Here is a 51102-nt window from a genome sequence, read left to right as displayed (position 1 = left end):
GTATTTGGCCTGCCTTACGCCCGGGTACCGCATCCGCGTTACGGCAAAGCAAAAATTCCGGCCTACGATATGATCAAAACATCAGTCAATATTATGCGCGGATGCTTCGGGGGCTGCTCTTTCTGCTCCATCACCGAACACGAAGGCCGGATTATCCAGAATCGTTCCAAAGAGTCGATTTTGGAAGAGTTACAAGAGATTCGCGATAAAGTCCCCGGTTTTACCGGCACTATCTCTGATCTCGGAGGCCCGACGGCCAACATGTATCGTTTAGGTTGCTCAGACCCGAAAGCGGAAGCCAATTGTCGGCGACCTTCCTGTGTATTCCCGGGAATCTGTCACAAACTCAATACTGATCATAAACATACTATCGATCTGTACCGTTCAGCCCGTGAAGTGGAAGGGATTAAAAAAGTATTGATTGCGTCTGGTGTGCGCTACGATTTAGCCATTGAGTCCCCTGAGTATGTCAAAGAGCTGGTGACGCATCACGTCGGCGGCTACCTGAAAATTGCTCCGGAACATACCGAAAAAGGGCCATTAGATCTGATGATGAAACCCGGTATGGGCGCTTACGAGCAATTCAAAGCGATGTTCGAACAATACAGTGCTGAAGCCGGAAAAAAACAGTATTTGATCCCCTACTTCATCTCCGCGCACCCCGGCACCGAAGATGAGGATATGTTGAATCTGGCACTATGGCTGAAGAAAAATAATTTCGAATGCGATCAGGTGCAAAATTTTTACCCGTCCCCGATGTGTAATGCGACCGCTATGTATCACGCCGAAACGAACCCGCTCAAACGCGTTAAATATAAAAAGCGCGATGTTGTGCCGGTAGCGAAAGGAGAACGTCAGCGCCGCCTGCATAAAGCGTTGCTGCGCTATCATGATCCGAATAACTGGCCGTTAATCCGTCAGGCTCTGGTTGATATGGGCAAAAAGCATCTGATTGGTGACGGGCCACACTGCCTGATCCCGGCAGACGATCAACAAAAACAAACACCGGCCCAACGTCGAAAATCCGGCAGACATGGGGCAAACCGTTTTGCGACCAAACATACCAAATCTCAGCCGGGGTTTACGCCGTTGCGCAAAGGCCGCAATCAACCTCAGGCAACGGCCGCTCAGCCAACGAAGTCACAGCAACGTGGTAAAAACGCTGCCAAATCGAAACAGGTAAGCTAACAACTCTTCCATCACTCATAAAAAAACGCAGCATTTGCTGCGTTTTTCAATCAATAGGATATGAATTGGGATTATGCGTTTTCTGTTTCAAACTCTTCTGTTTCAAACTCTTGCATAAATGCAACCAATGCCTGAACACCTTCCAATGTCATTGCATTATAAATTGACGCCCGCATCCCCCCGACGACACGATGACCTTTTAACGCAACTAAACCTCTCTCTTTTGCCTGTTCAAGAAACTTGCCGTCGAGTTCAGGTTTGGCCAACTGAAACGGAACATTCATTCGTGAACGGTTATTCGGATGAATCGTGTTACGATAGAATGGCGATTGATCAATGTAGTCATAAAGCACGTCGGCCTTCTCGCGATTAACCTGCTCGATTGCTTTAACCCCACCCTGATTTTTCAGCCATTTAAAGACCAGACCGGACAAGTACCAAGCATACGTTGGTGGCGTATTGAACATGGAATCTTTTTCCGCCAGTTCTTTATAGTTGAGAACCGTCGGTAACACCTTATGAGCCAGTTCCAGCAGATCATCCCGAACAATGACAATCGTAATCCCGGCCGGTCCGATATTTTTCTGCGCACCGGCATAAATCACACCGTACTGACTGACATCAATCTCCCGTGACAGAATATTAGAAGACATATCTGCCACAATCGGTTTATCCGTAACCGGCAAATCATTAATCTCAATCCCATCAATGGTTTCATTCGGACAGAAGTGAACATACGCTGAGTCTGGTGCAATCTGCCATTCACTGGCTGGTTTTACGGCCATTTTCCCGTCAATTTCGGTTTTGGCATCAAACAAATCGATATCACAGTATTTACTTGCTTCATCAACTGCACTCTCTGCCCAATATCCGGCATCAATATAAGTTGCTTTGGTTGACTGACCCAACAAGTTCAGCGGCACAGCAGCAAATTGTGCTCTGGCACCTCCCTGACAAAACAGAACTTTATAGTTGTCAGGAATATTCAACAGCTCCCGAAGATCCTGCTCCGCCTCTTGGGCGATCTGAATAAACTCTTTACTGCGATGGCTGATTTCCATCACCGATGTGCCCAGTTGATTCCAGTTGATAAACTCGGCTTGCGCCTGTTCCATCACGGCTTTTGGTAAAGCTGCAGGGCCTGCACTGAAGTTATACACGGTGTCAGACTTTAACTTCATGGGTTTGTTGCTCCTACGGTCAATCATGCATTTATAATAGAGGCTTTGATTAATATCACTTTTTCTGTGACAAAAAAAGCAGAAAAGAGGCGAATTGCCTCTTTTCGGATTGCGAGCCTGAAATAACCCGCCATAAATCAATTCAATGCTAAAAAGTGGTTACATTTGCATCATTGCTGACATCAGGAGCACCATCAGCGGCACTTTCTTCCCACTGGCAAAAACAAGCTCACCGTCTTGCACGGTTGCATCCATCCGATAAGCATCTCCCTGTTCCTGCATCATCTGCATGGTGACGAGCTCATCAACACTTTGGCGCAATACCGGGAAAGCATCAGCAACCGCTTTCGGCACTTGGCTTTCCACATGTCCTGTCAGTTTTTTGACAACCTCCAGTGGGTCTTGCACTGTCTCTTGTGTATCTTGCGGCAACTTCAGATCAACTTTAGACTCGATTTGTCCTTGGGCTAAACCGATATCCAGCTGTTCTAATGCCACTGAAAATCCTTTGGCAACCAACCGATCAAATGCTTGTTGTAAATTTTGTGCATCCGCCGGGGTGATATCGGCATAATGCTCTAGTATTTCAGCAATCTGCGCCAGACTATCGACATCAAGCTGCCCCATCGAGAAAATCACATTCAAGTGTTCGACCACACCATCCTGAGCCGCGATTTTAGCAATGTTAAACTGCTGACGTGTATCGTACCGGATCCGATCCGCATCCATAGAAGATGTGTTCTGATACCCGACATTCTCTAAAGTGAAATCACCCAGCCCGGAATCATCAGACATAACCATTTTATCCACTTGGAGTGTCTGAGAGCCAATCCAGAACCCCTTCTCTTTTTTACCCTGACCGTTGCCATAGAGATTATTCAACTGGATCTGAAGCTCGTTATTGCTAAACTGCATCGACGGAATATCCAACCGATAATCAATTTCCCCCAATGTGGTGACATCACCGGACAATGATATCGGTGTGAATGTCATTGACCATGTATTCCCCTGATAATGGGTTACTTGGCTATCCACTTCAAAATGGGTATTGCCGTTGAGCTGGGTTTGAGTGACGATTTTGATCGACTTCTCCGGCTGATTGTCTAACTGAGTGATGGCATCAATGGAAAAAAGCCCGTGTTTCACGTCACTGTTCAATACCCATGACGTGGGTAAATCATCATTTTGCATCTGTGCTTTTAAGCCCGGATCAGTCACCTGAATCTCGGTTTGAACATGTGACGAAAGATAGCCACGGTCATAAGTCAGAACCTTTGCGCTCACCAACTGATTATCAATATTGGCAATATTGTCTTTAAATACTCTCTCGGCTATCTGTCCGACGACTAATGGCCAAGAAGCCATCAAGCAGACCGCACCGCCAACCGCTGCTACTTTTTTAAGTTGATTCATAACACAGGATCTCTTTGGTTTATTGTCTATCATAGATACTCAAATAACCTTCAAACTAATACACATCGATTCAAAGCGGAAGCGCGTTGAAACAGAGAAAAAGCAAAGTTATTTGAATATTTATCCTTATATTTTTAATGCTATTCATCGATGATATTTTAAATCAGTCCATTCAATTCAGACCGTTTCACGTCTTTCCACCGACAAACAACTCATTATAGAACTTAGCTCTCATCCCTATCAGTAAAACCTTGGTAAAGTTTCAGAAAAGCATTCTTATCCGTGAGAGCATTGTGAACAACTACGCGATTATCTGCTTAGATAACAATCCGATTAGTGTGGAACAGTATCAGCATGAACTGACCCCGTTTACCGGCCTGTTTGATCTCTACTGTGTAGATTCTATCAGCGACGCGCAGTATACACTGGATTTTATTCATGAACGTTCACAAATTGTTGCTTTAGTGATCGCCTGCCACCATGATGCGCTCGATGGTGCCGATTTCTTAATTCAGCTTGACAAGCAACCCCACACCCAAAACGCCAGAAAAGTGCTGATTAGCGCAGGAAAAGATATTCAGGTTATTTTATCTGCCGTCAACGAAGGACGGCTGGATTACGCACTCACCAAACCACTACCTGACCAAATCTTGTACCAGACGGCCTACAAAGAGCTGACTCATTTTATTCTCGATGCCGAATCTGACAATTTATTAGACTACAGTCAAGTGCTCGACCAAAAACGACTCTTACGGGCTCATGTCGATAACTCGATGCGACATTTTCGACAGGGGTTTATTGATGACTATCATCAGATGAGTGATACCGAACTGGCCGAAAAGGTGATCATTCTCTTGTATGCTTTCTTTAAGCAAAAAGATGAAACCCACGCCTGCCGAACATACTCCCCCAATCACCTGCTCACCCGGGAAGGCGAAGAAAATCAGTTTCTCTGGTTTATCACTCAAGGAGAAGTGGCGCTGTTTAAGCAAGATGAACTCGGCCATAAACGTGAAGTTGTCCGGCATCAAAAAGGGAATCTGGTCGGTGGAATGTCGTTTGTGACGGGCGAGCCTTCCTTTTCAACCGCAGTGACACTCACTAAAACCCATGTGATTAAACTGGATCGGGAAGTTTTTACCCAAGTAATGCATTCAGACAGTCAACTGCTGCCGCTGTTCACCAACTTGCTTTTACGTCATTTTAACCGACGCTTACAACGTAGTATTACCACCAAACTGGAATTACAGAAGACGCTCGAATCACTGGAGGCCACTCAACAACAGTTAGTGGAACGGGAAAGACTTGCCGTGCTCGGTCAACTCGTGGCAGGCGTCGCTCACGAATTGAATAATCCTGTCGCAGCGATTCTGCGCGGGGCCGAAACACTGACGGAGCAAATTGAGTGGGTATTCAAGGCACACACCCCGGCATTGAGCGAGCAGGCAACCACATTACTGCACCGCGCCATGACCGTCTCTCCCCTTTCAACATCAGAAGAACGGCAACGGGTAAAAATGCTGGAACATCAGCTGCCGGATCGCAGCCTCACCAAAAAACTGGTCAAATTACAACTCGATCATGACCATGATTTGATCGAACAACTCAAACTAGAAAAAACAGCGGCTAGAACCTACGTTGATCAACTCGAGCACTATATGAAAACCGGGAATGCGCTGCGCTCAGTACTGGTCTGCGCCAACCGGATTACCGACATGGTCAAAGGTCTGAAAAGTTATGCGCGTGCAGACGATGAACACTACCTTCCGGTCAATATTCATGAGGGACTGGAAGATACACTGGTTATTTTTGAAAACCGGCTCAAAAGACACCAAGTGATTAAAGAATATGCTGCAACCGCAATGGTTGACGGCCAACCGACTGCATTACAGCAAGTCTGGGTCAACCTACTGTCCAATGCGCTCGATGCCCTGCCCGAGCAAAATGGCAAAATTGAAATCCACACCCGTCAGGTCGAATATCAGCAGCGCGCTTACCTGTGTGTCACTGTGAGCGATAACGGAACAGGGATTCCGGCAGAACTTCAAGACAGAATTTTTGAACTAAACTTTACGACCAAAAAAGAAGGAAACTTCGGTCTCGGAATTGGCCTGTCCGTCTGTCAGCAAATTATTCAACAGCACCAAGGCTGGATTCAACTCAACTCACAAGTCGGCGAAGGAACAACGATTGATGTCTATCTGCCCCTCGCCCAGTCAGGCATTGATAAACACATGCAATCATGAACAATGATGAAGGAGCACACGATGAAGCAACGTTATTTGATTCTCTGTGTTGATGACGAACGGGAAATTTTAGACAGCGTGGTACAAGATCTGGACTGCTTTGAGGAGGATTTCGTCGTTGAAGCCGCCCAATCGGTAGCCGAGGCAAAAGAAGTGCTGTCTGACTGTCAACAACAAGACATTCCTCTGGCACTGATTCTATGTGATCACATCATGCCTGAACAGACGGGTATTCAATTCCTGATAGAACTCAATGACGATCCGCAAACAGCAACGGCACGCAAAGTTCTCCTGACCGGTCAGGCTGGTCTTGATGATACGGTCAAAGCAATTAATCATGCCGGTTTGGATTTTTATATCAGTAAGCCTTGGCAGGGAGATGAGCTGCGTCAGACGATTAAACACCAACTGACTCAGTACATGATTCAGAATGAAGCAGATCTGTCACCTTGGATGAAAATACTGGACACAGCGGAAATACTTGCGGCACTATCACAGCGCCGTCGTGAGTTTGGCGAGTAATTCGAGCCACGGATAAAACGGGTTGTGCACTTACGACCGTCATTCGCCACCAAAAAACTATCCCAGCCAGCCCGTGATACATGTGTTTTGGCTCGCATTTATGGCATTGTATTTGCAAACGATTTACTCACACGACAAAAGCATGACACTCTTAAGGTAGCATTATGCCTCTCATCCGGTTTATGATGTGTTAAAGGGTTGATTGAAGGCAGAATTACTGCCATTTTACAGGGATTCTAAACAAGATAGGTTCAGTTATGCGTAAAATTATTGGTGCAACAGTGTTGTTACTAGCCTCTGGTTATACATTTGCAGCGGTAGACCCAAACAGTCCATCGGTGATGAGCAATTTCAGTTATGACTATTATGAAGCACGGATAGGTATTAGTCCCAATACTTATGGCGCGGGTTTCAGTATGTCAGTACATCCCAATGCGCACGTAATAGGACGCGTTGATTCAGAACTTGAAGGTGATTACGATCTGACCGGTGGCTTAGGTTTCCACGCCCCGATTAACAACTGGGCCGATTTTACCGGTGAAATGTTAGTCCGCATGGTTGATCACGATGACTCCCGCGGTAGTGACACCGGTATGGAATTGAATCTGGGGGTTCGCCAGTGGTTGGGGCCACAACTTGAAGTCGGTGGTAAAGTGGGTTATCTGAGCATTTATGATGATGACGATTGGTTGGGTGCAGCCTACGCGCGCTTTCACTCTACAGAATTGTTCTCTGTTGCTGCCGAAGCTCGCTTTAATGACACATATGATGACCAAGTTATCTTAAGTGCCCGTTTCAAATACTAATTTGAACGCTTAGTCTGATCACTCATAACTAGCACAGCCAAGTTAAGCGACTTGGCTGTTCCATATTATCCCTCCTCTATTTCTATCAATTTACAGCATTCATTGAGCAACTGTTGTCTACGCTTTTCCGGAATCAGCTTCCAGTGAATTTCTTCAACCGCACCGACAAATTTCCATAACAGCTTGATATCCGTCGATGTTCCATACAACTTCCTGACTTTGATAAAAGCTTTCAAGGCTCCAAGTTGAAAGAATGTGGCTACATCCGGAATCCCGGATTTTTTCAACATTCGCTCGATGGTTAAATGCAGATTGGGTAAATCTCTCAAGCGTCTGTTTGATAATGCATATTTTTGCTTTTTTTGAAAAATAGCCAAAGCTTTTGAGCGACTAATCAACTCACCTAAATATGGATAATTCGCTTGAAATAATTCAGTAATATCATAATAGTTCACTTTAGAAATACTTTGTTTTTTAACAAAAACATATTTTGCACAATTTAAAGCATTTAATTTTTCATCTAATACACCACCTCCTCGAATATAAATATGATTGGTGCTGATTAAAGCAAACATAGCGTCTTGCCAAAACAGCCCGATATCTCCAAATATTGACTTGGTGTCAAAGTTTTCTCTTTCCATTAAGTAATCAAAAAATTTTGTTGCTATCATTTACCTAGCCTCGGTAGTCGTTATATGTCTATTTCAGGCTGACTTCATAGAAGCGATAACTCGGAGATTCATTGCGGGAACACCCGAGCTATCGCTTTATTGTCGGTTTAAAAGATATAACGAATTGATTTCTAAAATCTCGGCTCGGGGTGTGAAATGAGTCCCATCAAAACTAGTGCAATTACACAGGAATAATAAATATGCGTGTGTATTCTCAATTTGTACGAAAGGCCAATATTTTCTATAACGCTCCGATAATTCATTGCGGTGCTGTCAGTGCAACGCTAAAATAACGTAAACAGCAACGAATCTGATGAATATGAATCACGTCTCTTTTTTTTGGCTTCCGAGTGATCAACAAGCCTTATTTCAGGCAATTGAAACCGAATTCGCCCAAATGGTTGAATTGTCTATACGAAGCGGAAAGATAGAACTCCCTCCGATCCCTCAAGTCGTATTGGAAATCCAGAAACTCTGTCTGGATGAAGCCACGACGGTCACTGATGTCGCAGAGTGTTTGATCGATGATCCGGGCTTGACAGCGGTTGTCCTGCGTATTGCGAATTCCGTCATTTTTAATTCAAGAAATATTGCCTATAGCGACATCAATACTGCTGTATCCAGATTGGGGATTTTTCGGGTCAGAGACATTGTCACGGCTCAAGCCGTCAAACAGCTGAAATACTCAGTGAACCTTCGGGATGACTGCAATCAAATCCTGCGCGAGAGTGCAACCAATTCGAGAAAGCTATGTGCGACGATGGTTCTGGTGACCAACGCATTTAAACATCTGGATCCACAGGAATATGCCTATCTGGAATCAGATAAAGCCTTGCTTGTCGGCCTGTTGGCAGATATCGGTCTCTTCTGCTTACTCAATGAATATCATCTCTATCTTGAACAAGGTAACTACCTTGATCATGATTTGGCCATGCGTATTTTTGAATCTCGCTGTAACCGAACCAGCTATCATGTTCTCAAGACATGGGGATTTGATCAGGACTTCCTTTCTGTGGCATCGAATAAAGAGAGACCACATAAGCCAAGAGAAGTCTCTTATCTTGATGTGGCGAAGATTGCTTACCACTTACTGCTGTTTCGCGAGCAAGACGAAAGCATTGATGATCATGAGATAGAAATCAACGCAACCGGTGCTGAAGTTTTATATGAGTTAAGTAACTTATCGGATAACGACTTTAAATCTCAGATACGTTCGATCATCCATTCATCTGGATTCTGACCCCCTGATTTTGAGACGCCTCAAAACAGCCATATTTGAGACGATGGCTGTTAGCAGCCCGTCAATTAATACGGGACATTCGCGACATTTTCGTTTAGATTGTCCCGCCAGAATAGGCCACGACACGATTTGATAGCTTTATGGTTTTAAAAAGCAAAACAGCGAAAGCCAATTTTGACAGCCTGCTTCGAATATTTACCGTACCGGAAGGTCCGGGGTCCACGCTGACCCAAATCGAAGACAAGATTTCTCAAAATCTCAATCAGTTCTTAAGAGAACATATCGTCTCCGAAGAAAAGCCGCTGAAAGCAATTGAGCAAGATTTTCTCTCCTCTCAAATACCGGAGCAGCCGGTGTTTGTTTCTGAGCATACCCAGCATTTACTGGATAAGGTTGTTGCTCAATCCGTTCATACATCGGCTCCCAGCTTTATCGGTCATATGACATCTGCATTGCCTTACTTTCTGATGCCGCTGTCAAAAATCATGATCGCGCTGAACCAAAATCTCGTCAAAATTGAAACATCGAAAGCCTTTACACCACTCGAACGTCAGGTCATCGGGATGTTACACCGACTGATCTATACAGGTAGCGAAGACTTTTATACCCAGTGGATGCATAGTGCCAACCATTCACTGGGGGCATTTTGCTCAGGCGGTACTATCGCCAACATCACAGCGTTATGGGTTGCCCGCAATAATGCGCTCAAGGCTCAGGGCTCATTTCAGGGGGTTGAGAAAGAGGGTCTGTTTCGGGCGATGAAACATTACGGCTATGAAGGACTCGCAATTCTTGTCTCAGAACGTGGCCATTATTCGTTAAAGAAAGCAGCGGATTTACTGGGAATCGGCCAACAAGGGTTAGTGGTCATTCCGACTGATGAACATAATAAAATCAAACCCGACGCACTCCAAACCACGATACGACAACTGAAGCAGCAACAGATTTTACCATTTGCAGTCGTGGGCGTTGCCGGGACAACAGAGACCGGTAATATCGACCCACTCGCTGAAATAGCGGCAATCTGTCAGCAGGAACAGTGTCATTTCCATGTCGATGCGGCTTGGGGCGGCGCAACACTGATGTCGAATCAATATCGTCATCTGCTCAATGGTATCGAACAGGCTGATTCGGTAACCATCGATGCCCATAAACAGCTTTACCTGCCAATGGGCGCCGGGATGGTACTATTTAAGTCACCGACATCAAGCCACGCAATTGAACATCATGCTCAATATATTCTCCGTGAGGGCTCTAAAGATCTGGGCAGCCGGACGCTGGAAGGCTCCCGTTCCGGAATGGCAATGCTGGTCTATGCATCGATGCACATTATTAGCCGGGCGGGTTACGAATTGCTGATCAATGAAAGCATTCAAAAAGCGGCTTATTTTGCCGACCTTATCCGTCAACAGAATGACTTCGAACTCGTTTCAGAGCCTGAGTTGTGTTTGCTGACGTATCGCTACGTCCCCGAACAAGCACGTCTCGCCTTGCAACACTGCACCGGTGATGCGCTCGACCAACTCAATCAACAATTAAATGAACTGACCAAATTTATTCAGAAAAAACAAAGAGAATCCGGCAAATCATTTGTTTCCCGGACACAACTGACACCGAAACGTTGGCAGTATCTCAATACCATCGTTTTCCGTGTCGTGCTTGCCAACCCGTTAACCACCAAAGATATCTTACATTCAGTTTTGGAAGAGCAGCGACATATTGCTGCACTAGCGCCTGCATTACTGCGTGAGATCCAACGCTCAGCAGCAAGCATTCTGTCAGATAAAATATGATACGCATCACTTATTAACGATCACTCGATCACATCCGCTGAAATTTTATTTCTGACTGATGTAAGAAATGCATCATTTTGTCTTAGAGAAATACTGTTTTTTCAGATTTAGCGGTAAAATTGAAGGATCATCTGAAATTTAGTTTGAGGCCTGTCATATTCTTATCATCTGATAACCTGAAATGTTACAGAATTACCGGTGCATACGTTTATACTCATTTCCCATGCCCACTTCGTGATGAATGTTGAATGCTTTGGGTATCATGATTCGATATCGCCAGTGATCAGGTCGAATTCCTGAAATGTTCTTGCCCCGTGTGAACACTATGAATACATTAGAAAAAATTCAAAAAAACCTGGAAAATTTTAGCAAGTCTGAACGCAAAGTCGCAGAAGTCATCATGGCGTCACCACAAACTGCAATTCATTCCAGTATTGCAACCCTTGCCAAAATGGCTGATGTGAGTGAGCCCACGGTGAACCGCTTCTGTCGTCGTTTAGATACCAAGGGTTTTCCCGACTTTAAACTTCATCTCGCTCAAAGTCTGGCAAATGGGACACCGTATGTGAACCGTAATGTCGAAGAAGATGATGGCCCCGATGCGTATACGCATAAAATTTTCGAATCAACCATGGCTTGCCTTGATGTTGCCAAAAACAGCATCGATTCAGCACAAATCAACCGTGCGGTTGATTTACTGACCCAAGCCAAGAGGATTTCGTTTTTTGGTTTAGGCGCGTCCTCTGCGGTTGCTCGTGATGCACAGAATAAGTTTATCCGCTTTAATATCCCAATCTCCTGTTTTGAAGATATTGTCATGCAGCGGATGAGTTGTATTAATTGCACCGATAATGATGTGGTTGTCTTGATCTCTCACACAGGCCGAACCAAAAGTCAGGTTGAGATCGCGCACCTCGCAAAACAGAATGGCGCCACTGTCATTGCCATCACCGCCAAAGACTCACCGCTCGATCAGGTCAGTTCCCTCTCCATCTGTCTGGACGTCCCGGAAGATACCGATGTCTATATGCCAATGGCGAGCAGAGTGGTCCAAATGACGGTGATTGACGTGCTCGCCACCGGGTTTACATTACGCCGCGGTTCAGGATTCAGGGAAAACCTCAAACGCGTCAAAGATGCCCTAAAAGACTCTCGCTACGATAAGTTGCCTCAGTTCTGATATGAAAACGTCTTCTCAAAACTTCATCTTATGTGGGCCATCGTGGCCCACATTTGTTTCCATAAAAGATCATTGATTACATTGTTTTCATCTATTAAAACAAGAGGCAGATGTAACTTTATTTCCGAAGTGACTTCAGGCATAGTTACGCCAACAACACATGAAGGAGAAAGTTATGTTTGTAGTGATCTTTGGTCGTCCCGGCTGCCCATTCTGTGTTCGGGCAAAAGAACATGCAGAAACGTTAAAAGCAAAGCGTGACGATTTTAATTTCCGCTACGTTGATATCCAAGCAGAAGGCATCAGCAAAGCCGATTTGGAAAAAACCGTAGGCAAGCCCGTTGAAACTGTACCGCAGATCTTCATTGACCAGACTCATATTGGTGGCTGTACTGAATTCGAAGCTTATGCCAAAGAAAATCTGGGTCTTTTCGACGAATAATCGAGACCGGACTAACCTGCCAATTATCTGGCAGGTTTTGCTTTTCTGACGCTCTGCAATTCAGTTTCTCTCCCCCAGCCACTTCATGAAGATGAAAATTCTTCTTTGTGCCAAAAAGCCTGAAAAATCCCCTTATTTTTTCTTATATTTCAGATACAATTTACCGGCCATCTTTTCCACGTCCCTGAGTTGAGTTGTGAATATAAACGTTGTTTTGCTGTTAAAAGAAAACCCTATTCTGCTTATTTTTGTTGTCCTTGCGAGTGGTCTGGCGCTGGGAAAAATTCGTTTCGGTAGCCTCCAAGTCGGCAACTCCATTGGTGTTCTCGTCACCTCGCTCCTCATGGGGCACCTCGGATTTTCTCTGAATTCAGAAGCGCTCACCATCGGTTTCATGCTGTTCATTTATTGTGTCGGTATCGAGGCAGGCCCAAACTTTTTCGGTATCTTTTTCCGAGACGGAAAACACTACCTGATCTTAAGCTTAACCGTCCTCATCATTGCCAACCTAATCACTTATTTTGGCGGTAAAGCTCTTCATCTCGATTATGGTCTGTCTGCGGGGATGATGGCCGGAGCGCTGACTTCAACTCCGATACTTGTCGGGGCTCAGGATGCCTTAAGCTCAGGGCTGGCAGAAATTCCTCGCAATATGGAGATGTCCCGCGTTCTGGAGAATGTCTCAGTCGGCTATGCGATCGCTTATCTCATCGGCCTCATCAGTATGATTATGTTTGCTAAACTGCTGCCGAGGCTGCAAAAGCAAAACCTCTCAGATTCAGCCCAGCAAATCGCCCGGGAACGCGGTTTAGGCCATAACGGCCAACGGAAAGTCTACTTACCGATTATTCGCGCTTATCGGGTCGGAAAAGAGCTGACAGACTGGATTGATGGCCGTAATCTTCGTGAATTGGGGATCTATCGTCAAACGGGCTGTTATATCGAGCGCATCCGGCGAAATGGCATTCTGGCCCATCCGGATGGTGACGCGATTTTGCAAGAAGGCGATGAAATTGCGCTGGTCGGTTTCCCTGACAGCCACGCCAGGCTGGACCCAAGCTTCAGAAACGGTAAAGAGGTCTTTGACCGCAACTTGCTTGACCTGCGTATTTCAGAAGAAGAAATCGTGGTTAAAAGTGACAGCATGGTCGGCAAACGGCTGTCTGACCTTAATCTTTCCGAATATGGCTGTTTTCTCAACCGTGTTGTCCGGGCACAGATTGAAATGCCAATGGACTCAGATATTGTGCTCACCAAAGGTGACCTCCTTCAGGTCAGTGGTGAAAAAAGCCGGGTGCAGGGGCTCGCGGATAAAATCGGTTTTATCTCAATCCACAGCCAAATGGCCGACTTGCTGGCTTTCTGTGCCTTTTTCATTTTCGGGATTACACTCGGCCTGATTACCATGACCTTCGGTCAAGTCTCTTTTGGTTTAGGCAATGCTGTCGGGTTACTGCTCTCCGGGATTACTTTAGGATTTTTACGCGCCAATCACCCTACCTTTGGCTATGTTCCACAGGGGGCTCTGAATATGACCAAAGATCTCGGGTTGATGATTTTCATGGTCGGCATTGGCCTCAGTGCCGGTGGCAGTATGTTTGAACACCTGTCAGAAATCGGTATCAAAGTGATTGGTCTGGCTTTTCTGGTCAGTGTTGTTCCGGTATTTTTTGCTTATCTCATCGGCGCTTACATCCTGAAAATGAACCGGGCTCTGTTGTTCGGTGCCATTATCGGTGCCAGAACCTGCGCACCGGCAATGGATATCGTCAATGACTATGCGAAATCGACCATCCCTGCACTCGGATATGCCGGCACTTATACCATTGCTAATATTCTGATGACCCTGACCGGAACCGTCATTATTCTGCTGAGTTAAGGTCTGATGATTCCAATGAGTCGATTCATTGCTCCACCGAACCGCTCAACACAGCAAACGAACAGTTCGATCAAAAAAAGCGCCATGATGGCGCTTTTTAATTTAGTCTCTGGCCGAAGACAAATCAGATATCAATCACGTCAAACTTAACGTCCGGATTCACATCTGCATCATAGTCTACGCCATCGATCCCAAAGCCGAACAGTTTCAAAAACTCTTCTTTATAGGCTTCATAATCGGTCAGCTCTTTCAGATTTTCCGTGGTGATTTGTGGCCATAACCTACGGCAATGCTGCTGAATATCTTCTCTCAGTTCCCAGTCATCAAGACGCAGACGGTTTTTGTCATCCACTGCCGGAGCCTGACCATCCGGGCGATACAGCCGATCATGGAACAGACGATAGATCTGCTCCATACAGCCTTCATGAACGCCTTCTTCACGCATTTTCTTGAACACCATAGAGATGTAAAGCGGCATGACCGGAATTGCCGAACTCGCCTGCGTCACAACGGATTTCAGAACCGCAACATTGGCAGAACCCTGTTTTGCGCTCAGTTGTTGGTTTAACGCTGTGGCAGCACGGTCTAAGTCCATCTTCGCACGACCCAGCGCACCGTCCCAATAGATTGGCCATGTCAGCTCGGTCCCGATATAGCTATACGCAACGGTCTTGCAGCCATCAGCAAGGACACCGGCATCATTGAGCGCCTTGATCCAAAGTTCCCAGTCTTGTCCGCCCATAACTGTGACAGTATCTTCAATTTCCTGTTCAGTTGCCGGTTCAATGCTGGCTTCAATAATCATATCACGATTGGTATCAACAGCAGTTGAAGTATAAGTCTCGCCAATCGGCTTCAGGGCTGAACGCACCAGTTCGCCACTATCAGGCATTTTTCTGACAGGTGATGCCAAAGAATAAACAACCAGATCAATCTGTCCCAGATCTTGCTGAATCAACTCAATTGCTTTCTGCTTTGCTTCATGGGAAAAAGCATCGCCATTAATGCTTTTCGCATACAGACCGGCTTCATGCGCACATTTATCAAACGCAGCAGCATTATAAAAACCTGCGGTACCCGGTTTTTTCTCGGTTCCCGGCTTTTCGAAGAAAACACCGATCGTCGCTGCACCACCACCAAATGCCGCAGCAATACGTGATGAAAGTCCATAGCCACTGGAAGAACCGACAACCAGAACACGCTTAGGCGCGTTGTCGATGCTCCCTTGTGATTTCGTATAAGCGATCTGCTCTCTGACATTCGCTTCACACCCGACCGGATGTGTTGTCGTACAAATAAATCCACGAATTTTAGGTTTGATGATCATATTCAACTTCCTTTAAAAAACCCCGTAAGAATAAAAGGTTCGCCTCGAAATCTCACCCTATTTCTTAATATTTCCCCTGAAAAAGCGAGTGGTTGGATCTCTTTTCACCAAAAACACGCTCAAAAATCTCTTTATCTTACTGAAATCAATATAATTTCCTCATCCTCACCCTGAACTGAGTCACCGGTTCAAAAGAAAAAACTGAAAAAATGAGGAACTATCCGGGATATCACCAGTCTGATTTAACAAGATTGACAGAAACGTTGAATGACTTTTTTGTCAATACTGCTTTTTCTTGTTAACTCCTATTTATAGCAGCCAGTACAGTTTGTACTGGCTTTTTTTTGTCTGGCTTTTTTGCCTTGAGTACGCCTTGTGATAGCACTCAACTCAAGCTATGCTTGCCTGCATGAATATATTGACCCATAGTCCGACGACTGAGCACACCTTTAACGGCAAACATTTCTATCTTAAACGAGATGATTTGCTTCATCCTCAGTTTTCCGGCAACAAAGCCCGCAAGCTGATGACACTGCTTGATGCCCCCCTGCCTCAAATTACCACGTTGATCAGCTATGGTTCTCCGCAAGCTAATTCTCTTTATTCATTTGCCGCACTGGCGCAACTCCGAGGCTGGCAGTTTGAATACTATGTTGATCATATCCCGCAGTGGGTAAGTGAACATCCGCAGGGGAATTACAAAGCAGCATTGGCACTCGGTGCAAAAATCTATCCCACAGGACAATCCCCGGAAGCAGTGATGCAGATGCATCCTTACGATTATATTCAACAAGTTCGCTGCCCTGATGATCATTGTCTGGTCTTGCCCGAAGGCGGACGGAGCGATATTGCTCAACCGGGTATCGCAGCTCTTGGGGATGAGATCATCACTTGGTGCAACCAACACCGGATTAAGCACCCTGTTGTTGCGCTTCCCTCAGGCACCGGCACCACAGCGCTATATTTACATCAACACCTAGCCTCTCATCAGATTCAAGTCTTGACCTGTGCCTGTGTTGGTGGTGACTCTTATCTCAAAAAACAGTGGGATATGTTATCAGCCACCAGCTATCCGACCATTTTGTCTCTGACGCAGAAACACCATTTCGGCAAATTGTATCGTGAAAACTACGTGCTGTGGCTGAATCTTTGCCGTGAAACTCAAGTCGAATTTGATTTACTCTATGACCCGCTGATGTGGCGGTGTCTGCAAGGTTGGTTGGCAGAACACCCTGACAGACCACTGATCTATCTCCATCAAGGAGGATTACTGGGCAATGTCAGTATGCAGGCCAGATACCAACGCAAATATGCCGATCTGCCCCCATACAGACATCATGCAGCAAAATTGCGTTGACAAAACGGCGCCGACACACATTGCTGAGCTGGTAAGCTGGCTATCCAATGACGAGTTTTGTTTCCGGATAACGCAACCGATGTGTTCTCGGACTGGCAAGAAAATAAGCGATTGTCAGCGGCCCTAACCGGCCGATAAACATCATCAGCATGATAATCACCTCACCCGTTTCAGACAGCGACGCCGTCAGGCCTCTTGAAAGTCCGACTGTTCCCAATGCCGAAATCGCTTCAAAGATAATATCGATCATCGGGGCATTTTCACTCAACAGCAGACCAAAAATCGCCAACCATGTAATCCCAATAGAAATCACCGTCAGCGCCAATGCTTTATTAATCGTTTCTTTGGGAATCTCCCGTTTAAAGACCTGAATCGCAGCATCACGCCGTAAATAACCGTAGGTTGCCAGAATCAGCACAATGAATGTCACGACTTTAATACCACTGGCGGTACTCATCGACCCGCCACCAATAAACATCAGAACCAGCATCACGGATGTGGTTGCATCTTTAAGCTGATCGATCGCTAACGTATTGAACCCGGCAGTTCTCGGTGTGACGGCCTGAAACCATGAAGCCAGCCACTTCCCTCCTTGAGTCAGCGGTGCCAGCGTATGCGGGTTATCGTACTCAATACAATAGATCAAAATCACGGCCACCGCGTTAATGATGACGGTTCCGGAAATCATCAACTTGCTGTAGGGGGTCAGTAAAACCCAGCGTCGGTTGCGGATTAAATCCAGCCAGACAGAGAACCCCAGCCCCCCGATAATAAACAATCCGGTAATCGTCAGATTCACCACCGGGTCGGAGACATACGGCATCAGGCTACGGCTATCCAGCGCAAAACCGGCGTTATTAAATGCACTGATGGTATAGAAGAAGCCATGAAATAAACTGGTTTTCCACCCCAGCTCCGGCAACCAGTAAAGCGACAGAATGACCATGCCGAATGATTCGACGAGCAAAGAAAAATACAAAACCGATTTTGCGGTAGAGACTAATGTTGACGCATCGGTCTGATTGAACGCTTCTCTGATAACCGTCCGCTGTAGGAAATTAATCTTGCCGCCTAATGCGATTAACGTCACGACAGCGAATGTCATCAACCCCAACCCGCCTAACTGGATAAGCAGCGCAATGATAATCTGCCCGAAGCTGGTAAAAGCAGTCCCCGTATCCAGAACGGAGAGGCCGGTCACCGTCACCGCTGAGGTGGCAGTAAACAGACTGTGCGCCCAACTGATGGGCGCGACCGTCGCCTGCGGCAGTTTCAGTAAACATGTGCCCAGTAAAACCAGCAACAGAAAGCTGGCACATAAGATTATCGGCGGCGCGGCGGCGATTTTTCGCCCGGCTTTTGGTTTTCTGACGATCGGTGATGTAGAGGGATGCCATGCAGCCATATCACACCAACCTTGGTGCAATCTGTTCCAACGCTTCCCGAGTCCCGCACAACAAAAAGGTATCGTGTTCCTGTAAGAGAAAATCATCGCTCAGGCGGATAAATGTTTCCCGGCCGCGTTTCACCAGAATCGCATCCACATCACCCTGAGTTTTACTGAGCAAGGTCGAAATGGGCTGGTCATGGAGCGCTGACTTAACCTCAATATCCACCACATATAACCCATGACCGATCGACAGATAATTATTCACCATCGGGTAATTCAGGGCTTGTGCAATTCGCACGCCCATCTCTTCCTCTGGGTGAATAATTCGGGCAACACCAAGTTTTGACACAATCGTATGGTGGGCTTTGGAGCTGGCTTTCACCCAGATCTCTTTTACTCCCAGGTTCTTTAACGCCAGAATACAGAGTAAGCTGGATTCCAGATCTTCACCAATCGCAACCAACACGGCATTACTTGCTGCCAGCTCCAGCTCTCTGAGTGCATGTTCATCCGTGACATCACAAATAATCGACTGCGTCAGGTCTTCAACATATAACTCAGCGATTTTGGGATTACGGTCAACACCGGTTACAGTATGCCCGAGATGGATCAACTCCAGACTTGCTGCGATACCAAACCGCCCTAAACCAATCACTGTAAAATGTGCCATCCTTCACCTCTTCCGTCAGGTTATCCTGTATTTGCCGCGACCAACTTGCGATATCTAATCTAAAACTGCCTTTCGCACATCATGCTCAGACATTATTCCTGATGGAACAGAACTCGTTTTGAGTGCGCTAAAGCCGTACTCTGCTGATCAATGAATTTTCCTTGTTCCGCACGAATAAAGAACACTTCCAGGTTCTCCTGCTGGGCGACCTGATAACCTGCTTTCGGACCAAGACACAACATTGCAGTAGCCCACGCATCACTTTCCGCAGGATTACGGCCAAATACTGAAGCAGACACCAGATCGTGCGTCACAGACGAACCGGTACGCGGATCCAGAATATGAGAATATGACTGACCATTGGCATCAAAAGAGCGGCGATAAGTCCCCGATGTATCTAATGTCACGCCTTGTTCATCCTGAATTGTCACAATCTTGTAGGGCTGAATATCGTCGTCTTGATGAACCGGACGTTCAATGGCAATCCGCCATTTCGAGCCATCCGGTTTGTGGCCTTTGATTTTCATGTCACCGCCAAACTCAACCAGATAATTGGCAACCCCGTGAGATTCTAAGATCGCACTGAGTTTTCCGATGGTATACCCCTCACCCATAGAAGAAAAATCGAGCTGCACCTGCGGCAATGTTTTACGGATGTGTTTACCTTGTTCATCCACCTCAATTTTATCCAGCCCTAACTCGGCTTTTACCGCTGCAATTTGCTGACTATCCGGCACTTTAAAATCACTTTTTCTAAATCCCCACAAATTAAACAGGGGCCCCACCGTCGGATCATAACAACCTTGAGTTTTCTGATTGACCTGACGTGCGATTTTCAAAAGTTCTAAGAAGTCATCCGATGCTGGCTGCCACTCGGTCGAGGCACTCCGGTTAAATTCAGAAATATAAGAATCATCGCGATAAGTCGATAACTCTTTATCAATCTGAGCAAGTCGCTGCTCAAACAACGGACGAATCTCATCACTCGACACGCCCGGCTCAGACCACCAACTGATATGGTAAGTTGTCCCCTGAGCATAGCCTTCCAGTTTTTGTAACTCCGGAGTCCGGCTACATGCTGCAACCATGACAATAGACAAGAGCGCAACAGCACCACGAAAAACGTTCAATAACATTCTTTGGCTAAACATAAAACAACCTGATTGATAAAAAAATTGGACAAAGTTTAACGGCAGGCAGAAAAGATTACTATACCCAAAGTATTGGGAATACGCCCCAAAAACATTGGCTTCACAGCCAAAATGCGATCAGGTCTGCGTGATTTAAAGTTACATCGTCGTCACAACAGCGGCCACAAAACAGTAATGTATAGCAACTTCCGTAAGCCCGACTAGACAAGGTGACTTGGTTTACGTAAGAATATCGCTTACGAAAATGCAACATTCTCAAGATGAGCTGCCTAGTGAAGATAAACGCTCACACCCTTATCCGGATAAAAATTACATGCAATTATTTCAACACCTGGGATGGTTCTTTCGCCGCTATTGGCTGACTTACACATTAGCGTTACTCATGCTCTTCATTGTCGCGCTCATTAATATGGCCATTCCGTGGTTTATCGGTCAGACCATTGATCATCTGCTGGCAACCCGAAGCATGGCACAAGCAAAATACGACCTACTCGGTTTATTGCTCGCCAGTATTATCGTCTATCTCCTCCGTTATGGCTGGCGACGGATGTTATTCGGTACATCCTATAAGCTGGGCAACCTCTTACGACAACAGTTTTATCAACGTCTGACCCGGCAAGGACAGGCATTCTATAACCATCACTCAACCGGTGATTTGATGGCACGTGCCACTAACGATATTGATGCGGTTGAAATTGCTGCCGGTGAAGGGATTTTATCGGGTTTTGATGGATTGCTGACCTTTATTTTAGTGCTCGTGATGATGTTTATATTTATTGACTGGCAACTCGCAGCCTTAGCGATTCTGCCCTTCCCGCTGATGGGGATCGGGTTTTATCGTCTCTCCAGTCAGATTCATCACCAATTCAAAACCACTCTAGATCGCTTTTCTTCGTTGAATGAGCAGACTCAACAAGCCATGACTGGCATTCGCATGATTAAATCGATGGGCAGAGAGTCTATCGAAGCCAAACAATTTAACCAGATTGCCGAACAAGCCGCCAGCAGCACCTATAAAGTGCAGCGTTCAGAAGCCTTGTTCGATCCCATCATTCAGCTCAGCCTGGGCGCGGCATTACTGATTGTCTTACTTGCCGGTGGCTGGCAAATTCACGAAGGTCAGTTAACGGTCGGGCAACTGACCAGCTTCACCCTGTACTTATCCGAGTTAATCTGGCCAATGTATGCTTTTGGCTGGTTAATGAATATTTTGCAACGCGGCAATGCAGCCATCGAACGTCTCGATGAGTTACTTGATCTACCTGATACGATTGAGGACCACGGTCAGTTTACCCCCAAAGGTTATCGTGTGACGGTCAGTCATCTGACGTTTCATTATCCGGAGACGGCTCAACCCAGCCTGAAGAATGTCTCCTTTCGTTTGCGGGAAAAGCGCGTTTTCGGCATCGTCGGTGCAACAGGGGCAGGAAAATCAACCCTGCTCCAGCTTCTGATGCGCTACTGGGAATCCGGTGAGGGCGCAATTCAAATCGGTGGGACGCCGATCCGTCAGATTCCGCTGTCTCAATTGCGTGCGCTTTATGCTTACGTCCCTCAGGACGCATTTCTGTTCAGTACCAGTATTATGGAAAATATCCGCATGGGTCGCCCCGATGCCAGCGATGAAGCCGTCTATCAAGCCGCCCGGCTAGCTGCGATTGACGAGGATATCCGCCAGTTCCCCGACAGCTATCAGACCACCGTCGGAGAGCGAGGTGTGACATTATCAGGCGGACAACGCCAGCGGATTTCCATCGCGCGTGCATTGATCAGTAATGCCCCGATCCTCATTCTCGATGACGCGCTCTCGGCCGTTGATATCCGGACGGAAAAAATCATTATCCAACATTTGCGGCAACGCAAAGCTCAGACTCTTATTATTGTCAGTCACCGATTATCAGCCGTTGAACACGCAGATGAGATTATTGTCGTAGCACACGGTGAAGTGATTGAAAGAGGAAAACACCAACAATTAATCGCTGGCGATGGCTGGTATTCACGTATGGCAGCATACCAACAGATGGAACAGGCGATGGAGAGTGCATCCTCATGAATATAAAAAATTCCAAGCGGGATAATCAACACGCCGGTTCATTACGCTTATTGATGAGCTATGTTTTCGCTGACAAAACTTTATTGGTGAAAACCTTGGTTCTGGTTGTGATTGCGACGGGGTTCGAGGTACTGGGCCCACTCTTGAGCAAAGTATTTATCGATGACTTTATTATGCCGGATCATTATCCGTTCTGGCCGATTGCCGGCATTATCACCTTGTTTATTGGGTCAACGATCATCGGAACCTACCTCAAATACCGCCAAACGTTGCGTTTTCTGGACATGGCATTGTATGCAGTGCTTGATATTCGTAAACGCGTATTTAAGCACGTCTTGTCTTTACCGATGTCGTATTTCGATTATGCCCGTACCGGGCAACTGGTCAGCCGGATTACCAATGATACCGAGTCAATTAAAGATATTTACGTGCAGTTTTTATCCAATGTGCTGACCAATGTCATTCTGCTGATCGGTATCTTGATTGCTATGGCGATTTTGGATACCCAATTGATGCTGGTCGCCCTGTTACTGCTTCCGACGGTCATTGCATTAATTTATTTGTATCAACGCTTTAGTGTCAAGAATGTCACCGACAGCCGTCGTTTGCGGTCAGACATTAACGCCACAATGAACGAATCCATCAGTGGTATGACTGTGATTCAGGCAACCAACCAACAACAGGCAAAACTGTCTCAGTTTGATCAGATCAATGCGCATTACTACGATACCCGCCTGAAAACCGTGACGATCTCATCCTTGTTGCTTCGTCCGGCAATTAATTTATTCAGTATTATTGTGCTCGGGTGTGTGGTGTGGTTTTTTGGTCTGCAAGTGGTACAAGGGGTTGCTGAAATCGGGGTGTTATACGCTTACCTTAACTATCTGGGTCGGTTCTCAGAGCCGTTAATTGAAATTACCCAACGTTTCGGTTTGTATCAGCAGGCCATTGTTGCCGGTAACCGTGTCTATGAACTGTTGCAAGAATCTTCGGCTAAACCCGAAAAAGGCACCTGTACCCGGATTGAGGCCGGGAGACTGACGATCAAAGACCTGAGTTTTGCGTACCAGAACAATCATCCGGTTTTGCAGGATATCAATGTCGAAATTGAGGCCGGACAATTCTTTGCCATCGTCGGACACACCGGTAGTGGTAAGAGTACCTTAATGAGTTTGTTACTCAATTTTTACCAGCCTCAGTCAGGCACAATCTGCATTGATGGACATTCTCTCGATGACTTCAGTCATGACGCCTTACGTCAGGGGGTCAGTTTTATTCCACAGGATCCGTTTATTCTTGCCACAACCATATTTGATAACATCGATATGGGGCGAAACTTAAGCGAGGCCGCCGTCCGTCTTGCTGCTCGTCAGGCACATTTACATAATGTGATTATGGCGATGAATGATGGTTATCAGACCCAGCTCGGTGAAGGTGGCTTGCGGCTCTCAACCGGGCAGCGCCAACAACTGATTATCGCCCGTGCTCTGGCCGGCTCGCCCAAAGTATTGTTACTTGATGAAGCGACAGCCAATGTCGATAGCGAAACTGAGCAGGTTGTCCAGCGAGCGCTGTCTGATCTGCAAGGTCAGGTCACGCTGATTGTCGTTGCTCACCGTCTGTCCACCATTCGCCATGCCGATCAGATTCTGGTATTGGATCACGGCCATTTAACTGAACAAGGCGACCATCATCAGCTCATGGCCATAACACAAGGCCGATATCGTGCTATGTATCAATTACAGCAGCAGGAAAAACGAGTCGCTCAGGCTGCCCAGTAACTGTGACCGCAAGTGTGACAGCGTCACTTCAATCAATTCATCTCAGCCCTGAACGAGAGCAACCGCTCTCGTTCGCTGACCAATTAATAAAGGCTGTATTTCAGTGGCGACAGCAACGTCCTTTTCCATGTCGATGCTGATGTTCATCTTTATTAGCCTTATATCCCTCTTGAACACCGGTTTCACAGCAACGATGTCCCTGGCAGCGCTCATGCGCATGGTCGCCCTCTCCATGCTGATGCTCGCAACAACCGCCCTGTTGTTGCTTATGTTGCTTAGCTTGATAATTCACGGATAAACGCCCCTGCGCTGCATCGGTCAGCGGCAGCCATTCATCCTCGGTCTGAATGATCTGCTGAAGATTCTGACGACTGGTTTGTGCTTGAAACACAGCAAACTGATTGTCGAGTAACCGACCCAGCATTCGCTGACCAATATGACGAACAATCACTCGCTCAACCTGCTCGCGCTTGAGTAATGCAAGTAATGCCGACTTCCCTGCACAACCGGCATCCCGGGCAGGGTTTTGTTGGTTTCCCACCACCTCACCGGATTCATCCATAAAAATGAAATGGTCAGCCTTGGTAAAATGATTGGCAATTCGTTCCTCTTTGACCGGGATAGCAATAATCATCTGAAATAACTCCTGTACTGAGTATAAACCAAACTCAATCGACAACACTGAGTTTGACCGAACAAAACAACGATGCGCATCTGCCCGATACTGTTATCAACAACATCTGCATTTCGCATTCGATTAATTAGCATATGCTATTTATAGTCTTAATTTTTGGCATATGCAAATTAAAAATACAAAATTAAACACCAAGGTAATGAGAATCTGAAAAGGTAGCGAATAGCATTCGAATCATTTATCAATCACAGATATAACGAACCCGACATACCGTTGAGGCTGTCTGTCGGGTTGCTTGTTATAGCGGGTTTGTCACAAAAGCGGTCTGTCAGGGAAAAAGCAATAGAAAAGATAGTTTAGTGACACATCATCAATGCTTTACCATTGACTAAACAGTCTGCCACTTTCAAACGGGCAGCCTTGACCAAATTGGCCAGCGTCTGTCGGGAAACCCCCATTGCAACAGCCGCATCCTGCTGATGCATACCTTGTAAATCAACCAGACGCAACGCTTCAAATTCATCCGCAGCTAAATCAATATGCTCAAGCTGGCTCATCGGAATGCCGTTCGGTTTGAAGCAACTGTCCGCCGGCTTACCACAAATCACACGAGGAATTTTATTCCGCCCCATCGATGACGCCTCTCAATATATGTATCCACAAATTATCGTTCATCATAATCGAACCCTACCAAAGTCGATAGCTTCTCATACGATTCGTTTTTGACATCTCTCAACTACAGATTAAGACATCAAGCACAAGAGCTTTAAAGCACTCACCATCCCTATCGCAACTTAGACATCACTACAAATCCAATCTGTCGATTATTTATCAACTGATATTCTTCCGAGTAAAGTAACTGAAATATATCAAATTGTGTCTGATTGTCCCTTTTATCATTTTTTCACATTTTCAGGTTGAATATTGGTTTAACCTACTCAGGAACTTTTATACCAATCTTTCAATATCGAATATTTACTATAAAACAGGACTCACTAATGATTTCGGCTTCATGGATAAAATATACTTCCCGGTTCATTTGCATTGCTCCCATCACCTTAGCTGCTGCCTGTCAGGCTTCAGTGAATTTTGACGGGCTCTGGAAACATCAGGGATACGGTGACATTTATCAGTTAGATGATACAGAAAGTAAAATATATCAATTCAACAGCGAAGGGTGTGTGCTGGCGGAAACCATGACCAAAACCGACATGCAAACAACCTACTTTCCCAACGCGACATTATCTCATGACGGCATGACGCTGACATCCCGCCAGATTGCCCGCCCTTTTGCACAGCAATTTGAACGCCTGTCCGCCTTACCAACACAGTGTCAGCCGGGGCAACGACTGGATGCAAATGCATCCCCTGTTGAGATTTATCATTTCTTCTGGACGACGATGCATGACTATTACGCTTTCTTTCAGGAGCGCGGCATCGACTGGGCGCAGGTCTATCAACAAGTGGCACCGGATTTGAGCGATGACATGAGCGAAAGTGAACTACTCAATGCCATCACAGCATCACTCAGCGGTTTTTCCGATGATCATGTCGTCCTGACTTACGGCGACGATGAGTACGCCCCCGCCCCACCCAAAGGTGTCTTACGGGTACTGAAACAGGGCTTTCTCAATCAAAGCGAAATCAGTGATTTTGACACCTACGTCGCTGACCGCCTGGCACAAATTTCCCTGATGCAACAACAAACGATGGATGCCGGTAGTGTCCGGATCATCAACGGCAGCTCAGCCGATACATTATATGGCGCGGAACGTGTTGTCTGGGGAACGTTCAATCAGGGAAAAATTGGTTATCTTCGTCCGAATATGATGCTGCTGGATACGGGTGAAAACCCGGATGACCCCGATCAATGGGTCAGTAATATGGCGCAGGTGATTGATCAGGCAATGCAGGATATGCGCAATACAGAGACCATGATCATTGATATGCGGTTCAATGGCGGCGGTGCCGATGGCGTGTCACTGGCTCTTGCCAGCCGTTTTAATCCGGTCACTCAGCGCGTTATTGGTAAATTTACCCGAACTATTGCCGGTGACGGCGAAATTCACTGGCTCGACTTGCCAGCGCCAGTCAATACGCCCGCTTACACGCGTCCCGTCACGATTCTGGTCAGCGGTACAACCGTCAGTGCCGGAGAAGTCTTTCTCATGATGATGAAAGCGCTGCCACAAGTCACATTTATGGGCGAGACCAGTAGCGGCGCATTATCGGATGCTTTGGTGAAAACCCTGCCCAATGGCTGGCAAATCAGTTTGTCCAATGAAGTTTACATCGACACACAATATCAATCCTATGAAGGCATCGGCATCCACCCGGATATCCCCACCACAGCCCTGACACTGGACGATCTCAGCCATCATCAGGATACTGCCCTGAGTCAGGCGATTCACCAGTTATCACAGTGACACAACGCCGCAATCATAACGCTTCTGTTTAAGCTCCAGCACCGACAGGCCATATACATGTCGGTGCTTGTGCATATTATTTAAGCAAAAGGCAGACAATATTACAGTTTTTCACTCAAGATCACTGATGAAAATTCAATCGCTGACAGAAAACTGATAGAATCCTGACATTGTATTTACCAATGCTGATGATGTATGAAAGAAAACCTCGTTATATCAGTATCTTCTATCAATGGAACCCATCATTTCTATATCGGGCGCTGGTACCAGAAGTTTCTTAAGAGTGCTGGTTATATCCTGATGGCAGCCATTATTGCTACTGCCGGTATCATCTATTACCTGATGAACGAAGTTGATTTTGCGAAATCGAAGCAAAGAGAGCTGGAAAGTCAGTCGATGTCACTCTCTGAAGATGTCGCATCACTCAAAAAACTCAAGGTCGGCTTACAAAGCGAGCTGCTTGATCGTGAAGAAAAAATGCAGACGGTTTCAGACCGGCTGAGTGATCTGGAAAAAGTGCTCGGTGTGGAAGATTCAGATGATGCAACGCTTGAATCCCGGCTGGATACCGCAGCGATTACATCTTCTGTACGCATGGTGCTGCTGAATCAGATTCCCAATGGTTTTCCGGTCAAAGAAGCCAGAATGTCTTCCGATTATGGCCGCCGGATTAATCCGGTCACCGGCAAGAGTGAATACCATCGCGGTCAGGATTTTTCAGCCCCGAAAGGCTCGGCGATTTATGCACCCGCAGACGGTGTGGTTGAAGTGGTGCGCCCCAGCTTGGTCAAAGGCTCCGGAAATTACCTAAGATTGAGACATTCATTCGGCTTTTCCAGTTCTTATTCTCATATGAATAAATTTGCTGTCAAAATGGGCGAGTTCGTCAATAAAGGCGATATCATCGGTTACGTGGGAAATTCAGGATTGAGTACCGGGCCACATCTACATTATGAAATTCGCTTTGTCGGCCGCTCATTAGATCCCAAGCCCTTTGTGTTCTGGGGAATCAATAATTTTGATACGATCTTTACTAAAGTTGGAGGAGTAAGATGGGAATCTTTGATAAACAACGTCGAGCAAAGAGTCAGTGCTCAGTTACAACTCTCATCGCTGAAGGCTGCGCCATTAATGGCCAGTTCCGAGTAGAAAGCAACATGCAAGTTGATGGTAAGGTTGAAGGCCAGATCCAAACGGACAAAACGCTCATCATCAGTGAATCAGGCTCTGCCAGTGGTGAAATTTATGCCGAGCACATCATTATCAACGGTTGTTTCAAAGGCACCTGCTATGCCACTCGCATTGAAATCTTAAGTAAAGGTCGTGTCGATGGCACACTCTATACTGACGATATCAGTATTGAACAAGGCGGGCGCTTCAATGGCGTGACAAAACCGGCTCCGGAGCAGCAAATCGTTGATTTTCAGGAAGCAAAAACAACTGAAAGTTTAACTGCACCGTCTAAAACAGCACAACCCAAAAAAGCACAACAAGGATCGTCATCTTAATCAAGGGTGATCATTGTATGTACAGCGCAACATCGATCTGACAGTTTCCACCGATTCAGGAACTGTCAGGTTGAGATGCGCTTATCACCGACCCCGTATCCTGCCCACTTCAATCCTTCCACCCAATTCGTGATTTATATCACATAATTAATAACATTTATCTCAATAGCAAATTTCTCTATCTGTCCTCAATTATCGATGAAACGAGAATATTTCATTCGCATTCTTGAGCGAAATTGTCGCGAAAAAACAAAAATACTCTGACAAAATGGCATATCCCGTAGATTTTTTGTCATAAATACGTCACCTGCAATTCCTAACCTTGCTGCTGTACTCGGGAGGGAAATGATGAACATTAAAGATATTGCAGCACTGGCCAATGTATCGCCGGCAACCATATCGCGTTACTTCAACGGTAATGGGCTGATCTGTCATCAGACTCGTGAACGGATTAAGAAAGTGGTGCACTTAACCGGCTACCATCCGAAACAGAAATCCACCCGGGTTGCTCTCAACCATAACCCGACCATTGGAGTTTTGATCCCCAGCTTGCTCAATCCGGTGTTTGCAGAGATCGTCGCCGGGATTCAAGAAAGAGCGCGCCACTTCGGCTACTCAACCATCATTATCGATACCGAATATCAGCAAACGCGGGAACAGCAAGCCGTGGTCGATTTCATCCGGCAACGCGTCAGTGGCGTCATTCTGACCGTCGCCAGTATGCACAATAATCAAGCCCTGTCGCTGTTAAAAGAATTTCACTTTCCGCTGAGTTTGGTTCACAACCAGTTCACTGCCGATGATGCCACGGTTTACGTCAATAATTTTCAGGCCGGCTGGGATGTCGCTGATCACTTACTCAAGCTCGGCCACCGGGAACTCGGCATGGTCGCCGGCCAGTTCAACCGTTCTGACCGTGCCCAACTCCGTTACGAAGGCTTCAAAGCTCGCATTGCTGAGGATCAGCAGGCTCGATTACTCACATTACTGGAAGTCGACCCGATGGCGAACGCGCCGTTCACCGACCTTGAGCAGTCATTGTCACATCAGGCTCCGAGTGCTTGGTTTTGCAGCAACGACCTTATTGCGCTGAAACTGATCCGTCACCTGCGCCACACCGGTATCCGCGTACCGGAAGAGACTTCGGTGGTGGGATTTGACGGCATGTCACTCGGACAAATTACCTACCCCGCTTTAGCAACGGTGAAGGTTCCCCACTTACAGATGGGTCACCTCGCCGTGGATTTACTTTTAAACTCGAAACACCACACCGCTTTACCACGCCAGCGAGAACTGCCCTATGAGCTCAGTCTTACAGGGACAGTTGCTCCGGTTCATAAACCTCACTTGAATCAAATTCAATCAATAGGATGATTGTTATGAAATTAAAACATATTGCCACCTTAGCGCTGATGGCAACCGGCTTGGTTACCGGTACAGCGCAGGCTGCCGATGCTATTTGTTATAACTGCCCCCCGGAATGGGCCAATTGGGGCGGTCAGTTAAAACAGATTAAAGATAAATTAGGCATTAATATTCCCATCGACAACAAAAACTCAGGGCAATCTTTGTCTCAGCTAGTAGCCGAAAAAGATAACCCGGTGGCTGACGTCGTCTACTACGGGGTCTCGTTCGGCATTCTCGCGGCGCAAAAAGGCGTGGTGCAACCTTATAAACCACACAACTGGGATAAAATTCCGGCAGGTCTGAAAGATCCACAAGGCAACTGGTTTGCGATTCATTCCGGCACCTTGGGCTTTTTCGTCAACAAAGCCGCCCTTGACGGCGCGCCGGTACCGCAATCCTGGCAGGATTTACTGAAACCGGAATACCGTGGCATGGTCGGCTATTTAGATCCAACCAGTGCGTTTGTCGGTTATGCCGGTGCCGTGGCGGTCAATCAGGCGATGGGTGGCACAATGGATAATTTCACCCCGGCGATTCACTATTTTCAGGCACTGCGCAAAAACCACCCGATTGTGCCGAAGCAAACCTCTTATGCCCGCGTAATATCAGGCGAGATCCCCATTTTGCTGGACTATGACTTTAACGCCTATCGGGCCAAATATAACGATAAAGCCCCGGTTGAGTTCGTGATTCCCAAAGAGGGAACCATTGTAGTGCCTTACGTGATGAGCCAAGTGAAAAACTCACCCCATCCTGAAAATGGCCGCAAAGTACTCGACTTCGTCCTCTCTGATGCCGGTCAGCGCTTGTGGGCCGATGCCTATCTGCGCCCGATCATCCCTTCGGCGATGAGCGCTAAAACGCGTGCGAAGTTCCTGCCGGATGCTGACTATAAACGGGCAAAAGCAGTCGATTTTGCCAAGATGTCACAGGCACAAAACGCTTTTGCACAGCGTTATCTGAATGAAGTTAAATAATCACAGGCCGGGTGGTGGTAACGCCACCCTTCACTTTATGATGAAACACAATTTTTCACGGCTGATATTGCTGCTTCCGGCATTGATGATCAGTCTGACCTTCTTTCTGCTGCCCGTCGGCAAACTGATCTGGCTGTCGCTTGCCGATGGGACCGGCCAATCTTACTGGTCCATCTTTACCCAACCGACGTACTACCGAAGCCTGCTGTCAACTGTGGTGCTGTCAGTTCTCGTGACCTTGGTCAGTCTGGTGATTGCCACAATTTCCGGGCTGTTTCTCACCCGTTATCAGTTCCGGGGGAAGTCGCTCCTGATTGCGATGCTGAGTTTCCCGCTGGCGTTTCCGGGGGTGGTGATTGGTTTCTTCGTCATCATGCTGGCCGGTCGCCAAGGTATGGTTGCTCAGGCGAGTCTCGCGCTGGTTGGTGAGCGTTGGGTGTTTGCTTATACCATGGCCGGGCTGTTTCTCGGTTATCTCTATTTCTCAATCCCGCGTGTCGTGCTGACCGTGATGGGCGCTGCCGAAAAACTCGATCACAACTTAGTCGAGGCCGGACGCTCACTGGGTGCCAACCGCTGGCAAATCCTGCGGGATGTCACCTTGCCGGCGTTAACGCCCGGCCTGATTTCTTCCGGTTCGGTCTGTTTTGCCACCTCGATGGGCGCATTCGGTACTGCATTTTCACTGGCAACCGACATCAATGTCCTGCCGATGACCATTTATACCGAGTTTACCCTGAACGCCAATTTTGCCATGGCCGCAGCATTAAGTCTGATCTTGGGTGCCGTGACCTGGCTATGCCTTGCACTGGCGCGGCTCAAAGGGGCAACATCCCTGAATATGGGAGGCTAACCCATGGACAAAAATCGTTATTTCTACGCACAATTGATCTTCACCCTGCTGGTGTGTGCATTTTTGATTATCCCCGTAGTGATGTCGGTCATGGCCGGTTTAACCCAGAACTATTTCGTCGGCCTGAAAAGCGGGCTCACCTTACAGTGGGTTGAACAAGTCTGGTCAATGTATGCCGATACGGTCTGGCTGACATTGAAAATCGCGTTAGTCACCACCGCGATTAACGTGATGGTCGGTGTGCCGTGTGCCTACTATCTGGCGCGCTACCGCACCCGTTTTTCGCTGTGGTTCGAAGAATGCCTGACCTTACCCATTGCCATACCGGGTATGGCGATCGCACTGGGGCTGATTTCAGTCTATGGCGGCTTTCACGACTTTCGCGCCAGTTGGCTGTTCATTTTAGTCGGCCATGTCATTTTTACTTTGCCGTTCATGGTCAAGGCGGTACTGGCGATTCTCACCAGCATCAACTTTCGCGTACTGGAAGAAGGTGCAGCCAGCCTCGGTGCCAGCTTCACGCAACGGTTTATGCATATCATCGTGCCCAACTGCATGACCGGCATTATCAGTGGCGTGCTGATGACGCTGACCCTCTCTGTCGGTGAGTTTAATCTGACTTGGATGCTGCACACCCCACTCACCAAAACGCTGCCGGTCGGACTGGCCGATGCCTACGCGTCGATGCGTCTTGAAGTGAGTTCTGCCTATACCCTGATATTTTTGGGTCTGATTCTGCCGCTGCTGATTCTGGCTCAACTGTTTAACCGAAAAACTCAGCGTCGTTAACCGACAGCTGCATGAAAGTGATATTGATATGAATATAGCGAAATCCAGTGTTGCGATGACTCTGAAGCAGGTTCAGAAGACCTTTGCTGATGGCACATTGGCTCTCAAGCCTCTTGATTTACAGGTCGAAGCCGGTGAAATTTTAGTGCTGCTCGGCCCCTCCGGCTGCGGTAAAACCACCACCCTGCGCCTGATTGCCGGGTTAGAGTTTGCCGACCCCGGCGGCACCATTCATTTTGGCGAGCGGGATGTCACCCACCAACCCATCGAGCACCGCCAAGTCGGGATGGTGTTTCAGTCTTATGCGCTGTTTCCCAATATGAATGTCCGCGACAACATCGGCTATGGCTTGCGGGTCCGCGGTGAAAACAAAGCGCAGCGACAGGCCAAAGTCGCGGAAATGCTGACCATGTTCGATCTCGAACCGTATGCAGAGCGTGATATCAGCCAGCTCTCCGGCGGACAACGCCAGCGCGTAGCTCTGGCACGGGCGATTATCACCGAGCCGGAGGTGTTATTGCTTGATGAACCCCTTTCCGCCTTAGACGCCCGTCTCAAACAGCGGCTGCGGATTGACATTCACCAGATGCTTAAACGGTTAGGTATCACGGCGATTTATGTCACCCATGATCAGGAAGAAGCGATGGTAATGGGCGATCGGATTGCCGTCCTCGATCACGGTGAAATTGCTCAGATCGGCAGTGCGGAAGAGATTTACCTGACACCGAACAATCACTTCGTGGCAGACTTTATCGGTCAGATCAACTGTTTTCATGGCAAGCGTGAGGACAATGCATTCATCCTCGGCGATGTCTCCGGCCAAGGGCAAACACAACAGCTACGCCTGAGCGAATCGCACTGCGCGCAACTCGATGAGGGGCAACCGGCCACCGCGATGGTACGCCCGGAGGATATCCAAATCCTTGATGCAGCAACAGACAATACCCTCCTCGCACAAGTGCAAAGCAGTACTTTTTTAGGGGATCGCACCCGTGTGCAAGTCACAATCCCCAGCCTTGATGAACTGCTGATGATCGACTGTTTTGCCCGCCGTCATTATCAGCCGCAGCAATCTGTTTACTTATCCATTGCGCCTGAGCGCTTGGTTTTTATTGGAGACCGTGAATGCTAATCGCACAGTTAACCGATTTACATATTAAGCAGTCAGGCAAACTGGCGTATAAAAAGGTCGATACATTAGGTTGTCTGCGTCATGCGATTCATCATATCAACCGGCTCAAGCCAATGCCTGACCGGGTGATCATCACCGGTGACTTGGCAGACTTCGGCACCCCTGACGAATATCAACTGCTGGTTGCCGAGCTGCAACGCTTAAAACCGGTAGTGCGCGTCATTCCGGGCAATCATGACAACAGAACGCATTTGCGTGATGCATTGCAAGGCTGGCTCGCGTTTGACACACCGGTATTTTGTAACTTCAGTGAGCATGTCGGCGGCTATCAACTGATTGGGCTGGATAGTTCCGTACCCGGTCAGCCTTATGGCATGTTGAGTCAAGCGACACTCCGATGGCTTGATGAACAACTCTCGGCAACGCAACATCATCCGGCATTGCTATTTATGCACCACCCGCCGATGACGGTCGGGTTACAACATATGGATGTGCAAAACCTCCAGAACAGTGATGAATTATATCAAGTATTGCAATCTCACCCGCATGTGGCCGGGATTGTTGTCGGCCACATACATCGCCCGATTGTAGCGACGTGGCATCGAATCCCCGTCTGGGTCGGCCCGTCTCACAGCCATGCCGTGACGCTTGATTTAGATCCCCAAGCGCCCGCTTGTTTCTCACTGGAGCCGGGAGCCATTCAGTTGTTCCGTCTCGAACCGGAGGGAATTTGCAGCCATATCAGTTATATCGATGCGGTTGAGGGGCCTTATCCGTTTTTCGATGAGAATCATTGTTTGATAGATTAGTTGGTTTTTTGGGGTGTTTTTGGAAGGTGTTTTTTGGGTATGGCGTGGAGGTTTGGATTGGTAATGCTGTGGTTTGGTGCGCAATGACTTTCTTCGATCTCATTGGCATTTTCGAAAGCGCCCCAGTTCCTTTTGATGGATGTCAAAAGGAACCAAAAGCATCTCCCTCAGCCAAGGCGGGGGAATAAGATTGGTCATGTTGTGGTTTGGATTGGTAATGCTGTGGTTTGGTGCGCAATGACTTTCTTCGATTTCATTAGCTTCTTCGAAAGCGCCCCAGTTCCTTTTGATAGATGTCAAAAGGAACCAAAAGCATCTTTTTTGAGTTCAGCGCACGTAATCAGGGTCGGATTGATTCGCATCCTGCTCACGAAAAGCTTAAAATTCATCCATGAATTTTACCCTGAGAGCGTCGATCAATTTGGCTTCGCCTTAAAGAGATTTCACCCAATTCAAACAAACCACCCAACAAAGAAAACCATTCAAGGAAGAATGGTTAGGCTTTTCCGGGCAGGACGCCCGTAAAAGCTGGTTCTGGACAACGTGCGGCCAAGCCCAACAAAAAAGATTTTCTGGTTCGTCTTTCATCTCTGAAAGATGAACTGGCGCACTGAGCACTGATGCCTCTGATATTGAGGAACGCAACTGTGCGTCAAATTTAGGAGCCAAAGGCTAAAAAGGCTAAGAAGATAAAACTTGTGATGCAGGTATTTGTTGACCACTTGGCATCTATACTTCCTTTTGATTAATAACCCGCATTCAGCGGCTTGTCCGCTGCAATGCTTTGTCATAACTTATCCTGAATGTTTCGTATCTGCTGAATCATTGAATCCATCGTCTGCTGCAGTTCATGCAAAGCATCACTTGTGGAAGCTCCTTTACTTTCAATTATTTCGATGAAATTCTTGAATGCTTCTATTCGATTAAAAACAGATCGATAATTGACCAACTGCTCTTTTAATGCGCTTAAATATTCTTGGTCATTACTATATGAAAGCTTGCTGGGAACATGCATCTCACGCTTTCTATTTTTTAGATAACTAGTAACTTCATTGTATTCTCGCCAAGATCTCACAAATTTAATGTTATTTGAGTATATCCCCAAAACATGTCTGATTCCTTCTTCCTCGTTTTCTGGGCAACATATAATTTTAATCGCTGAATAAGGGAATACTAAACCTCTATCTTGTGCATTTTCATATCGCCACTCTCTCTCCCACATAAAGCCTTGGCTTGCTTTGTTTTCTAAAAGAGGCATCATCAGTGGATATGCTCTATTAATGAGTGAAGGGAGGCGTTCTCTAAGAACAGGGTCTTGCAATTCAATTTCTTCAAGCCGATGTTTTATGACAATAAGGTCATTTTTTAGCTGCTCATCGGCATAAATACAAGGCCTAGCACCAAGCTCTGCTAGCTCACTTTTATCTAGCCCAATTCCAAACAACTGATTTTGTCGCCACCTGTTGAAGCTACGATAACGAAAGAAGTCTAAACAAAAAGTAGGTGACTCAGTTAAGCAAACAACTTCTGCAGTATAATTTCTGTCCTCTCCTTGTGCTTCTGGGATAGCTGACTTTAGAAAACCGCTATTTTCTGGAAAAGCATCCATGTCAGGAGATAAAATAGACAATATTTCTTTTCGACCAGTCATGTGAAATAAGAATGGCGACATGTCAGGTTTTTCGACAGGACTGAGCCGAAAAGTCGGAGTATCAATTTTATACTCAGCCCATCTCACATTACTAGAATATGGTGGCAATGCCATTGCCTTCTCCTAAGTTATAACGCCAAGCACAGCAGCACTTTGCTTGCTGCCTCAGCAAACTGATAACTTTAAACCACATATGTCCAAATTATTAGTGTCTACTGGTGCGTATTGTTAAGTTACTCAGCCACCGGCCTTGAATACGTAATGGTATCAATCAGATGAATTTCGCAGCCTTTAAATAAGACTCTCTTAAATTGCTGTACCGCTTTATAAGTAGCCTCAACATTTTCAGGATTTAACGCTTTATCCCAAGGGCATTCCATCTGCTCAAAAAGTTGTTCTCTCGTTTGTGCATCAGTCGTAATTTGTTCGCTAGGTTTACCATGAGCAATAGAATCCCTGAGTTCTTTCAACTGCCATAAAACGTTATATATGCCTACACTTGAATCAAATTCTTGTCCCGCAAAAGCACATACTCTCTTTATTTTATTTTTATATGAATCTCGTTCTTTCCATTCATCAATTCGTTTTGAACCTACGAAATTAATAATTGCTTCAACAGAAAAAGAAAGTGATATTAAACATGCAAGGCAATCCAAGCCAAGGCCATCATGCTCTCGACTCGCAACTTTAGTGCGAATCGTTGATATTTGATGATAAGCTAAATTTAATAAATCATTATGAGGATATATTTTTACGTGTTGCATTTAACCTTCCGGTAACTTAACAGTTTATTATACAGAACCACTCTATGAGAATACTTCTGTATAACTTATCGCTATTCGATAAAATACTTCACGTGATCGAATCAAAACATCAATGAAACACCATTATCAAACAGAAATTACAGCTCTGTGCCGTCTAACCTACGTACAACTGATTCGCCCACGCTACCGCCATTCGAACTCATTACGGATAAGCGCCATTGGTTCGTGAATAAGCATCTAAACACCCTACATAGGATTTAATAAGTTACAGAGAATATCCAGAAAAAATTGACACAAACATGACATTCTTTGATGTAGGTAGGGTTTGCAGGAAACTGCAACGTTTAAACAGTCAGTAAAAGTGATGATGGGGGGAGAAATGGTGGCTCTGTGGTAAGGATGTCAAAAGGAACCAAAGCATCTTTTTAAGTTCAGTGCGCTAATCAGGGTCGGATTGATTCGCTCCTGCTCACGAAAAGCTTAAAATTCATCCGTGAATTTTCCCCTGAATTCATCGATCAATTTAGCTTTATTGATTCAGAGTTTCACCCAACTCAAAACAGCCACCAAACGAAGAAAACCATTCAAGGATGAATGGTTAGGCTTTTCCGGGCAGGACGCCCGTAAAAGCTGGTTCTGGACAACGTGCGACCAAGCCAAACAAAAAAAGATTTTCTGGTTCGTCTTTCATCTCTGAAAGATGAACTGGCGCACTGAGCACCGATGCCTCTGAAATTGAGGAACGTAATTGTGCGTAAAACTGCAACGCCGGAGGCTGGAAAAGTAAAAGGGTGATGCTGAGTTTGGGACGCAATGACTTTCTTCGATTTCATTAGCTTCTTCGAAAGCGCCCCAGTTCCTTTTGATGGATGTCAAAAGGAACCAAAAGCATCTTTTTGGGTTCAGTGCGCGTAATCAGGGTCGCTTTTATTCGCTCCTGCTCACGAAAAGCTTAAAATTCATCCATGAATTTTACCCTGAGAACATCGATCAAGTTGGCTTTATTGATTCAGAGTTTCACCCAACTCAAAACAGCCACCAAACGAAGAAAACCATTCAAGGAAGAATGGTTAGGCTTTTCCGGGCAGGACGCCCGTAAAAGCTGGTTCTGGACAACGTGTGACCAAGCCCAACAAAAAAGATTTTCTGGTTCGTCTTTCATCTCTGAAAGATGAACTGGCGCACTGAGCACCGATGCCTCTGAAATTGAGGAACGCAACTGTGCGTCAAATATAGGAGCCGGATACTGAGAGAATCAAAATACAACGATCACTCAATCCCCGATTCTCCCCCGACAAACCTGTTCGGTTAACACCTGTAAGCGCTGCACTTCTGTCTCCAGATAATTCAACTCTTCTTCGGTAATTTCATAATGCTCCGAATAACGCGCATCAATATAGGCTCGTTGCAGACGCCGGAAGCTGCGGCGGTGGAATTTGTTGTCCATCGGGAAAATCTCAGCAAAGGCCAGATCGATTTGTGAACAAAATTTCCCCAACTTTTCGATATTGTGGGATTTGGGTAAGTAATTGGTGCAGGTCAGCAACGTGCAAGCGAAAAACCGTTCCGTCGCTTGATGCAAGAGAAAAGCCGCCTGTTTTAACTTGCCGCGATTTTTATCAAATCGATAAGTCACCAGAAAATCAGAAGCACTTTCAAACCACTGCTCATAATGCTTACGGGCAATCTCCCGCAACTCGGTTTCGCTTAAATCTCCCGGCATCGCCAACGGCTTCGGCGTTGCGGCAAACAGTTCGATACCCTCTTCACGGATATCCTTAAAAAAATAGTGACCCTGTTGCAATCGCTCATTCACTTCCTGCAAATCATGCACAATCAACCCGAGCGGTGCGGATTTTACTCTCCGGTCAATTTGCTCTTCGGCCCGCTGCCAAACCACGTCTTCCTCGACCAAAGCAGCTTTATTCACAATCACCAGAATATCGTAATCGCTGATATAACCATTGACCGGATCTTTGACCCAGTTACCTTTCGCATGGCTACCGAACAGAATGATTTTCAGAATACGAAATTCACTCTTACTCGCCGTTTTGCCCTGAAGGTAGTCTTCCAGCGTGTCACGCAGAATCGTTGAAATCGTAGCAAGCTCACGCTGTTTGTATTCCGGCAGATGGTCGAGGGATGTTTTCATAATAGCAGCATTGGGTGGTTGTGGATGAATAGCGCTAGCATAAAAGAAGCATTCAACAAAAAACACCGTTTATCATCGTTTTAGCACGGCTCAAAGGTAAAATGCGACGCGGTTCTTTTTTATTTTTTGCCTTTATGATTGTCTCCGCACCCGGCTTCGAGTCATGACACAATGCCCTTCTCTGAATTCTGAGACATGGGGGCTGACACAGAATGTTGAACAGTCTCTGCAATTGTGGGTCAATTTATGATACCGATGCATATTGATAACAGGATTATATTTAGTAATGACGAACCAACTCAATCATCTTAGGATCCATATCATCAAGTAGACTTACCAACTCTCGGACTGATTTGCCTTTTTCTGTTTTAGCATCAGGGTCAGCACCGAAATCAAGCAATAGTTTCATAACTTCATACTGATAAGGTTTGTTATCAAATACCATATTCAAAGGTGTTGCATCATCACTTGCTTGATGTTCAATTAACTCATCCGCCCCGTTTTCCAGCAGTAACCGCATCCCTTCAATATTTTGTTGTCGTACAGCATAAATCAGTGGTGTATAGCCATAACTATCAATTGCGTTGACATCCAAGCCTTGGTCAATCAGATACTGAATTGATTCGAGTGGTGTTCTTTCCTCTAGTTTTGTAGAGGGAGACATAAATACGTGATGTAGGTATGTCCAGTGCTCTGATTCCGTGACTTCATGAATATCAGCACCTTTATCAATAAGCGCTTTGACTTCATTAATATCACCATCCAGTACAGCATCGTATAATTCGTATTCGTAACTCATTATGTCTTCCTGTTTTTCAAAAATTTTCTCATATCTCTGAGAATTTTTCTTAAATCATCACTGCCCGGCTTCTCATTCACATGACTCAGATTGGTCTTAGCATCCTCAATAAGAAAATAGTCAGGATGTGAATTCACAAAATCATTCAATTCTTCCTGAGTCATTCCCATCTGGTCAGCGGCTCTGAGTAGCCGCCTGTTTTCCAGACCATATTTATGTCCATAATGCCAGTCAGTGATCACTCGACCACTCTTATCAACAAACTGACCATTGAGTTTTCTTGCATTGGCTTCAATCTGTCTTTTGGTGTCAGCCCGAAGGGATGTGCGATTCAGTTCTGGCTTGGGATACTGACTCGCACCAAACTGACCATTCGGCTTGCGGATTTGGTGACTATACACCACATACAACGGTGGTAACCCAGTCTCTGCCGGAAAGGTCAGAATATAGTCTTGTAAATTCGCATCAGCAATTGGCGTGATGTAGGTGTTGTCAAATTCTTGCCCTTGCTCCGCTTTCGGATGGATCCAGATATCGTACTTTTCCATCTCCGGGATGGGAATAACAGGGAGGCCCTCTTGAGGTGATTAAATTGTGGTTTGGTGTGTTCAATAGTAAATCTGCTGGTTTGGTGCGCAATCCCGTTCTTCGATTTCATTAGCATTCTCGAACGCGCCCCAGGTACTTTTTCAAGGCCGAAAAAGTACCCCAAAAGGCCTAGGTTTAAGTTCAGCGCGCGTCATCAGGGTCGGATTGATTCGCATCCTGCTCAAGCAATCCTGAAAAATCATCCGTGGATTATTTAACGCCAATTATAACCAAATGATTTTATTGAAATTAATTGAAGTTTTGCTTATTAAAAAAACCAATTTTATACACACATTGCTACACGCAATTGTTTTGAATAATCATATACTTACATGAACAACAATGAAGTGCCTAATTTAAGGTTTGCTTGATTTTTAAACATATTGACTATCTTTGCAAGCCCTGATTTTGCAGGAAAAGGGCTGATACAAAAAGAGCCACGACATCATGCGACTCTGAATCGGTTCCGTTTTAAACAATAGCTTTACTTATGATTGGGCTTTATTTAGTAATGACTGACTAATTCAATAATCTTAGGATCCATATCATCGAGTAAGTTAACAAGCTCTCGGACTGATTTTCCCTTTTCTGTTTTAGCATCAGGATCAGCACCGAAATCAAGCAATAGTTTCATAATTTCATACCGATAGGGTTTGCTATCAAACACCATATTCAAAGGTGTTGCATCATCACTTGCTCGGTGTTCAATTAACTCATCAGCTCCATTTTCCAGTAACAGCCGCATTCCTTCAATATTTTGTTGTCGTACAGCATAAATCAGTGGCGTATAGCCATAGCTATCAATTGCGTTGATATCCAGCCCTTGGTCAATGAGGTATTGGACAGACTCAATCGGAGGACTTTCCTCTGGGTCTGTAGACGTTGACATCAGGATTTTATGCAAGTAACTCCATTGCTCCGATTCTGATATTCTGTGAATGTCTGCACCGTCTTTAATCAATGTTTCAGCTTGTTGTATTTGCCCATTCCTCAAGGCCTTAAAAAGCTTATACTCCGGTCTTTCGGTATATTTCATTTTAATCGTCTCTTCTCTAAAAATTTGTCCATATCTTCAAGAATTTTTTCTAGGTCATCACTGCCCGGTTTTTCGTTTGCATGACTAAGGTTAGTTCTGGCGTCTTCAATCTGAAAATAGTCAGGGTGTGAATTCACAAAATCATTCAATTCTTCCTGTGTCATTTCCATCTCATCAGCGGCTCTGAGTATCCGTCGATTTTCTAAGCCTTTCCTATGTCCATAGTGCCAGTCAGTGATCTCACGACCGCTATTATCCACAAACCGACCATTCAGTTTTCTTGCATTGGCTTCAATCTGTCTTTTGGTCTCAGCCCGAAGAGATGTTCGGTTTAGCTCCGGTTTGGGGTATTTACTCGCCCCGAACTGACCATTCGGTTGACGCACTTGATGACTATATACCACATACAGTGGTGGGAGTCCGGTATCTGCCGGAAAGGTCAGAATGTAGTCTTGTAAATCTGCATCAGCGATTGGCGTGATGTAGGTGTTATCAAATTCTTGGCCTTGCTCAGCCTCCGGATACACCCAGATATTGTAAGTTTTCAGGTCAGGAATGGGATTGACAAGGATTGGTTTACCACCAAAATCGCCACTCATCGGTATCCATTCAATAGTGACATCCGGCTCTAACTCAACGACAAATTTATCACCGACCCGAGTCACTTCACGTTTGGGAATATTCACCCCATTGACATGATAACCGTAAATCCGATTATCAGCATTGAACCCTAAGCGGATATTGGTTTCAACCGTGGTTTTATCCATCAGGTCATTTTCATTGTACAGCGTGCCGTCACCAAGCTGGCTGGGCATAAATGCGGCCAGAATGCCAGCGCGACCGACAATTTTCATCGTCAGGTTTGGTAGCTCTGCCAGTGCTGCACCGCCAATACGCGTTAAAAAAGCGTCTTCAGTCGCTGCCGTCCCAACCCCCTGACCAATCGCCAGCGTATAGGCCGCATACTCACCCAGAGATGAGAGTTGCTCTCTTTGCGTACCGATATTACACGTTCCTCTCGGCACAAGGGCAGATTTTGCAAAACGAGAGGGTTTGATTGGCGGCTTGTTAAACGTGTCTTGCCATGATGACGGGGGCAGTTGAATGTTCTCTGATTCCTGTAATCGTTCCTGACGCTGTTTTGCCAGCCGCTGCGCTAAAGTGAGTTTCACTTGATTGCGTTCAACATAAGGCTCGGTATACACCGAGGCGTTAACATTGCCGACGTAAGATGAGCCAATGCCATGATTGACCAGCTCAACCCGTGCGGTATAGGCCTTGTATGCCAGCCAGTCGAGCTGAGGCTCAACCTCGGGATTGACTCGCCAGTATTGATTGCCCCATTCATCCCGATCCCGAATCAATAAGGGGATGGATGGTGTATCAGTGAGTAAGACTTGATGACCGCTGCGAAGCTGCTCAAGAAAATCAGAACAGCGCATTCCGGCAGGCGTCACGGATTTTATATCCGATTCGTTCAGGGATGAAAAATCCCCTTCAACCTGAGCAAATTCATAACTCATCAGGTTGTAGATTTGGATGGTTTGATAGTTCATTTGACGTTGTTTATGTATGAATTCAGTTCATATCGATATAGGAGGAGCATTGTACAACAGCACAATAACAGATGATCCATTATCAATAGAATCAGATTGTTAATGTGGTTTACATTCCATAAATAGGGGGATTTACTGCCTTATTGATGAATAGTAATCACGTTGATGCTATTTCTCAGCTTTTGATCGTTCATAAATCCCGTCGAAAGAGACAAGCTGAACTTCGATTACCCCACCAAAGTATTCAATTTTGACTCGTGGGTCATCTTGCTGTTTTAGCTGAGCGCTGAAGGTTTCATAAAGGGATGCAATAAACTCTCTGACAGGTTGATCAGCATCAAGCAGAGAGTGAGATGATTTATCTTGTTTCATAAGCCTACCAACATCGTTTGTACCCAATGAGCGATGACGCGATGCAATCGCTTCTGTTTATTCTTATCTATATGAATGATTTATATTTTGCTCTCCATTTCTAAAAGGAGAAACACAATGGAAATCAATCAAATTATTCTTAATAACAACCTGTTCAGATTTTCTTTGTATAAGAATCATCAATCTGAATCAGAACATGTGGTCATTTTCCTGCTTGGTGCTTTACAGGACATCGAATCTGTTGATTCATTCTCTCGTAAATTTTCTGAACATCTGGATTGTTTAACTATTGAGATTCCGGGAACGGGAAAAACCACCCCATTGGATTCAAACATTAGCATCAGAGAACAGACATTAATGCTATTAGAGTTCATTCACTATATGGGTATAAAAAGTGCTCACCTCATTGCTATATCATATTCAACGGCCATTGCTGTAGAGTTATGTGACCTATGGCCTCATGTTTGCAGTTTGTCTATTTGTGGTGGTGTTCCGGGCATACCAAAGTCCGGTAGGCAAGCCACAAAAAAAATGATTGCTGCTGCAATGCAAAGTCAAGAAGAATTCGCCCATACATTTACCCATTCAGTGACTGTGAATAATCCTAATATTCCCAGAAATAAAACCATCATCAAAGCAACAAAAAGGAGTATATATAATTTATCACCAGATCAAATTGATATATTTTTTGAGAATTCAATTCGATTATTGGTTCACAATCCATCTCATGTAGAAAATATAAAAATACCCTGTACAGTCTGTGTCGGAGAATATGACCCATACGCAACCGTTGAAATTGTCAGGGATTTTTCAAATCAATTGAAAAATAGTAACTTCGTGATAATTAAAAATGCAGATCATCTTGTCCATTTACAGCACCCAGATAAAATTTATTCTGCAATGATCGCGCTAGCATCATCATATGTTTCTATCGAAAAATCATTGCAAAATCTTACTAACTAAGAGTTTATATTTTTAAATTTATATGAGGTATGGTCAACCCAAAATTTTGTGCATTTTGAGTTGTCCATGCCCACTCAATGGTAAACATATCATTTTACTTATATAGTTCTGATAAGCTAATCAAAACCTTTGTCATCGGACCCCGTTCGTGGTGTTTCAGTCTTCTCAAGGCTTCAACTAATAAAGAATCTCGTACATGTTGAACCTGTCTAAGTTTATGAAATTCAGGAAAAGTTTTCATTGCACTGGTAAAATTGGCATGAGAATCGAGTTTGAAACCAAGTTTTGCTCTAAATCCTATAGATGCAGGCATAGGAACAATTCTATTAATGTCTTCTAACACATGATATTGGTACTCTGATAAACCAATCAAACGAGAAGCTGTCTCTACTGAGATATTGTACTCTTTCCTGAACTGTCTTGCTGTCACCGCAACAGAACGATAGTAGTCTATTGCAAACTCTTCGATATCTAATTTCTCAGGTGGTAAGAGGTCACTATGATCTTCAATCACCCCATATTCTGATTCTAACTTTTGTCTGAATTCTAGAAACTCTGATTTAGACGTATCACTTAACATGCTAAAAATCATATTTAGAAATTGATTGAGCATTTCGGTAGGTAAACGCCCCAGACAGATTAATGCTTCAACAGCGTTATCGTCCATACCTCGATAAAACTCTTTAATTTTAAAACCATAATAAAATGCAGTCATCGGAACCATCGTTACCCATGAGTATGCAGCAACAATATGAATAGGGCGCATCGACTGATAACTTTGTTGCATGTAACGTTTTAACGTGTTCCCGTTAATGCCTGAAAATCTTTTTTCCAATTCTCTAAATGTTAATTTTTGAGTATGCCTCACATAAGACATTGCTACTGAAATATTAGAATTGAAACTTTTCATTACTTCATTTAAATGAGCAATCTCTTGCTCAGATACTACTAAAACCTTCTTATTTCCATATTCAGCCATATATACTTAATCCAACTGTTAAAAATTGATATTCCATTAATTACATAGATGTAAAGGTTATTAATTTTTTCAGATATGTCAATCTTGTTTGTGTGTCATTTTTGCTCACAATATCTATGGATAATTAATTTTACATCATCTGTTCAATATATGTTTTCACTAAACTCTATTATTAATTTACGCAAAATACACTTATTCACAGAACTCCAAGTTAAAAGAAGGCGCTAAGCCGGACTCTATCCGCCATGCAAAGACACGGGTGATGAATTCACGTCCGGCAGTCATCACCCCTTTTAAAGCCCTGACCAGTTCATTATCACAATATTGGCTGGTTTTCACCGCTCCGGTGGTTTGGTCAACTGAAAGCTCATAGTAGGGCTTAAATACCTGTGCTTGGCGCTCACAGAACACACCGCCCATTTGCTGCGTGTAAGTCTTCCAGTCGCCTTTGTCGGCAGCTTCGATGATTGCTTTGGCTCTTTCCGGTAAATTCATAATGTCTTTTAATCTGCGCAATTCACGCCAGACCGTGACCGAACAGCCGCCAAGTTGCTGAAACTGACGAATGCCCCAACAGGCCGCCCATGCGTCCACTCTGGCCGCAGCTTCTAACGGGTCTTCGCCATAGATGCCACATTCAAGGTTTTCCCCGTCGATATTCTTGGATATGTATTTGGCAATGTAGCCGGTCGCTGAGCCTTTGTTCGGGTCGATTTTCACTTCGGTAAAGCGGTGTTTGTCCGCTCCGGTCTCGTCACCGTCTTCTCTCAGGGCATAGTCACGCATGATATCAACCATCTTTTGATATTGGTGCTTTTCGACAAATAACAGTAAATGCCAGTGTGGGGTGCCGTCGTGTTGCGGCTCAGCCACCCGAAAGCCATAAAAGCGGATGTCTAACCGATTCAATTTGGCTCGGATGAGTTGCCACTGTTTATTGAGATAGGCTTGCCCGTCTAATGGGGTCAATCCTTCCCACTTGGGATTGATATCGCCTGATTTGGAATAACTGCGGTGATACTTTGACGGACAGGTGATGGTTAAAAAGGTCGCTTCATGCCCTAAGTCTTGCGCCAACTCTTCAAAGCCTCTGGCTCTGACCATCAGCTCGCCTTTTCTGATTTTCGGGTCTGATACACCTTTTTGTGACAATTCCAGTAATGAGAAGCGCTGGCCTTGCTCATTGACCGCAAAGGTATTCGACAAGTATTCATGTTGATAGGCTTTTTGTCTGATTCGGGCTTTCAGCGTCAGACGAGAGCAATACAGACTGGTTTTCTTGTTCACCTGATTGAGATGATGCAGCACCGTTTCAATATTGCGTCTGAGCGATTTTCTCAGTTTACGTAACCACCACTTTGCATCACTGTAGCGTCCCATTTCACCATGGAGGGAATAGCTTTCTGTGGGAGTAATCCCTTGCTGACGGATAAAGCCGCGGACGGTCTCAAGAGCGAGTTCATCATTGAGAAATTGACGACGCAAAGCAAACACGGATTGAGCCAGATGCTTGGCTTTCTCGCGTAAGTCATCCTCACTGAGATTCAGTTCCAGTTGGCTGACAGGAACGGACAGCTTAGCCGCGATTTGTTCCGTGGTCGTTCTTAAATAGGTATTGCGCTCAAACTTGGTTGGCTTGCTGAGATACGATTTCAGCAGTAGTTTTTGTATTTCTACCGGAAAGCAAAAAAGCCTTTGCTGAACAAAGGCTCTGTCATCCCACGCGATTGATGAAAGGTCAATCTCGGTCTGAATCATGGTATCTGTTTTTGTCATTGGCTGGCTTTCCCTTTTGGCGTCAGGGAAAACTCATCCCAACGCTGACCAAAGAAGTTGACCGGAGTGAAACTAATCAGTCCGGCCTGATAGAGCTTTTCAACCGTGCCTTGAAAGACTCGTACAGGTAACCGGGTTTTCGGTTGAATGTCGCCTTTCATCGGCCCGTAGTCCGAGCAGACTTTAAACGTCCGCCCGCTCTTCATCCATTTGAGTAAAGTGTGTTGCTCTTGAGTCAGTTGAGGGATTGATTCAGACACGACAACCCCCTTCCTGAGCCAGATGCTCAAGCTTGGTGTGATTGTCCAGCCACCGGTCTAAATCTTCTTTGAGGTAACGAACCGAACGTCCGATTTTAATAAACGGTGGCGCATCGGTGCGGTTGGTGCGTAGCCCTTCCATACGGGACTGTCTGAGGAATGAACGGCTCATACCGATATAAGCTGCGGTTTCCTGCTCGGTATAAGCACGTTTTTCAATTGATAGGTTTATGGTTGTCATCGGTGAGTCTCCTTGGTTGATTGAGACTCAAACCATAAGCGTCGCAAACGTCATATGACGCTATCAATGACGCTGACAATGACGTTATGTTTTTCAGGTTCGTTTGACCAGCTTGCGCACCTTGTATACGGTATTCTTGCGAAAGGCTTCATAGCCCATTTCGTTTTCTGTCTCCAGCCCTTTACCGAACCAGCAAATATCATCAGCGCTCATCGATTCAATCACACCATCGACATCATACTGACGCGCTCCGCCTTGCCGGAACTCAGTGCGCATCATATTCCAGATTTTATCGGCTCGGGCGTCAGGGTCTTGTTTGAGTATCCGGTAAACGATTTGCTCAATGGGATGGGTAAGTGCTTCCAACTGAGAAATTGCGGGACTCTGAACACTATTTTCTGCCATAGAGGACTGATGCTGACCACATAGCCGCTCAATGGCCTCTATATCCAGTCGGAGTGATTCCGGTTGGATAACCACCCATGTAGATTGAAAATAGTGGTTGTTGTCAGCCTGCAATTGATTCGGAACATCAAGCGTCTTTCCCCAATCAGCAAGGAGGTTTTTTCCTATCTGAGTAAACGACTGACCTATTTCAACCTGTGCCAAAGCCGGAAATGCAAAATCAGGTTGAGGCATTCGCTTTGGTACAATTCGGTAACGGCTGTGTGCCACTTCCCCGAAATACTCCGCAACACTGCCCCACTGGTTGATTTTATCCGGTTGCAGGATAAACACCTGTTTCAATGTCTGAGCTTTATTCTTTAATGTGAACGCTTGTGAATCCTTTTTGTACAAACGAACCATACCGCGATAATTGAACACACCTAAAACCGTATTAGTTTTAGGATTGAATGCTGCCATCCGATGCAGGTCAACCATTGCACAAAAGGCTAAATCTCCGTTTTCAATCAACGCCAACACATCCCCTTTGGTTAACGGTGTTTTCTCTGAAATCTCATCCAAGCGGATAAACCGACGCTTGTTTACCAACATATGTACAACCCATACTCTGAATATGATGCTCTTATATAACATAACGTTATGTTACATAGGAACCAAGATCGCCTTATGTAACATCACATCATGTCATTGATGTAGATAGATTCGGAAAACATTCCCAATCATTGCATTTGTGGCTGGCAACCGGAACCACAATCCGGTTTACAAAGATTGTGAATCCTCGTTCCCTATATAATGCAACCGAAACCGTTTGTGATTGTAAACCGATTTAGAATCGCAAACGGTATTTTAACCACTTGATACTGTATAGAACAACAGCATTATATTGGGTATATCAAGGCTATCGGATATGGTATCGGTTAGTGTTGGCAACCTTATCCGATAGGGTTTGTGAGTGATAGATAGCTACTCTAATTCAACCGTCTTATTTCTTGTGGGAGGATTTATCTAACTAAATCAACTAAAATATAGATCATGTTATTGCAAAAAAATTGCGATATCATATCCAAAAATTAAATATACAGTGTTTTTGAGAGGGTGGCAGTGCCTAAACGAACAAATTTTTTCCAAAAATTAATCACACAAATATATAAGCAACTTTCTGGAAGCGCAATCGTAACTGAATCAAAGATGCTTGTAGATAAAGACACTGGTAGTCTTGTTGAAGTAGATATAGTCATTGAAAGTCATGTAGGTTTAGTTCCAATTATTATCGGTATCGAATGTACATCAAAATCGAGACCTGCGGATTTGGTATGGTATCGGCAGCTTGTAAAAAAACATGAAGACTTGCCTATATCGAAGACAGTATTGGTTTCAGAATCCGGCTTCACGGAAGATGTTTACAAAAAAGCTAGAATAGATAATGTCGAGCTATTAACACTCGAAGAAGCAATAGATACACGTTGGATAGATTTCATCACAAAAATCAATAATGGAACTGTAGTTCACGTAAATTTTAGGCCGACAAAATTTGGGATTCAAGTTAATGGGGGTGAGGTGAAAGAGCCTACAAAGCTTGCCTTTAGCTATCGTTCGATCATAGAAGAATCTGGTAAACAATATCAATTGGTTGACTATCTAATGAAAGCAGCTCAAGAAATGGGCGTTACAAGATGGGTAATGAAAAATTATCGTAAACTGCCCCCATCATGTAAATCTATAGAGATTTCCTTTATAAAAGATACAGATCCAAAAATAATACTTACAAATAATGAAAGAGTCAGCATAAAGGAATTTGATCTAACACTTGAATTTTATTCCAATGAATCAAGACTGGCATTTAATTCTGGTCGATATTCTGATAGGAATATAGCCTATTCAGAGTTTGATAATATATTTAGCAATTCAAAAGATAAAGGAATCTTAACTTTTGTTGAAAATGAACAGGGAGCAATGATAGGAAGTATCACTTATATGGATGACAATAAAAAAGAAATCAATCTAGAATTACAATTAATACATGATGTACTTAATAAAAAATAAATCACTCAACCTCTCAGTTGAATGAAGATACATTAACTGAGAGGTTGAGTGATAGATCAGTCAGAAATAATTCCATCAGACAATAGAAATTCCCGAATTTTCAAATAATCCAGCCATTTTTCTAACGCTTCTTCCTTCTCTGGGATGTATTGACTTCGGTTATATACACCGCTGACCCCACCGATAGCATGACCTAACAGATGGTCAACCACATGGGGCGGAACCCGTAAGTCATTCATTCGTGTTGCCATCGTTCGACGCAAGTCATGAAATGTCCACAAGCTTTGATGTCCTAATGTTTTCCAGAAAGAGCGCCCTCTGTTACTGACCGAGGAAGAGGCTTTAATCCCACCCAATACATAACCCGTCTTTTCAGTTTCCTGCTTGATGGTTTGTAAATAAGGGATCACATCTTGAGGAATAGGACGAACAATGATTTCTCCGGTTTTACTGTTCTGCTTGGGGACTGTCCATCGTCGGGATGTAAAATCCCATTCATCCCACGTTGAAAGCCGAACCTCTTGCGTTCGTGCACCAAAGATAGTCAACAGCAATGCAAGCCGTTGGTAATAGTCCATCATCCGGTTGGAATGCGTGATGAAATCAACAAAAGACCTTAACTCAGCTTCGGTTAAAACGCGATGTCGTTCTGATTTCGCGGTGCCAACATCCGAGCGAACCAAATCATTGAG

The 51102-nt window shown here is 45.3% G+C and carries 47 protein-coding genes; 23 read left to right on the top strand and 24 right to left on the bottom strand.

Going from position 1 to position 51102, the window contains the following annotated elements; all coding sequences use genetic code 11:
• Positions 1 to 1188 (top strand): DUF3362 domain-containing protein (locus VR7878_RS19605; RefSeq protein WP_139344168.1); only part of this gene is annotated, 1188 nt, incomplete at its 5' end.
• A 71-nt stretch (positions 1189 to 1259) separates the two neighbouring features.
• Here the strand turns inward: VR7878_RS19605 and serC are convergent.
• A complete protein-coding gene (serC, locus tag VR7878_RS19600; RefSeq protein ID WP_139344167.1) occupies positions 1260 to 2396 on the bottom strand; it encodes a 3-phosphoserine/phosphohydroxythreonine transaminase in 1137 nt (378 codons plus the stop codon).
• 132 nt (positions 2397 to 2528) lie between these two features.
• Positions 2529 to 3782 carry a DUF945 family protein gene (locus VR7878_RS19595; RefSeq protein WP_159440510.1) on the bottom strand — a complete coding sequence of 418 codons (1254 nt, stop codon included), beginning with the start codon at positions 3780 to 3782 and terminating at the stop codon, positions 2529 to 2531.
• Between the two features lie 293 nt (positions 3783 to 4075).
• On the opposite strand from VR7878_RS19595, the gene VR7878_RS20970 reads away from it, so the two are divergent.
• From VR7878_RS20970 to VR7878_RS19585, 3 genes are all read left to right on the top strand, one after another.
• Positions 4076 to 6028: an ATP-binding protein gene (locus tag VR7878_RS20970; protein ID WP_139344166.1), complete on the top strand. Its 1953-nt coding sequence runs from the start codon at positions 4076 to 4078 to the stop codon at positions 6026 to 6028.
• 21 nt (positions 6029 to 6049) lie between these two features.
• Positions 6050 to 6550: a response regulator gene (locus tag VR7878_RS20965; protein ID WP_139344165.1), complete on the top strand. Its 501-nt coding sequence runs from the start codon at positions 6050 to 6052 to the stop codon at positions 6548 to 6550.
• Between the two features lie 257 nt (positions 6551 to 6807).
• Complete coding sequence (locus VR7878_RS19585; RefSeq protein ID WP_077337660.1) at positions 6808 to 7356, top strand: hypothetical protein; 549 nt, start codon at positions 6808 to 6810, stop codon at positions 7354 to 7356.
• Positions 7357 to 7421: 65 nt separating this feature from the next.
• On the opposite strand, the gene VR7878_RS19580 is transcribed toward VR7878_RS19585, so the two are convergent.
• The gene (locus VR7878_RS19580; RefSeq protein ID WP_077337659.1) at positions 7422 to 8027 is read right to left on the bottom strand and encodes a TfoX/Sxy family DNA transformation protein; all 606 of its coding nucleotides are present in this window, start codon (positions 8025 to 8027) and stop codon (positions 7422 to 7424) included.
• A gap of 319 nt (positions 8028 to 8346) precedes the next feature.
• Between VR7878_RS19580 and VR7878_RS19575 the strand changes: the two genes are divergently transcribed.
• The 5 genes from VR7878_RS19575 to VR7878_RS19555 all read left to right on the top strand — a co-directional run bounded on the left by VR7878_RS19575 (position 8347) and on the right by VR7878_RS19555 (position 14561).
• Positions 8347 to 9267 (top strand): HDOD domain-containing protein, encoded by a 921-nt coding sequence (locus VR7878_RS19575; protein WP_077337669.1) that lies wholly within the window; start codon positions 8347 to 8349, stop codon positions 9265 to 9267.
• Positions 9268 to 9407: 140 nt separating this feature from the next.
• Positions 9408 to 11060, top strand: a complete 1653-nt coding sequence (gene panP / locus VR7878_RS19570; protein WP_077337658.1) for a pyridoxal-dependent aspartate 1-decarboxylase PanP — start codon at positions 9408 to 9410, stop codon at positions 11058 to 11060.
• A gap of 325 nt (positions 11061 to 11385) precedes the next feature.
• Positions 11386 to 12240 (top strand): MurR/RpiR family transcriptional regulator, encoded by an 855-nt coding sequence (locus tag VR7878_RS19565; protein WP_077337657.1) that lies wholly within the window; start codon positions 11386 to 11388, stop codon positions 12238 to 12240.
• 175 nt (positions 12241 to 12415) lie between these two features.
• Positions 12416 to 12682 (top strand): GrxA family glutaredoxin, encoded by a 267-nt coding sequence (locus tag VR7878_RS19560; RefSeq protein WP_038178314.1) that lies wholly within the window; start codon positions 12416 to 12418, stop codon positions 12680 to 12682.
• 196 nt (positions 12683 to 12878) lie between these two features.
• Positions 12879 to 14561, top strand: coding sequence for an aspartate:alanine antiporter (locus VR7878_RS19555; RefSeq protein ID WP_077337656.1), 1683 nt, complete (start codon positions 12879 to 12881; stop codon positions 14559 to 14561).
• 124 nt (positions 14562 to 14685) lie between these two features.
• Here the strand turns inward: VR7878_RS19555 and fabV are convergent, their stop codons facing one another.
• Positions 14686 to 15888, bottom strand: coding sequence for an enoyl-ACP reductase FabV (gene fabV / locus VR7878_RS19550; RefSeq protein WP_077337655.1), 1203 nt, complete (start codon positions 15886 to 15888; stop codon positions 14686 to 14688).
• Between the two features lie 409 nt (positions 15889 to 16297).
• Here fabV and VR7878_RS19545 point away from each other — a divergent pair, with 409 nt between their 5' ends.
• A complete protein-coding gene (locus VR7878_RS19545; RefSeq protein ID WP_077337668.1) occupies positions 16298 to 17245 on the top strand; it encodes a pyridoxal-phosphate dependent enzyme in 948 nt (315 codons plus the stop codon).
• A gap of 40 nt (positions 17246 to 17285) precedes the next feature.
• On the opposite strand, the gene VR7878_RS19540 is transcribed toward VR7878_RS19545, so the two are convergent.
• From VR7878_RS19540 to VR7878_RS19530, 3 genes are all read right to left on the bottom strand, one after another.
• The gene (locus tag VR7878_RS19540) at positions 17286 to 18650 is read right to left on the bottom strand and encodes a TrkH family potassium uptake protein (RefSeq protein WP_077337654.1); all 1365 of its coding nucleotides are present in this window, start codon (positions 18648 to 18650) and stop codon (positions 17286 to 17288) included.
• 1 nt (position 18651) lies between these two features.
• Complete coding sequence (locus VR7878_RS19535) at positions 18652 to 19305, bottom strand: potassium channel family protein (protein WP_077337653.1); 654 nt, start codon at positions 19303 to 19305, stop codon at positions 18652 to 18654.
• A gap of 92 nt (positions 19306 to 19397) precedes the next feature.
• Positions 19398 to 20456 (bottom strand): FAD:protein FMN transferase, encoded by a 1059-nt coding sequence (locus VR7878_RS19530; protein ID WP_077337652.1) that lies wholly within the window; start codon positions 20454 to 20456, stop codon positions 19398 to 19400.
• A gap of 244 nt (positions 20457 to 20700) precedes the next feature.
• On the opposite strand from VR7878_RS19530, the gene VR7878_RS19525 reads away from it, so the two are divergent.
• Together VR7878_RS19525 and VR7878_RS19520 are read left to right on the top strand one after the other, a co-directional pair.
• On the top strand, positions 20701 to 22509 hold the full coding sequence (locus VR7878_RS19525) for an ABC transporter ATP-binding protein (protein WP_235862923.1): 1809 nt from the start codon (positions 20701 to 20703) through the stop codon (positions 22507 to 22509).
• Positions 22506 to 24290, top strand: coding sequence for an ABC transporter ATP-binding protein (locus VR7878_RS19520; protein ID WP_077337651.1), 1785 nt, complete (start codon positions 22506 to 22508; stop codon positions 24288 to 24290). Before VR7878_RS19525 ends, VR7878_RS19520 begins: the two co-directional genes overlap by 4 nt.
• A 100-nt stretch (positions 24291 to 24390) precedes the next feature.
• On the opposite strand, the gene VR7878_RS19515 is transcribed toward VR7878_RS19520, so the two are convergent.
• Positions 24391 to 24924, bottom strand: coding sequence for a NifB/NifX family molybdenum-iron cluster-binding protein (locus tag VR7878_RS19515; RefSeq protein ID WP_077337650.1), 534 nt, complete (start codon positions 24922 to 24924; stop codon positions 24391 to 24393).
• A gap of 356 nt (positions 24925 to 25280) precedes the next feature.
• A complete protein-coding gene (locus VR7878_RS19510) occupies positions 25281 to 25556 on the bottom strand; it encodes a DUF134 domain-containing protein (RefSeq protein ID WP_077337649.1) in 276 nt (91 codons plus the stop codon).
• 366 nt (positions 25557 to 25922) lie between these two features.
• On the opposite strand from VR7878_RS19510, the gene VR7878_RS19505 reads away from it, so the two are divergent.
• The 9 genes from VR7878_RS19505 to VR7878_RS19465 all read left to right on the top strand — a co-directional run bounded on the left by VR7878_RS19505 (position 25923) and on the right by VR7878_RS19465 (position 34825).
• Positions 25923 to 27350, top strand: coding sequence for a S41 family peptidase (locus tag VR7878_RS19505; protein ID WP_077337648.1), 1428 nt, complete (start codon positions 25923 to 25925; stop codon positions 27348 to 27350).
• Positions 27351 to 27545: 195 nt separating this feature from the next.
• A complete protein-coding gene (locus tag VR7878_RS19500) occupies positions 27546 to 28499 on the top strand; it encodes a M23 family metallopeptidase (RefSeq protein WP_077337647.1) in 954 nt (317 codons plus the stop codon).
• Between the two features lie 8 nt (positions 28500 to 28507).
• Positions 28508 to 28858 carry a bactofilin family protein gene (locus VR7878_RS19495; protein ID WP_235862922.1) on the top strand — a complete coding sequence of 117 codons (351 nt, stop codon included), beginning with the start codon at positions 28508 to 28510 and terminating at the stop codon, positions 28856 to 28858.
• Between the two features lie 345 nt (positions 28859 to 29203).
• Positions 29204 to 30232 (top strand): substrate-binding domain-containing protein, encoded by a 1029-nt coding sequence (locus VR7878_RS19490; protein WP_235862921.1) that lies wholly within the window; start codon positions 29204 to 29206, stop codon positions 30230 to 30232.
• 5 nt (positions 30233 to 30237) lie between these two features.
• A complete protein-coding gene (locus tag VR7878_RS19485; protein ID WP_077337665.1) occupies positions 30238 to 31242 on the top strand; it encodes an ABC transporter substrate-binding protein in 1005 nt (334 codons plus the stop codon).
• Positions 31243 to 31282: 40 nt separating this feature from the next.
• Positions 31283 to 32095: an ABC transporter permease gene (locus tag VR7878_RS19480; RefSeq protein WP_077337666.1), complete on the top strand. Its 813-nt coding sequence runs from the start codon at positions 31283 to 31285 to the stop codon at positions 32093 to 32095.
• A 3-nt stretch (positions 32096 to 32098) separates the two neighbouring features.
• On the top strand, positions 32099 to 32884 hold the full coding sequence (locus tag VR7878_RS19475; RefSeq protein WP_077337644.1) for an ABC transporter permease: 786 nt from the start codon (positions 32099 to 32101) through the stop codon (positions 32882 to 32884).
• Between the two features lie 28 nt (positions 32885 to 32912).
• Positions 32913 to 34016 (top strand): ABC transporter ATP-binding protein, encoded by a 1104-nt coding sequence (locus VR7878_RS19470; protein ID WP_077337643.1) that lies wholly within the window; start codon positions 32913 to 32915, stop codon positions 34014 to 34016.
• Positions 34010 to 34825 (top strand): phosphodiesterase, encoded by an 816-nt coding sequence (locus VR7878_RS19465; RefSeq protein ID WP_077337642.1) that lies wholly within the window; start codon positions 34010 to 34012, stop codon positions 34823 to 34825. The genes VR7878_RS19470 and VR7878_RS19465 overlap by 7 nt, the downstream gene beginning before the upstream one ends.
• A gap of 787 nt (positions 34826 to 35612) precedes the next feature.
• On the opposite strand, the gene VR7878_RS19455 is transcribed toward VR7878_RS19465, so the two are convergent.
• From VR7878_RS19455 to VR7878_RS19415, 9 genes are all read right to left on the bottom strand, one after another.
• Complete coding sequence (locus VR7878_RS19455; RefSeq protein WP_077337640.1) at positions 35613 to 36590, bottom strand: hypothetical protein; 978 nt, start codon at positions 36588 to 36590, stop codon at positions 35613 to 35615.
• A gap of 119 nt (positions 36591 to 36709) precedes the next feature.
• Positions 36710 to 37240 carry a hypothetical protein gene (locus VR7878_RS19450; RefSeq protein ID WP_077337639.1) on the bottom strand — a complete coding sequence of 177 codons (531 nt, stop codon included), beginning with the start codon at positions 37238 to 37240 and terminating at the stop codon, positions 36710 to 36712.
• Positions 37241 to 37838: 598 nt separating this feature from the next.
• Positions 37839 to 38054, bottom strand: coding sequence for a hypothetical protein (locus VR7878_RS20960; protein WP_139344164.1), 216 nt, complete (start codon positions 38052 to 38054; stop codon positions 37839 to 37841).
• Positions 38055 to 38513: 459 nt separating this feature from the next.
• Positions 38514 to 39392 (bottom strand): HEPN domain-containing protein, encoded by an 879-nt coding sequence (locus VR7878_RS19440; protein WP_139344163.1) that lies wholly within the window; start codon positions 39390 to 39392, stop codon positions 38514 to 38516.
• Between the two features lie 280 nt (positions 39393 to 39672).
• Positions 39673 to 40191: an ankyrin repeat domain-containing protein gene (locus VR7878_RS19435; RefSeq protein WP_077337637.1), complete on the bottom strand. Its 519-nt coding sequence runs from the start codon at positions 40189 to 40191 to the stop codon at positions 39673 to 39675.
• A complete protein-coding gene (locus VR7878_RS19430) occupies positions 40191 to 40739 on the bottom strand; it encodes a GH-E family nuclease (protein ID WP_077337636.1) in 549 nt (182 codons plus the stop codon). Before VR7878_RS19430 ends, VR7878_RS19435 begins: the two co-directional genes overlap by 1 nt.
• A 545-nt stretch (positions 40740 to 41284) precedes the next feature.
• On the bottom strand, positions 41285 to 41815 hold the full coding sequence (locus VR7878_RS19425; protein ID WP_077337635.1) for an ankyrin repeat domain-containing protein: 531 nt from the start codon (positions 41813 to 41815) through the stop codon (positions 41285 to 41287).
• Entirely contained in the window at positions 41812 to 43371 is a 1560-nt protein-coding gene (locus tag VR7878_RS19420; RefSeq protein ID WP_077337634.1) for an S-type pyocin domain-containing protein, read from the bottom strand. The genes VR7878_RS19425 and VR7878_RS19420 overlap by 4 nt, the downstream gene beginning before the upstream one ends.
• A gap of 168 nt (positions 43372 to 43539) precedes the next feature.
• The gene (locus tag VR7878_RS19415) at positions 43540 to 43743 is read right to left on the bottom strand and encodes a hypothetical protein (RefSeq protein WP_077337633.1); all 204 of its coding nucleotides are present in this window, start codon (positions 43741 to 43743) and stop codon (positions 43540 to 43542) included.
• Positions 43744 to 43860: 117 nt separating this feature from the next.
• Between VR7878_RS19415 and VR7878_RS19410 the strand changes: the two genes are divergently transcribed.
• Positions 43861 to 44706 (top strand): alpha/beta fold hydrolase, encoded by an 846-nt coding sequence (locus VR7878_RS19410; RefSeq protein WP_077337632.1) that lies wholly within the window; start codon positions 43861 to 43863, stop codon positions 44704 to 44706.
• 94 nt (positions 44707 to 44800) lie between these two features.
• Here VR7878_RS19410 and VR7878_RS19405 read toward each other — a convergent pair whose 3' ends face one another.
• The 5 genes from VR7878_RS19405 to VR7878_RS19385 form a co-directional block, all read right to left on the bottom strand.
• On the bottom strand, positions 44801 to 45685 hold the full coding sequence (locus VR7878_RS19405) for a hypothetical protein (protein ID WP_077337631.1): 885 nt from the start codon (positions 45683 to 45685) through the stop codon (positions 44801 to 44803).
• A 192-nt stretch (positions 45686 to 45877) separates the two neighbouring features.
• Entirely contained in the window at positions 45878 to 47461 is a 1584-nt protein-coding gene (locus VR7878_RS19400; RefSeq protein WP_235862920.1) for a replication endonuclease, read from the bottom strand.
• Entirely contained in the window at positions 47458 to 47721 is a 264-nt protein-coding gene (locus VR7878_RS19395) for a hypothetical protein (protein ID WP_235862919.1), read from the bottom strand. The genes VR7878_RS19400 and VR7878_RS19395 overlap by 4 nt, the downstream gene beginning before the upstream one ends.
• On the bottom strand, positions 47714 to 47962 hold the full coding sequence (locus VR7878_RS19390; RefSeq protein WP_077337630.1) for a helix-turn-helix transcriptional regulator: 249 nt from the start codon (positions 47960 to 47962) through the stop codon (positions 47714 to 47716). Before VR7878_RS19390 ends, VR7878_RS19395 begins: the two co-directional genes overlap by 8 nt.
• Before the next feature lie 93 nt (positions 47963 to 48055).
• The gene (locus VR7878_RS19385; protein ID WP_077337629.1) at positions 48056 to 48958 is read right to left on the bottom strand and encodes a hypothetical protein; all 903 of its coding nucleotides are present in this window, start codon (positions 48956 to 48958) and stop codon (positions 48056 to 48058) included.
• Between the two features lie 510 nt (positions 48959 to 49468).
• Here VR7878_RS19385 and VR7878_RS19380 point away from each other — a divergent pair.
• Positions 49469 to 50410, top strand: a complete 942-nt coding sequence (locus VR7878_RS19380) for a hypothetical protein (protein ID WP_139344162.1) — start codon at positions 49469 to 49471, stop codon at positions 50408 to 50410.
• 56 nt (positions 50411 to 50466) lie between these two features.
• Here VR7878_RS19380 and VR7878_RS19375 read toward each other — a convergent pair.
• Positions 50467 to 51102 (bottom strand): site-specific integrase (locus VR7878_RS19375; RefSeq protein ID WP_139344161.1); only part of this gene is annotated, 636 nt, incomplete at its 5' end.

The organism is Vibrio ruber DSM 16370, assembly GCF_900163965.1.
GTDB classification, from domain to species: domain Bacteria; phylum Pseudomonadota; class Gammaproteobacteria; order Enterobacterales; family Vibrionaceae; genus Vibrio; species Vibrio ruber.
Note: the sequence above shows the minus strand (reverse complement) of the source record. Positions and strands in the feature narration are given on the sequence as shown.

Excerpts from the sequence above, each read along its gene's own strand:
- serC (WP_139344167.1), bottom strand. The coding sequence starts at position 2,396 with ATGATTGACCGTAGGAGCAACAAACCCATGAAGTTAAAGTCTGACACC.
- VR7878_RS19595 (WP_159440510.1), bottom strand. The coding sequence starts at position 3,782 with ATGAATCAACTTAAAAAAGTAGCAGCGGTTGGCGGTGCGGTCTGCTTG.
- VR7878_RS20965 (WP_139344165.1), top strand. The coding sequence starts at position 6,050 with ATGAAGCAACGTTATTTGATTCTCTGTGTTGATGACGAACGGGAAATT.
- VR7878_RS19585 (WP_077337660.1), top strand. The coding sequence starts at position 6,808 with ATGCGTAAAATTATTGGTGCAACAGTGTTGTTACTAGCCTCTGGTTAT.
- VR7878_RS19580 (WP_077337659.1), bottom strand. The coding sequence starts at position 8,027 with ATGATAGCAACAAAATTTTTTGATTACTTAATGGAAAGAGAAAACTTT.
- VR7878_RS19575 (WP_077337669.1), top strand. The coding sequence starts at position 8,347 with ATGAATCACGTCTCTTTTTTTTGGCTTCCGAGTGATCAACAAGCCTTA.
- panP (WP_077337658.1), top strand. The coding sequence starts at position 9,408 with ATGGTTTTAAAAAGCAAAACAGCGAAAGCCAATTTTGACAGCCTGCTT.
- VR7878_RS19565 (WP_077337657.1), top strand. The coding sequence starts at position 11,386 with ATGAATACATTAGAAAAAATTCAAAAAAACCTGGAAAATTTTAGCAAG.
- VR7878_RS19560 (WP_038178314.1), top strand. The coding sequence starts at position 12,416 with ATGTTTGTAGTGATCTTTGGTCGTCCCGGCTGCCCATTCTGTGTTCGG.
- fabV (WP_077337655.1), bottom strand. The coding sequence starts at position 15,888 with ATGATCATCAAACCTAAAATTCGTGGATTTATTTGTACGACAACACAT.
- VR7878_RS19545 (WP_077337668.1), top strand. The coding sequence starts at position 16,298 with ATGAATATATTGACCCATAGTCCGACGACTGAGCACACCTTTAACGGC.
- VR7878_RS19540 (WP_077337654.1), bottom strand. The coding sequence starts at position 18,650 with ATGGCTGCATGGCATCCCTCTACATCACCGATCGTCAGAAAACCAAAA.
- VR7878_RS19535 (WP_077337653.1), bottom strand. The coding sequence starts at position 19,305 with ATGGCACATTTTACAGTGATTGGTTTAGGGCGGTTTGGTATCGCAGCA.
- VR7878_RS19530 (WP_077337652.1), bottom strand. The coding sequence starts at position 20,456 with ATGTTTAGCCAAAGAATGTTATTGAACGTTTTTCGTGGTGCTGTTGCG.
- VR7878_RS19525 (WP_235862923.1), top strand. The coding sequence starts at position 20,701 with ATGCAACATTCTCAAGATGAGCTGCCTAGTGAAGATAAACGCTCACAC.
- VR7878_RS19520 (WP_077337651.1), top strand. The coding sequence starts at position 22,506 with ATGAATATAAAAAATTCCAAGCGGGATAATCAACACGCCGGTTCATTA.
- VR7878_RS19515 (WP_077337650.1), bottom strand. The coding sequence starts at position 24,924 with ATGATTATTGCTATCCCGGTCAAAGAGGAACGAATTGCCAATCATTTT.
- VR7878_RS19510 (WP_077337649.1), bottom strand. The coding sequence starts at position 25,556 with ATGGGGCGGAATAAAATTCCTCGTGTGATTTGTGGTAAGCCGGCGGAC.
- VR7878_RS19505 (WP_077337648.1), top strand. The coding sequence starts at position 25,923 with ATGATTTCGGCTTCATGGATAAAATATACTTCCCGGTTCATTTGCATT.
- VR7878_RS19500 (WP_077337647.1), top strand. The coding sequence starts at position 27,546 with ATGAAAGAAAACCTCGTTATATCAGTATCTTCTATCAATGGAACCCAT.
- VR7878_RS19495 (WP_235862922.1), top strand. The coding sequence starts at position 28,508 with ATGCAAGTTGATGGTAAGGTTGAAGGCCAGATCCAAACGGACAAAACG.
- VR7878_RS19490 (WP_235862921.1), top strand. The coding sequence starts at position 29,204 with ATGATGAACATTAAAGATATTGCAGCACTGGCCAATGTATCGCCGGCA.
- VR7878_RS19485 (WP_077337665.1), top strand. The coding sequence starts at position 30,238 with ATGAAATTAAAACATATTGCCACCTTAGCGCTGATGGCAACCGGCTTG.
- VR7878_RS19480 (WP_077337666.1), top strand. The coding sequence starts at position 31,283 with ATGAAACACAATTTTTCACGGCTGATATTGCTGCTTCCGGCATTGATG.
- VR7878_RS19475 (WP_077337644.1), top strand. The coding sequence starts at position 32,099 with ATGGACAAAAATCGTTATTTCTACGCACAATTGATCTTCACCCTGCTG.
- VR7878_RS19470 (WP_077337643.1), top strand. The coding sequence starts at position 32,913 with ATGAATATAGCGAAATCCAGTGTTGCGATGACTCTGAAGCAGGTTCAG.
- VR7878_RS19465 (WP_077337642.1), top strand. The coding sequence starts at position 34,010 with ATGCTAATCGCACAGTTAACCGATTTACATATTAAGCAGTCAGGCAAA.
- VR7878_RS19455 (WP_077337640.1), bottom strand. The coding sequence starts at position 36,590 with ATGGCATTGCCACCATATTCTAGTAATGTGAGATGGGCTGAGTATAAA.
- VR7878_RS19450 (WP_077337639.1), bottom strand. The coding sequence starts at position 37,240 with ATGCAACACGTAAAAATATATCCTCATAATGATTTATTAAATTTAGCT.
- VR7878_RS19440 (WP_139344163.1), bottom strand. The coding sequence starts at position 39,392 with ATGAAAACATCCCTCGACCATCTGCCGGAATACAAACAGCGTGAGCTT.
- VR7878_RS19435 (WP_077337637.1), bottom strand. The coding sequence starts at position 40,191 with ATGAGTTACGAATACGAATTATACGATGCTGTACTGGATGGTGATATT.
- VR7878_RS19430 (WP_077337636.1), bottom strand. The coding sequence starts at position 40,739 with ATGGAAAAGTACGATATCTGGATCCATCCGAAAGCGGAGCAAGGGCAA.
- VR7878_RS19425 (WP_077337635.1), bottom strand. The coding sequence starts at position 41,815 with ATGAAATATACCGAAAGACCGGAGTATAAGCTTTTTAAGGCCTTGAGG.
- VR7878_RS19420 (WP_077337634.1), bottom strand. The coding sequence starts at position 43,371 with ATGAACTATCAAACCATCCAAATCTACAACCTGATGAGTTATGAATTT.
- VR7878_RS19415 (WP_077337633.1), bottom strand. The coding sequence starts at position 43,743 with ATGAAACAAGATAAATCATCTCACTCTCTGCTTGATGCTGATCAACCT.
- VR7878_RS19410 (WP_077337632.1), top strand. The coding sequence starts at position 43,861 with ATGGAAATCAATCAAATTATTCTTAATAACAACCTGTTCAGATTTTCT.
- VR7878_RS19405 (WP_077337631.1), bottom strand. The coding sequence starts at position 45,685 with ATGGCTGAATATGGAAATAAGAAGGTTTTAGTAGTATCTGAGCAAGAG.
- VR7878_RS19400 (WP_235862920.1), bottom strand. The coding sequence starts at position 47,461 with ATGACAAAAACAGATACCATGATTCAGACCGAGATTGACCTTTCATCA.
- VR7878_RS19390 (WP_077337630.1), bottom strand. The coding sequence starts at position 47,962 with ATGACAACCATAAACCTATCAATTGAAAAACGTGCTTATACCGAGCAG.
- VR7878_RS19385 (WP_077337629.1), bottom strand. The coding sequence starts at position 48,958 with ATGTTGGTAAACAAGCGTCGGTTTATCCGCTTGGATGAGATTTCAGAG.